This window comes from Virgibacillus sp. 7505 (assembly GCF_002272135.1).
Taxonomy (GTDB): domain Bacteria; phylum Bacillota; class Bacilli; order Bacillales; family Amphibacillaceae; genus Terribacillus.
The window spans coordinates 115,344-158,627 of the sequence record NZ_NPBF01000022.1 but is presented as its reverse complement, the minus strand read 5'-3'; the positions used below and the strand labels follow the sequence as shown (position 1 = coordinate 158,627).

Genomic DNA, 43,284 nt, shown 5'->3' with positions numbered 1-43,284 from the left:
GTACGAAAGCAGAACTAAATGTTGGGGATTTATTAGTGCCACAGTACTTATCAAATTACCAGGATAAAAAATCTAACTATATATATTTTACTGCAACATTGAATGCTGCTAAATGGGGTGCTGAATTAGCAAGATCTGAATCAAAGGAAAGAATCTATATTGTAGAACCATTAGGTGATTTTGAAAATGATCCAAACTTGACTGACAAAAGATTTCCTGGAAACCCAACACGTTCTTATAGGTCAAAATCTCCTTTGAAAATAATTGCTGAATTAAGTTCATGGGAAAGACATTCTGATGAAGAAATAAATCATATGCTTGCATCTTTAAAAAAGTTAACTGAAGAAGGAAAAAATGTAATATACGATTAATCTTTAATATCTATAAGTACTTGAAGTGGACAAATTGAGATATTTTATTGGCAATATCTCAATTTGTTCATTTTCCTTTCGCCACACTTTTCATCAAAATATGGATGCCAATCAGAAATGAAATGTATAGAGATTATGCTCTGGCAAGGATTGAGTGTGCTTCTTACGATTCGACAGATTAGGAGGCGTTTTCTACTTGAGATATGCTTTTTTTCTTTCTTTTTCGTATTAAGAAAATCACTAAAGTTACCCCGACTAAAAGCACCGGTATAAACCATATTAGGCTTTTCCGTATAAACAAGTTCCTTTCATAGTCACTAGCCAAGAAGGGCTTTTCCACTTGGTACTCTCCGTCTATTGTAAATATACTGATATCATTTACTTGGACCCGATTATCCCGCTGTTTTAAATCAAGCCATGTTCCATCAACCTCATTTAGATTCTCGACGACTTCTTTAAGCCCTTCTAATCCCAAATAAGGGTGATAAAAGGCAGATAAATAGGAATGATTATATTTTGATTTTATCTCTATTTTTTCCTGCATTTTCTCAATTCCTTTATCATCACCTTCTTCAATATAACCCAAGGTTTCCGGATACACAGTCATACCATGCACAAATTCAGGTCGTGACTCATACGGAGGTGCAAATTCTCCCTTCCAAGTTAAATCAGTCAACTGCAGCTGTCCAACGTAAGAAGAAAAATGTTCGGATACTATTTTGTATCCTTGTTGAGAAATGGCATAGTGAGGTGCTTCAAAAGCAACGGGATAGAGATCATGAGCTACCAACTCTTCTATTCCGCTTTCTATTGCATTTTCCATATATGACCTTTCATACTCTTCGCCTTCCTCAACAAAAGCCTCATATGCTGCATAAGTAGGAAAATCCGACATCTGCTTGGCTTTTTCATTGGCTGGCTGATAAATAGGCCTATCATTCTCAGCATCCCAAAATTCGAAGCCTTCACCTGTTTCTGAGCTGCGATATTGGTGCTTGTATCCATGCAACACTATACTTGCACCATTATTTTGCATGTATTTTAGCGTCTTCACTAATTTGGGTGAATCAACAAGGTGCACTGTTTTACCGTTATTCGTATACTCTGGAATTACCGCCACCATGTAAGGGATATCCTTTTCTTTAAGGAATTCTGCTTGTTCCCTTAACTGATCAGGATCTACCATGGGATGCACATCTTCAAGTCGTAGATACTTCGTGATTCCTTTTCCTTCTTCACCAAAGAAATTAATAAGTGACTGGGTTATATATTCTTCAAAAGGATTATAAAGATTTTGACCTGCAAAGTAATATATATTATTCGAATTAAGCAGTAAAGGAACCGAGCCACTGCCGTCAACTTTATTTCCGACCAAAGAAACAGCAGTACCATTAGCCGTCACATCATAAACTATCCGTTCCTCTGTCAAGTTCTGACTCTGATTATCTGGGACCTCAACCTGATTAACCAAGGCTTCCCCATTTATGTTTAACCAAGGCATCTTTTCTTTAAACTGCTCTGCATTATGATTAATTGCGAAAAATGGGCCTTTGTAATTATTGAAAGTTTTCAGCAAGCTCTCTGACAATGCTTTCCTTCCAGCTCCCAAATAAATAACGTAATCAAACTCATTTAAATTTTCTTGGCCAATATCTGCATCTTCAATGATTTTGTAATCGTCTCTGAATTGACCTACTAAGGTTTCCAAAATCCGCACATCTTTTAATTGTTCTTCCTCCGTCTGGCTGTACACAATTAAAACTAAATCTTTACGATCAGCAAAGGAAGCGCTAGGTAAATTCAAGACAAATATTATAATTAGCAGCAGCAACACAACAAATTTTTTTCGCAACATTACCTCTCCCCATTCATTATATCTCTGCATTAAATTTACCATATTTTTGTATAATATATAGGTAAAATTTATTACCTAGCCTATCTGATCCATATTAACGCTATACCAGTTCACTAAATCATGATACATAGGCGGCCCTTTTTGTGTTCCATGAATCTCTTCAGCATGGAAATTACATCGCTATATATTCTTGGAGTAATATGAGGAATATAAGAAAAATTGCGCAAATATATGGGGTGATTAGGAGGTGGAAACTCACAAAATATACACGAAAAGAAAAACCCCTGACACCAGTGGTATCAAGGGTTTCCTCCATTAAAAGTCTTCCATGTACTGTTCGCGTTCCCATGGGTGGACCTGCGTGCGGAACATATCCCACTCGATTTCTTTCGCTTCGATGAAGTGTTCGAATAGGTGATCGCCTAGTGCTTCGACGATGATGTCGTCGGATTTTAGCTGCTCAAGAGCGTCGTACAGTGTAGCTGGAAGATCTGCTACGCCGTTCTTTTCTCTTTCTGCTTTATCCATAACATAGATGTTACGGTCGATGGAAGCAGGTGCTTCCATGTTGTTCTTGATTCCATCAAGACCTGCAGCAAGCAATACACTCATTGCTAGGTACGGGTTTGCAGATGGATCAACACTGCGCACTTCGACACGTGTGCTTGCTCCGCGAGCGGATGGTACACGGATAAGCGGGCTGCGGTTTTTACCGGACCATGCTACGTAGCATGGTGCTTCATATCCAGGTACAAGACGTTTGTAAGAGTTAACTGTCGGGTTTGTAACCGCTGTGAAGTTAACCGCATGCTTCAATGTACCTGCGATGAACTGGTAAGCTGTTTCAGAAAGCTTCAACTCGCCGCTTTCATCGTAGAATGCATTTTTGCCGTCTTTGAATAGAGACATGTTGCAGTGCATACCAGAACCGTTTACACCGAATAATGGTTTTGGCATGAATGTTGCATGCAAACCATGCTTTCTAGCAATTGTTTTTACTACTAGTTTGAATGTTTGGATATCATCAGCATGTTTCAGTGCATCAGCATATTTGAAATCGATTTCGTGCTGGCCTGGTGCCACTTCGTGGTGGGAAGCTTCAATTTCAAAGCCCATCTCTTCCAATTCCAATACGATATCACGACGAGTAGTTTCGCCTAGGTCAGTTGGTGCAAGGTCGAAGTAGCCGCCTTTATCGTTCAATTCCAAAGTCGGCTCGCCTTTTTCATCAAGTTTGAACAAGAAGAATTCCGGCTCTGTACCGATGTTGAATGCGCTGAATCCAAGCTCTTCCATTTTTTTGATGTTACGCTTCAGGTTGTAACGTGGGCAGCCTTCGAATGGCTCTCCTTCTGGAGTGTAGATATCACAGATGAAACGTGCCACTTTGCCTTTTTCGCTTGTCCAAGGGAATACGACGAACGTATCCAAGTCCGGGTAAAGCTTCATGTCGGACTCTTCGATGCGTACGAAACCTTCGATGGAAGATCCGTCGAACATCATTTCGTTATCCAATGCTTTGTCCAGCTGGCTAAGCGGGATTTCCACGTTTTTAATTGTGCCAAGCAAGTCGGTGAATTGTAAGCGAATGAACTTTACGTTCTCCTCCTTGATAATCTTGATTACATCTTCTCTAGTAAATTTCGCCATTCTTTCTCCTCCTCTATTAATGGAAGAATCGTGATAACTCTCCCTGACGTAACGAAGCTTTGCCTAATCGTCCGGTATCCATCAGTTCCTGACGCAGCATCTGTCTTAATGCTTTATCAGAGATTTCCGGTTCGATCGGTGTTTCAAGCATTTCTGCTGTCGGTTTTTCTCTGTATGGCAGCATTTGCTTGATTCCGGCAAGGTTGATTCCTTTATCGATCAATTCCTTGATTTCCAGCAGTCGATCCACATCATTGAATGAGAAAAGACGCTGATTGCCTTCTGTTCTTGCTGGGAAAATCAGTCCGTTGTCTTCATAATAACGGATTTGTCTCGCTGTTAATGCAGTAAGTGATTTTACAATACCAATAGAGAACAAGGGCATAGATCGGCGATTCATGTCACTCATTTATCGTCCATCCCCTTTCCTTATGTACTCTACGTCTATTATAAACGTAGGTAATTTTAAATGTCAACACGTGTTAGCTTAGTTAACATGAAAATTTTTAGTATGCTTGATTAGTTGATATCAAGCCTTTTTCTAATAGATTTTGAGCTGCATCCATAATAGCGAGCTTCACATGGGCATAAGTCAAACCGCCCTGGACAAAAGCCGTATATGGCGGGCGGATCGGTCCATCTGCTGTTAATTCCAGGCTGGCTCCTTGGATGAAGGTTCCGGCTGCCATGATGACATCACTTTCATATCCCGGCATCGGTGCTGCATGCGGCGTCACATGAGCGTTGACAGGTGATGCATGCTGGATTGCCTGACAAAAGGCAATCATCTGATCTGCCGAGTGGAAGTTCACTGATTGAATCAAATCGACGCGTTTGCTGTTGAATTTCGGTGAAGTCGAAAAGCCGAGAAGCTCAAGAAATCTTGATGTAAAGACGGCGCCTTTTAACGCCTCCCCAACAACATGCGGTGCCAGGAAGAATCCTTGGAACAGCTCTTGCAGCATGCCAAGTGATGCTCCTGTTTCTTTTCCGAGTCCCGGTGCAGTCAAACGGTTGGCACACAACTCGATCAATTCAGTCCGGCCGGCAATATAGCCTCCCGCACGTACGATACCGCCGCCTGGATTCTTGATTAGTGATCCGGCAATCAAATCCGCACCAACATGGAGCGGCTCCTCTGTTTCGGCGAATTCTCCATAGCAGTTATCGACGAAAACGATAGCTTCTGGATACTTCCCTTTTACGAAAGAAACCATTTCACCGATTTCTGTAACAGAAAAAGAAGGCCGGTCGGCATATCCTTTGGAACGCTGGATCGCCACCACCTTCGTCTTCTCAGAAAGCTTATCTGCTACAGCTGGATAGTCGATTGCACCATCCTCCGTCAGATCAACCGCATCGTATGCGACACCGAAATCCTTTAATGAACCTGTATCTTCTTCTCGGTTTCCAATGACGCCTTCCAGCGTGTCATATGGCTTTCCGGTAATATAAAGCAATTGATCACCAGGACGCAAAACACCGAATAAAGCAGTAGTTATCGCGTGTGTACCTGAAACGATCTGAGGACGCACAAGTGCATCCTCTCCGCCGAACACTTCTGCGTAAACCTGTTCAAGGGTCTCCCGACCAAAGTCATCATATCCATAACCTGTTGTGGGATTGAAATGACTGTCACTTACGCGCTGATTGCGGAATGCATCCATCACTCGTTTCTGATTCTTTTCTACGATGGAATCTATTCCAGCGCGCTCGGCGCTTGTTTCTTCTTCTGTTCTTCTTGCTGTTTCGTTTATCATGCTTCATTCTTTCCTTTCAACTGATGGAAAAGCGGATGATTTGGCAATACATACCCGCTCACTTCATAGACATCCATTTCCTCGTTGTAATTCCTTTTTGTTAAAATCGTCTCCTGCGCAAGCTTGTCCAATAGACGGCCGCCAGCGGCAGGTACGATTGTATCATAAAACTCACTTGCTTCCTGGATCATTTCCTGTACTTTATCCATTACAAGTCTGCGGTCTTCTTCTTTGAATGCGGAGATCTGGACATATGGATGCGCACTAGCAATAAAATCCTCTGTCAGCAAATCTGCTTTGTTATAAACTGTCAAAATCGGCAAATGATCGGCACCGAGTTCATGGAGCAGCTTCAGTACAGTCGCCTGCTGCTGTTCATGATCTGGATGTGCGCTGTTGACCATATGAATGATAAAATCAGCTTCTGTCACTTCCTCCAGTGTTGAACGGAAAGCGGCGATAAGCGCTGTCGGAAGGTCCTGGATAAAGCCAACCGTATCCGTGAGCAGCGCTTGAAAACCGGATGGAAGGCGCATACGGCGCGTCATCGGATCCAGCGTAGCGAACAGCTGGTCCTGCTCCAGACTGTCGTTTCCAGTCACGCGGTTGAAGATTGTCGATTTACCAGCATTTGTATAGCCGACCAAGGCAATTTGAAAAGCCTGATTTGCTTTTCGTCGTTCCCGGTAACGGGAGCGGTGCGACACGACAGCTTTCAGCTGCTGTTTGATTTCGTCGATCCGGCGTCGAATATGGCGTCTATCGGTTTCAAGCTTCGTTTCACCTGGACCTCTTGTCCCGATACCAGCGCCAAGACGGCTCATTTCTGTACCTTGTCCATATAGTCTAGGCAGCAAATATTGCATCTGTGCCAGTTCCACCTGCAGTTTACCTTCACGGGTATGTGCACGTGTTGCGAATATATCAAGAATTAGCTGACTCCGGTCTATGACCCGGACCCCAATTCGGTTGCTGATATTTTTCAATTGTCCTGGAGACAATTCGTCGTTGGATATGACCAGAAGCGGCTCTTCCTGCTCAACTAACTCAGCAAGTTCCTCGAGCTTCCCTGATCCGAAATATGTACCAGGATGCAGGCGTTCCCGTTTCTGCGTGACAATCCCTGCCACCGCGCCTCCTGCTGTCTCTGTTAATGCTTCTAATTCATCGAGCGAGGATTGAAATCGCTCTAATGTCTGATTCTGGTGATGGACTGCCATCAATAATACACGTTCCATACTGTCACCCTTTCTATATGTCATTATACCCTATCATACAAGTAAAAAGCCTTCGCTTTATGCGAAAGCTTTTAAGATGGGCGCATTCATGAAGATGTAGTTATAATAAATAGTTGAATGTCATCAAATCATCTATTTCACTACATCACCTGTATTGACAATCTTGACGCTGACATTGTACTTCACTTCTGCTTTAGCAAAGTAATTATCCCAATCCTCTTTCATTTTCTGAAATTCTCTAGGATAAGCTATTCGGAAGCTTTCAGAAAAATTCACAACATCAGTCTTATAATCCTGTTGAAGTTTTTTTAGAGTTCCTTCCGATAACCTTTTGACTTCATCTGCTCCCAGCCGTTCCAGATCATTCACATAACTCTCCGTCAAATTGTGCGCTACTTTAGACCAATCTTCTGTTATCCATCCCTCTGCTTTAATTTGTACTAGGAAAGATAGGCTGCCATTCTGAAAATTTGGCTCCACCTTTGTTTTATAATTTTGTACTTCATAAACAATAGTATTTTTTTTCTCGTCCTCGAATTCCAGTAAACCAGCCTTTCCTTCCCCGGTCAGCCAGTTTACCCCCTCCACCTCTTCCTCTGTCAAAAAACCGGTAAGTTTTCTTTCTCTTCCTTTAATTACACCAGCTCCATCCACTTTAAGTATATTTTTTTGCTTATCGATATTTGGCAGCAAAAAGCTGGTTTGAGACGCGAGATTTGCAGCCATCTTCCCTAAACGTACTTCCGGGAGAATTTTCAGCGTGCTTGTTTTATTCTCGAAAATACTGCTGATGTAGCTGCCAGGTATCTCACCTTCTATATTTGTGTTTAACACGTCACTGGCTTGCTGCTTGCTAAGAACGACTGTAGGGCTCAAACGAGTGACATTATCACGTAGCATCTGGTCGAGTAGAATAGATAAATCATACTTGCTCGCTGCTTCTTCATTTATGATGATACATTCCAAATGATCCGTGTATACAGGATACGGAAGCTGAAGAGAAATATTACGTAAGATATCCTGGATCGATCTACCTTCAAGCATCACGTTTTGATACATCTTTCCCTGAGGCGCTGTTCCCTGTTCTCCTTTTTTCTTCGTGACGGCAATCTGCGTGGTATGTTTGATCGAATTCTGTTCATTTTCGCTGTTATCAACCCCAAGCCCGATTACAAACGACATGTCTTCAATATCTGAGCTGTCCCAGCAGCCGCAAAGGAATAACAGGGCTACTAAGCAAATGCAGACTTTACGAATCATTTTTTGCTTCACCGCCTCGCTTCAGCCCTCTTACAACTGCAATTATCAGAAGTAATGACGGCACAATAAACGAAAAAACAAAGCTTGTCCAGCCAATAATCGTCCCCATCTTTTCCAGTTGATTCAAATCCTGAGGAATCAAACAAATAAAATAAACTGCAGCCAACAGTATATAGTTAGCTTTTTTATACGATATACGCGTCAGTGTAGAAATACCCTTTGCCGCTACATACTGGCAGATTACATAGGTCGTGAACATCTGAATCAGCCAAACGACTAAAAACAGGGAATCAAAACGCTCAAAAAGAATGCCTTCGTATTCATATTCTTGAATGAGGGCGAAAGTAGGCCATTTCTGATGCTTCATTCTTTCAACTGACAGACCACCCGTGATGATGATTACTGATAACAAGTAAATAGATACGGGTATTGCTAATCCAATCAACGCAACCTTTTTTGCCTGTTTCGGTTTCTGCATCATGGCAATGAATACGAGCAAAAATTCCAATCCACTGAAAGTAAGGAATGTCGGAGTTATCCCTTTCAGTATCGGCACTGGACCAAGGCCGAATAACGGCCGCAAATTGTCTATCTCAAAAACTTTAAACCCAAGACAAAAAACTAATATGAAGACAATTAAGCAAATAGGTGTCAATAGCTCGATCAGCCTCGCTATCGGATTAATGCCGCCTACAAGTAAGTAAATTGCAATCCAGTACATGCTGATCAAAATGACACAGAGCGGTGTCTCTTCCAACAGATAAAACTGTGTCAGTTCACCCATGGAACGTATTTCAAAAGCACCGATCAAGAGTGCGTAGCCGATAAAACAAGTACTTATTATTGTCCCCAGCCACTTGCCGACAATGAGCTTATTGAATTCAAAAAAGGTAAGGCGTTCAAAACGAAGGCTTAAGGATATGATGATAAGACACGATAAATATCCGCATATACCGCCCAGCAGCACACACACCCATATATCAGGAGTCCCCACTTCCATTGCCAAATTCCTTGGAAGTGTAAAGATACCCGCAGCGATTAAAGTTGAAGAAAGCAGCGCAACCATTTGTATCGTCGTAATCCGTGTCGTTCCCATTTTCATATGCTGCAACTCCTAATATTTCTTCCTTCTGACCCGATCCTTCGGAAAATATTCAGTAGGGCGATTTCTCATGGTGAACAAAGGCATACGGAAAAAGAAGTCCTTCCAGTCGTCTTTACTATAAAGCGTACCCGGCGTAACAAATGGTACGCCAAAGCTCCGAAGCTTGACCGCATGGACACAAAGAGATAAAAAGAACAAACTGATTCCATATAAACCTAGAAAAGCAGCCGAAAACATAGCAAGGAATCGGAGTGCTCTTTGTGCAATCCCTGCTGCGTAGTGCGGGGAGACAAAGGAAGCTATGGCTGTGGCTGCAACGACAATGACCATAATCGGACTGACCAAACCTGCTTGTACCGCCGCTTCCCCAATGATCAAGGCGCCCACCAAACCGACAGTTTGTCCTACAGGCCGCGGAAGTCTAAGACCTGCTTCCCTTAACAATTCAATAGATATTTCCATCAAGAGCGCTTCAATGATCGTTGGAAAAGGAACACCCACTCTTGTTCCGGCTATTGCCAACGCCAAATCAGTAGGTATCAAGCCTTGATGAAACGAGACGAATGCAATATAAAAGGACGGCAGGAAAATACTAAGAAAGGCCGCTACATACCGCAGCATCCGAATGAGCGACATTGGAAGCCAGCGTTCGTAGTAATCCTCTGGCGACTGCATCATCGTGGAGAAGGTTGCCGGTACTATCAAAGCATAGGATGTACCATCAAGCAAGATGGCAACCCTCCCCTCCAAGATCGCCCCCATCACTCGATCCGGACGTTCTGTTGATTGTACTTGCGGAAAAATGGACAGGTAGTCATCCTCGATTAGCTGTTCAATATATCCTGATTCAGCTACATGATCAATATCCATATTTTGAATTCGATTATTTACGTTTTCTAACAACTCTTCATTGGCAATGTCTTTCACATACACAACGGTGAGCTGCCTTTTCGTCCGCTCCCCTACCTCAAAGTCTTTGAAGGTCAAGTTTGGGTCTGTCGTCATTCTGCGCAGCATAGCCGTATTGTCCCTAATATTTTCTATAAAGCTTAAACGCGGTCCCCTGACAAGTGCTTCAGTGATCGGTTCATTCAAACTTCTTGAAAGCCATTTTTTCACGCTAAGAACCAGAACTTCATCCAGCCCATCAACAAAAAGCAGTACAGACCCCGACAGAAGCTGTCGGACAAATTGATTGGAGTCATTCATCGCTTTCACATCACTGACCTCAATCGCATGATGCAGCAAATAATCCTTTATGCTTTCACTTTTAAATAGATTCAGTCCTGATTTAGACTGCTTGGCTTGCAGCAGCGGATGCATAATGGATTGCTGCAGCAACTGCTGATCAACCAATCCATCAATTAGGACGATAGCACAGCTGCGATTATCCTTTCCCAGTTTGAACTGGCGATAAATGATATCAGAGCTGTCACCGACAATTGCTTTCAGCTCTTTCAGATTGACGGATAATTTTGTAGACAGCGCAAAATTATCCGGCATGAAATGCTGCTCTGTACGTGTATATGGCTTTTTTCGTAGCTCTTTCAGCTTATTGCTTAGCAAGGTCAGCAAAATTGGAACCAAGACAACTATAATTGTTCCTAACCAAACATCTCTTTGAACAAGAAAATCCAGTATATTTCCCATTATGTGCACTCCTTGCTAAGTATGATGCCCCAGTGAAATACTGCTATACAATAACGTTTACAACATAAAAAAAGCTCTAAGTGCATTACACACTCGAGCTTCTTTGTACCTGTCATTCTTCTTGAGTCAAATCAGCGACAGTCACCTTCATCAATTCCTCAGTCGACAGATGGTGATCTTGACGTACAAGACGAACTGCTTGCATTCGAATTGCTTTTTCTATGATATTCCGCACAAACCGGGCGTTCGAAAAATCTGCTGTCCGTTTAGCTTTTTGCTGTACGATGATTTCTTTAAGCTTCCATTCTGCTTCTTTCGTCAGCTGGTACTCTTTTTCTGCTAGCATTCCTTTTGCGATATCCATAAGCTGTTCGGACTTATAATCAGGGAATTCGAGCTGAATAGGGAAGCGTGATCGCAAACCTGGATTCAAGCTCATGAAGTGACCCATTTCCCTTGGATAGCCCGCAAGGATAAGTATGAAGCGGTTGGAGGCATCCTCCATATGTTTTACAAGTGTATCAATCGCTTCTTTTCCGAAGTCTTTTTCTCCGCCGCGGGCCAGCGAATAGGCCTCGTCTATAAACAGGATCCCGCCCATGGCCCGCTGGACGAGCGCGCGCGTTTTCTGAGCAGTATGCCCGATATATTCCCCAACTAAATCCGCTCTTTCCGCCTCGATGAAATGACCTTTATCCAACACGTTCATGTCGTGGAAGACAGATGCAAGCTTACGGGCTACTGTTGTTTTCCCTGTACCGGGGTTGCCTTCAAACAGCATATGCAGCACTTGCTTTTCTTGTTTTAAGCCCGCTGCTTCCCGTTTTCCGCTGATATGGACATTTGCATAAATCTCTTTGATAGTTTTTTTGAGCTTTTCCATTCCAATGAAGGCGGAGAATTCTTGGTCGATATGACGGAATGGATCGATATCGCGCTTAACAGTTCCACTTTGCAGCTGCTCCGTCTCCTGCTGTCTGTTTTTGAGGACGATATTGATTTTCCCTTTTGCATTCGTAACTTGAGCTTCCACATGATCACCCCTCACTGCTGTAGTCTACGCTCAAGACAGGTAGGCCGTGACAAATGCCCAATGGTCTTTTTCTACTTTATTCACAAGCCGTACGCTTTACAACCACAAAACAAAACGAGCGCCATATGGCGCTCGCTTCGACTTAGCTCTGTTCTTTATAATCCAGCGATACATTCTTTACTGGGGAGAATGTGGAAATCGCATGTTTGAAGATTAATTGCTGTCTGCCTTCCGTTTCAAACAATACAGTGAAATTGTCAAAAGCCTTCACCGTACCTCGGATTTGAAAGCCATTCGTCAGGAAGACTGTGACTTGCATACGTTCTTTACGTAGCTGATTCAGATATTGGTCTTGGATATTAACAGATTGAGACATCTATTCCCCTCCTAATTTCTATACGGTTCCTATTTCTACCTTTATTCCAGCTTTCCTGCAAGTTCTTCTAAAATAATTCTAAATTTTTCATTTTTTGTTGCAGGTGTGATAGTATACCAGTCCACATCCATTTTGTTGCGGAACCATGTATACTGCCGTTTTGCATACCTGCGACTATTTTGCTTCAGCTGGGAAACCGTATCTTCCCATTCCATTTTCCCTTCCAGATAAGGAATAAACTCCTTATAGCCGATTGCCCGCATGGATTGGGAATCCCGGATTCCGCGTTCGACCAGGCCCTTCACTTCATCCAGCAAGCCTTCAGCAAGCATTTTATCAACCCGCAGATTGATTTGTTCATATAGAAGATCCCGGTCCATCTCCAACCCAATTATTGCAGCGTCATATCGAGCAGCCAGCTCGGTTTCTTCGTGATCACTCATTCTTTTGCCGGTACGGTGGAATATTTCCAGCGCACGTATGACGCGGCGGACATTATTCGGGTGGATGCGCTCCGCTTGCACTGGATCGACTGCCTGCAGCTGTTTGTGCAGGTGAAGCTGGCCGTGGGTTTGTGCTTCCTGCTCGAGCTGCTGCTGATAGCTGTCATCTCGTTTTGCTTCTGAAAAATCATAAGCATAAAGGGCTGCTTGTATGTATAAGCCGGTCCCGCCTGCGATGATAGGCAGTTTCCCTCGGCTTGCAATATCTTGAACACAGGCCTCTACATCAGCTTGAAAATCAGCAGCTGAATAATTTTCATCCGGATTTCGGATATCAATCAAGTGGTGCGGTATTCCTTGCTGTTCTTCTTTGGTTACTTTTGCCGTTCCAATATCCATGCTTCTGTATATCTGCATGGAATCGCCGCTGATCACCTCACCGCCAAATCTCTTGGCAATTTCGATACTCAGCTGTGTCTTGCCGACACCAGTAGGCCCGACAACGACGATTACTTTCTGCTTGTCCATGTCATTCTCCTTCTTTAACATGTCATTAGTTTAGCATAACACTGCAAAGAAAGATAAACGAAAAGCCGTGCGCGCCACGCACAGCTTATCGATCGGCATCAATAAGGTATTTCGACAAGCGGATCGCCTCGTATTCCAGCCTGCCAAGGATATCAATAAGCAAACCAACGGTCGCATCATCTTCCTGCCTTTTCGCAAGCGGTATACCGGTGATTTTGATCTCTTGTGCCAGCTGGCTGTAATCATGACGCATTGTCTTGACTACCTCATAGTCCTCATCATCTGCTTCGGCTTCCTTTATGGTTGCCTCCTGCAGGAATTTGCTCATGACCGCTATTGGCCGGCCGCCTATCGCAAGAACTCGTTTCCCTATGCTTTTCTTTATATCATCCAGCTGATCGTGCAAATCCTCGGTATATTGCTCCATTACATAGCCGTATGGACCTTTTGCATACCAATGGTATCGCTGCAGTTTTACGTGCAGTACATTCACATTGGCTATCTGCTGGTTAAGAAAGTCTACAAGATGCTGATTGTGCATGGCTAACGCCTCCTCTGGCTGTCAGCATGCCCAAAATCAGAACAATCTATTCCAAGTTTCCCTACCGACAATGCCATCTACTCCAAGTCCGTTGCTGCGCTGGAAATTGATGACGGCCTGCCTTGTATTTGGTCCGAATATCCCGTCTGCTGTTATACCTAACGCCCGCTGGATGCGGCGGACGTTTTCACCCCGTGAACCTGTCCGGATATAGCTTCCTGGGTATCGGGTACTTGCAGTTTGCTGCGAGCTGCTTGCTGTTGAACCGATATAGTTAAGCGGGTTCACGGCATTTGATTTTTCCACATTCCATCTTCCTCTGTGCAATTCAAAATGCAGATGCTGACCAGTGGAGTCACCTGTATTACCCATATAGCCGATGAATTGCCCTTGTCTGACAGTATCACCTGCACGAACTTGCCGAGACCCCGATCGCATGTGGGCATATACTGTTTCATACGTTTGACCATTCAGCTGATGCACAATGAAGACAACTTCACCATATGATGTTGATACATAGGACCGGCTGACAGTACCTGCTGCCGCTGCGACAATACGCACCGTCCCAGACTGAGCCCAGTCGACGCCATTATGGTCCGATCTTGCACCACGAAAACCGCTAGTCAGCCTTCCTGTGGTCGGTTGGATGAATAATGCCATACGAATACTCCTTCCTGTCAATTTTTAGGTTACAGGATAGTATAAGCGAGCTGTATGATTGACGGAGCGGTGAACACCTAGACAAGCAAAAAAGGCGCAGTTGCCTGCGCCTATTGTACTCGTTTGAAAAGCTTCTCCAGTTCATAGGAAGTAAAACGGATGATAATTGGCCGCCCATGCGGACAGGTGAACGGATCCTGTGATGTGCGGAGCTCTTCCAAGAGATGGAACATATCGTCATAATTCAGATGATGGTTCGCTTTGATCGATCGCTTGCAGGACATCATGATAGCTGCCTCTTCCCGCAGCTTTCGGATGTCTGCTTTACTTTCCTGCATCACTTGTTCGACGATTTCCCGAATGATCTCCTCTTCGAACCCTTTCGGGAACCATTGCGGATGGGAACGCACGATATATGTGTGACCCCCGAACGATTCGAAAAACAACCCGACTGCCTCAAGCTCTGTCTTGTGTTGTTCGACTATCAATGCTTCCTGCTGGGTAAAATCAAATGTAAGCGGAATGAGCAGCTCCTGCAGCTCCTTTTCCACTTCGCCGATTTTTTCCCGGTAATATTCATATTTAATACGTTCCTGCGCAGCATGCTGATCGATGAGGAAAAGACCCTCTTCATTTTCAGCAAGAATATACGTACCATGGTGCTGACCAATCGGATACATAGCCGGTACCGCATATTCCGGCTCACTTTCTTTCTCTGCTGGTACATACTCCTGTTCCTGCACTATATCAGGAGATGAATCATTGAATATCCCAGGTTCAGGATCTTGCTTCTGCTCCTCGATGATCGGAGGGACTGTTTCTTTCACTTTATCAAAGAACCATTGCTCTTGTTGTATTTCTGGTTCTTTAGCTGGTTTACTTTCAAAGAAAGTGAAGCTTTGCTGTTCACTTTTTTCTTGTATTTTCTTCTGTTTAGGTGCGACTGCTTCCGGAATGAGCCGCTGCTGTCGGAGCGCTTTTGAGACAAGCTGCTCAACAGCATCAAATAATTCCTTTTCTTTGCTGAAACGTACTTCCAGCTTAGCTGGATGCACATTGACGTCAACAAGAATGGGATCCATCTCGATAGAAATAACGGCGAGAGGGAATCTGCCGATAGGCAACAGCGTATGGTATGCCTGCATAACCGCTTTCGCCAAGACTGGATTTCGAATGTACCTGCCATTGACGATAAACGATACATACTGACGTGACGCACGATTTATTTCTGGTTTGGCAGCGAAAACTTCCAGCTTATAATCCAATGTTTCGTGTGATGCTCGGACCATTTTTTTTGCGACAGAATTACCATAAATCTGAGCAGCAATCTGCAGCATATCTCCTCGGCCAGATGACTGGAACATTGGTTTATCGTTATGGGTCAGTTCAAAACGAATCTCCGGATGAGCAAGTGCAAGCCGGTTGATTACTTCTGATACATGGCCAAGTTCGGTATGGATGGTTTTCATATACTTCAGGCGGGCCGGTGTATTGAAGAACAAATGCCGTACCGTCATTTCGGTTCCTTTACGCGCGTCGCATTTGCCTCTTTCTTTGATGGTACCACCCTCCATCACAAGCTTCACACCAGCATCCTCACCTGTGCTTGTCTTGATTTCAAGCTGGCTTACCGCTGCAATACTGGCCAATGCTTCCCCCCTAAACCCAAGTGTGCGGACATGGAACAAATCATGCTCATTCCGTATCTTACTTGTGGCGTGACGGAAAAATGCCCGTTCCACATCATCTGGCTCCATGCCATCTCCATTGTCAACAATATTGATCTCTGTGAGCCCTGCTTCCTGGACTGCCACCTTGATGACTGTACTTCCTGCATCGATACTGTTTTCTACCAGTTCCTTGACGACCGAAGCCGGTCGCTCGACCACTTCACCCGCTGCAATCTTATTTGCTAAATCATCCGGCATCAATTGAATCGCCATTTGGGAACCTCCTTACTTTTTTGTTGCCATTTGCTGCAATTTATATAATAGATTCATAGCTTCAAGCGGTGTCTGCTCCATCAGATTGATTGATGTGAGCTCCGCTATCACTTTATCGTTCTTATCGTCCTGTTTCGTTTTTTCCTTTTCAGGTTCAGGCTCTGAGAAGAATGATAGCTGGATATCCTCCTGCTCTTTCGCTGCCGGCTTGGAGACAGCTGGCTTTTCTCCCTGTCCTTCCAGTTCGTTGAGAATATGGGAAGCTCTCTGAATGAGACTGTCAGGCAGCTTAGCCAATTTCGCAACGTGAATGCCATAGCTTTCATCTGCCGCTCCTTCACGGATTTGATGGAGGAATACTACATTGCCATCATGTTCTTCTGCCCGTACGTGGACATTTCGGAGTTTATCCAGGTCCTCTTCAAGACTCGTAAGCTCATGATAATGGGTAGAGAATAATGTCTTGGCATGGATATTGTTATGAACATACTCAATGATGGCTTGCGCCAATGCCATTCCATCATATGTGCTAGTCCCTCTGCCGATTTCATCCAGCAGAATAAGACTCCTATCAGTGGCGTGCTCCAAGGCATGCCTCGACTCCAGCATCTCGACCATAAATGTACTCTGACCAGACACAAGATCATCTGCTGCACCGATACGAGTGAAAATTTGATCAAACAGCGGGAGATCAGCAGCTTCACATGGAACGAAGCAGCCGATTTGTGCCATGATGCTTGTCAATGCCACTTGGCGCATATAAGTACTTTTACCACTCATATTCGGGCCAGTGATCAGCAGGATATCAGATGAATTTCCCATCTGCACATCATTTGGTACGAACTGCCCTGTCTTCATTACTTTTTCAATGACCGGATGACGTCCTTCTGTAATTGCCACGGACCGATCACCATTGAATGTCGGACGAGCATATCGCTGCTTTTCACTCACTTCTGCGAAGCTTTGCAGCACATCCAGTTGACTGATTTGATCTGCAAGCAGCTGAAGAGCAGGGATGTACGTTTTGACATGATCCCGAATTTCCATGAACAAGTTATACTCTAGTTCCACGCTCTTTTCCTGCGCTTCCAGGATGAGTGCTTCTTTTTCCTTCAATTCCGGCGTGATGAAGCGTTCTGCGTTACTGAGCGTTTGTTTGCGCTCGTATTTCCCTTCAGGCAGCAGGTGCAAATTCGCCCGGGTCACTTCGATATAATAGCCGAATACTTTGTTATAGCCGACTTTAAGCGATTTGATGCCAGTTTCCTCACGCTCACGCTGTTCCAGCGCTGCAATCCATTGCTTTCCGTTTCTTGAAGCATCCCGGTACGTATCCAGCTGTTCATGGAAACCGTCCTTCAAGATACCGCCTTCCCGCACACCGATCGGTGCATCTTCGTGCAAGCTTTTCTCAAGATACTCGCTCAGCTCCGGCAATGGATTAAGCTCCCTGCCCATTTGCTGTACTTCTTCTTCCTCGAAGCCTGACAAGACCTGCTTCAATTCAGGCAGTTTCTCCAAAGTGCGTTTCAGCTGCAGAAGATCTCTGGCATTGACATTACCAAAAGCAACCCGGCCGGAAAGTCTCTCGATATCATAAACAGATTGTAAATGCTGTCGGATTGTATCACGCTCGAAGAAGTGATCGAGAAATGCTTGGACTAAATCCTGACGCTTGGTTATCGCTTCTTTCTGAAGCAGCGGCCGCTCCAGCCATTTCTTCAGCATCCGTGCTCCCATTGCTGTAACTGTGTCATCGAGCACCCATAAAAGGCTTCCGTGCTTGCCTTTCTTCAAAATCGTCTCTGTAAGCTCTAAATTGCGCTTTGAATACATATCCAGCGTCATGAAGTGTTTAAGCTCCATTACTTGAAGCGGCTTCAAATGATCCAAGCCCCGCTTCTGCGTGCGTTCCACATAGTTTAACAGCATACTGAAGCAATCTAGCAATCTTACATCGGTCACGTTTCCAGTAAGTTTTTCATGAGATGTGCTTGTACTGGCATTATCTTGATAGGATAATGTGACACCAAGGCGGACCTGCAGTGCTTCCTGCAGCTGTTGATCCAGCTCTTCGCTAATAACGATTTCTCGTACCGGCTGGTTGTAAAGCTCGCTTAAAAGACTATCAAAGCCGCCTTCAAGCAATGCTGCCCGATTTTCTCCCGTAGATAGGTCATGATAGACAAGACTGTATGTACGGTCACTGTTTTCGTGTACAGCCGCGAGGTAATTATTCTCCTTTTCATCCAGCATACCGTTTTCCATGACAGTACCCGGTGTGATCAGCTGGACTACTTCCCGTTTTACAACCCCTTTGGCTGTCTTCGGATCTTCCACTTGTTCACAGATGGCTACTTTATAGCCGCGCGAAACAAGTGTTCTTATATAATTATCAGCCGAGTGATACGGAACGCCGCACATCGGCACTTTCTCCTCAACACCTGCATTCTTGCTTGTTAAAGTGATTTCCAGTTCTTTTGTGGCTTTCAGCGCATCATCGAAGAACATCTCATAGAAATCCCCAAGCCGGAAGAAAAGGAATGCATCCTTATAATCGGCTTTTATTCTTAAATATTGCTGCATCATCGGTGTGTAACCTGCCATATTTCCTACTCCTCTGTTTCATTGCAATTAGTCCTATTATAACACAGGTATTTTCTCTGTTTCTTCTTGCAGTGTCATTCTGAATAAAACAAAAAACGAGAGCATCTGCTCTCGTTCAGTCTTCATCGTCATCCTTTTTATCCAAGAAGTCCGGATCTACATCTTTGAAATCATCTTCCGTCAGCTCGTAATCCCACTCTTCTTCTACATCCTCCACTAGACAGCCATCAGGATCTACTTTTACACAAAGCTTCGTTTCCCCGATAACTTCCACAAGGAATTCCTTCTCCACTTCGACGAAAATTTTCTGTCCGTGCTGTACGATCTTGCATTCCAGGCAGTTCGGCTGCTGAATTGCTTTCGCATAAACATCATAATCGTCGTCAAGGCAGTTCTCGTCTTTGATGCTTAATTTGACCAATTCCTTATACTCGACTTTCTCCGAAACAACGTGCGTTTTCGTATTATCATTGTACGAATACCAAACGTTGACATCATAGGAACCGACTACTTCCACCCCTTTATCGCCTTTCTTTTTTGCATGATAGCGGTGGTTGATGATCCAGCAGCCAAGGATGCTTGATGGTTTGTGTTCCGGTCGGATATGATCGATATTCTTGCTGAATTTACGTCCGCGGCCGATGACCGCTTTCGTAATGATCTCACGGTAATTCTGCTCTAGAAAACCCATCTTGCAAAAACCTCCTCTTTTTACATAGTCATGTTATGCAGGGTGTTCACCTATGGTGTCAGAAAAAATACAATCTCCCACCACAGCTGGACGCTCCTTCATTCTATGCAACTGCCTAAAAAGAGGTTATAGAATCTTGCCGACTGTCGGGCCCAAGTGGATTTTTAAAAAAAGAAACGGACTTATTTGTCCGTTTCTTCATCCTGAAAGACCGTCTGCTGGATATTTTGGGAAATGCTCTGCAGAATATGATTCGTGATAACCTGGGATTCTTTGAATTCCTGGACGACAGGTATGCTGTCGATCTTTGCTTGCAGATCATCAATTTCCTTTTCCATCTGCTGCTGGGCTTCCCGTTTGCCATAAGCCTGCAAATTGACAGCTTGCTTTTGCTTCATTTTAATTTGATTGATATATGTTTGCACCTTTTTGTTCTCATTAAGCTTCGATTCCAGCTGGTGGAAATGTTCAATCTCATCCAGATTGCCCATGTCTTCAGCCAACACTTCGGCTTGTTTGAGGATATCTTCGGTGGAATAACTCATTATATGTGTACCTCCGCTGTTGTTTCTGTTAATTCTCCATCGAGCGACCATGTTTTGGCTTGTTTTATCCGAACGGGGACGATCTTGCCGACCACCGACTTTGGTCCTCGGAAATTGACTAGCTTGTTTTTCTCGGTATAACCAGCCAGCACGTCGGGGTTCCGCTTGCTTTCCCCCTCGACTAGCACTTGCACGATCTTGCCTTCATAAGCACGCATCGACTTCGCTGCATGTTCGTCTATCACCCTATTTAATCGCTGCAGGCGCTCTCTTTTCACTTCCATAGGGACATTATCCTCCCATTTGGCAGAAGGTGTCCCTTCACGAGGAGAATAAATATACGTATATGCGGCCTCAAAACCGACTTCCTCTACAAGAGTTAATGTTTCCTGAAACTGCTCCTCGGTCTCATTCGGAAAACCGACAATGATATCTGTCGTAAGTGTAACATTCGGAATAGAACGTCTGATTTTCTTTACAAGAGTCAAGTACTCCTCCCTCGTATAGCGCCGGGCCATTAGCCGGAGTATGTCACTGCTCCCGGATTGAACAGGCAAATGTATGTGATCAAGAAGATTCCCGCCTTGGGCTAGTACCTCTATTAGTTTATCATCAAAGTCCCGTGGATGGGAAGTCGTGAAACGCACTCGCGGTATATCAATCTTCTTGATTTCATTCATAAGATTCCCAAGGCCAAAATCAAGATCAGGCAAATCTTTACCGTACGCGTTCACATTCTGACCCAGCAGTGTGATCTCCTGATATCCTTGAGCCGCCAGTTGTCGCACTTCCTGGATGATATCCTCTGGACGCCGGCTCCGCTCCTTACCGCGCGTGTATGGGACGATACAATATGTGCAGAACTTATCGCAGCCATACATGATATTGACCCATGCCTTAATCTTTCCTTTTCGTGCTTTTGGGAGGTTCTCGATGACATCGCCTTCTTTGGACCATACTTCCAAAACCATTTCCTTGCTGAATTGTGCTTCTTTCAAGAGCTGAGGAAGCCGGTGGATATTATGTGTCCCAAAAATCAAATCAATATGATGATGCTTATTCAAAATTCGGTTTACAACTGCTTCCTCCTGGGACATACATCCGCATACTCCGATAATCAAATCCGGCTTCTCCAGCTTCAATGGCTTCAGATGACCAATCTCACCGAACACTTTATTCTCAGCATTCTCTCGTATGGCACAAGTATTGAGAAGGATCACATCTGCCTCATTTGTTTCAGTTGTCGGAGAATATCCCATTTCCATGAACAGTCCAGCCATCACTTCGGTATCATGTTCATTCATTTGGCATCCGTACGTACGGATGAGGAACTTTTTTCCAAGACCTGCTTGCTGCATTTCTGGGGGAATCGTGAAATCATAATGGAACGTAACATCTTCTCTGCGCCGCTTCTTCGCCTGCTTCAAATTCGGCGGCTGATACGTCGTCTGGAAATACTTCGCGAAATCGTCTGTAGTCTTCTCATGCAGCGGCTTCTCAACTTGTTTGGACTGTTCTGCAGCTATCAAACTCACGGATTTACGCTGTTCTTCATTCACTTATTCCTGCTCCCCCATTCATTCTTGCGTTTGTCTCCAGTATACCAATGCATGATGCTGTGTCCAAGTATTGGAAATAAAAAAAGCCCCGCCTTTGGCGGGACTTATCGTGGTTCTACTATCAATTTGATGGCAGTCCGTTCTTCATTGTCGATCATTATATCCGTAAATGCCGGGATACAAACCAAATCAACACCACTCGGGGCAACAAAGCCTCTCGCAATGGCGACAGCTTTCACTGATTGATTGAGTGCTCCTGCTCCGATTGCCTGGATTTCCGCTGAGCCACGTTCTCTTAATACGTTCGCAAGTGCGCCTGCTACTGAGTTTGGATTGGATTTCGCTGAAACTTTTAGTATATCCAACACTGGTACCTCCTTCGTTTACTGGGCTACTTTCCTTTTTACTATATTTCTGCAAGATAGTAGATATGCCCATTTCGGGCGATGTCTGAAAAAAGTGATACGGCCTGTACTGGTTCATACTGTAAACAAAAGACCTAGTGAAGGAGCAGCAAAGATCAATCCATGTACGGGTGGTCATCATTGATCAGGATGCGTTTGATGGAAGAAGCCTTCCCCGTTTGCGGATCCAGATCGATTACTACTCCATTTAATTGTGATTTACCCTTTTTTGGTACTTCAAAACGTACCGGGAGACCTGTAAGGAATCTTTTAATGACTGCTTCCCGCTCCATCCCGAGGATCGCTTCATATGGCCCTGTCATTCCGGCGTCGGAAATATATGCCGTCCCAGACGGTAATATCCGTTCATCAGCTGTCTGCGTATGTGTGTGGGTACCAACAACAGCACTGACACGTCCATCGACATACCATCCAAAAGCTTGCTTCTCACTGGTTGCTTCTCCGTGGAAGTCGACGAAAATCAAATTCGTCCGTTTACGTGCCTCTTCAATGAGGCGATCAGCTTCACGGAATGGATCATCTGCAGGCATCATGAACGTTCTTGCCAGCAAATTGATGATAGCTACTTCATGCTGATTCACCTTCACATAAATAATCCCTTTACCAGGTGTACCTGGCGGTAAATTTGATGGACGGACAAGGTACTTTGCATCATCGATGAATTCAAATATATCCCGCTTATCCCATGTATGGTTACCCATGGTGATCGCTTGTGCTCCCCATTCAAGGAACTGCTTATAAATCTGCTCATTGATACCTTTACCGTCAGCGCTATTTTCTCCATTTATAATGGTAAGCTGCGGCTGAAAACGCTGCTTCAAGCGCGGTAAATATTCTTGAACCATCTGACGTCCCGGCTCGCCGACAACATCTCCGATAAATAATAACTTCATAATCAAATCCCTTTCTGCATCTCAACTTGTAATAGATATAGTTTAACACTAAAAAAAGCGGCACAGGGCCGCTTTCTTATTTTGCATATTCAACTGCGCGTGTTTCCCGGATAACCGTGACTTTAATATGTCCTGGATAATCCAACTCGCTTTCAATACGTTTCCGGATATCCCGTGCGACTTTGATGGATTCCAAGTCGTTGATTTCATCCGGTTTAACCATGATACGAATCTCACGTCCAGCCTGAATTGCGAAGGATTTCTCCACACCCTGGAAGGATTCTGAAATCTCCTCCAGTTTCTCCAGACGCTTGATGTAGTTCTCCAGTGTCTCGCTTCTCGCTCCCGGACGGGCTGCGGAAAGGGCATCTGCTGCAGCAACAAGCACTGCAATAATCGATGTTGCTTCCTCATCCCCGTGGTGGGAAGCGATGCTGTTGATGACCACCGGATGCTCTTTGTATTTGATTGCGAGTTCTTTCCCGATTTCAACGTGGCTGCCTTCGACTTCGTGGTCGATTGCTTTACCGATATCATGCAGTAAACCTGCACGTCTTGCCAAGGTAACGTCCTCGCCAAGCTCAGCTGCCAGCAATCCTGCTAGGTAAGCGACTTCTGTCGAGTGCTTCAATACGTTCTGGCCGTAACTTGTGCGATACTTCAATCTTCCGAGTATCTTAACAAGATCCGGATGCAAACCGTGTACACCAACTTCGAAGGTCGTCTCCTCACCTATCTCGCGAATATACTCATCCACTTCGCGTCTGGATTTCTCCACCATTTCCTCGATACGAGCTGGGTGGATACGTCCATCCTGGACAAGTTTCTCGAGTGCGATTCGTGCGATCTCACGACGGACAGGATCAAAACCGGACAGGATGACCGCTTCAGGTGTATCATCAATGATCAGATCAATTCCTGTAAGCGTTTCTAACGTACGAATGTTACGGCCTTCCCGTCCGATAATGCGTCCTTTCATCTCGTCATTCGGCAAGTTCACGACTGATACAGTCGTTTCCGCAACGTGATCGGCTGCGCAGCGCTGAAGTGCAAGGGAAAGAATGCTCTTCGCTTTCTTATCGGCCTCATCCTTGGCACGATGTTCCGCATCTTTGATCATGACAGCTGCATCGAAGGCAACTTCCTTCTCGACTTTATCCAGCACGATTTGACGTGCTTCATCAGACGTATAGCCGGAAATCCGCTCCAATTCGAGCTGCTGTTCTTTCACCAAGACTTCCACTTTGCTTTCCAATTCTTCAATTTGTTGTTGTTTTTCAGCTAATAATTGTTCCTTTTTCTCTAACGTAACTTCACGCTTATCAAGCGTATCGCTTTTACGGTCCAGATTCTCTTCTTTCTGCATCAGACGGTTTTCCTGCTTCTGCAGTTCAAGACGACGCTCACGTAATTCCTGCTCCGTCTGCTGACGCAGCTGGAAGTTCTCATCCTTCGCTTCGAGAAGTGCTTCCTTCTTAGACGTTTCCGCATTGCGATGGCCTTCTTCTACTATTTGCTTCGCCAATTCCTCCGCACTGGAGATCTTTTTCTCAGCAATAGATTTGCGAACAAGATAACCAACAACACCACCGACGATTAGAGCAAGCAAAATGGAGATGATTAGGTAAAATAGTTCCATGATTTCACCTCCCCTGCTATGAAATTGTACAAACATGTCTGTCGGCATGCACAATGTTTTTCATAAAAAAACTATGGTAACCTTTGAGAAGTATAATAAAAAAGAGAATTATACAAATCAATTTTAATCCTGTGTTCGCATGTTGTCAAGAAAACATGGAAAGTACTAGCAGATTATCCTATATAAAAAGCCTTCGGCTGTAACCGAAGGCTCTTTCTTACATATCCAATGATTCCTGTTCTTCTGACAGCGCCTCTTCCGGCAGCTTCTTATCTGCATCTAAGTTATAGTGGTCGCGTACAGTCATCTGAATTGTCGTAGCAATTTCCGGGTTCTCTTTCAGGAACTGCTTCGCATTTTCACGTCCTTGGCCAAGACGCTCCTCATTATAGGAGTACCACGCTCCGCTTTTCTGAACAATATCCAAGTCGCTTGCGATATCGATGAGTTCCCCTTCTCTGGAAATCCCTTCTCCGTACATAATATCTACTTCCGCTTGTTTGAACGGCGGAGCTACTTTATTTTTCACTACTTTAATTCTCGTTTTGTTACCGACCATGTCATTGCCTTGCTTTAGAGTCTCAGCACGGCGTACTTCCAAACGGACAGAGGAATAGAATTTAAGTGCGCGTCCACCAGGTGTTGTTTCCGGGTTACCGAACATTACGCCGACTTTCTCACGAATCTGGTTGATGAAGATAGCAGTCGTTTTGGACTTGTTGATTGCTCCGGACAATTTACGAAGCGCCTGAGACATCAAACGAGCCTGCAAACCAACGTGAGCATCTCCCATTTCCCCTTCGATCTCCGCTTTCGGTACAAGGGCTGCTACTGAGTCGACAACGACGATGTCAACCGCTCCGCTTCGTACAAGCGCCTCGGCGATTTCCAATGCTTGTTCTCCTGTATCTGGCTGAGAAAGCAAAAGCTCGTCGATATTGACTCCTAGCTTCTGTGCATAAACTGGATCAAGCGCATGCTCTGCATCGATGAAAGCTGCTTGTCCGCCATTGCGCTGTGCTTCTGCAATTGCATGCAGGGCAACAGTTGTTTTACCAGAGGATTCAGGTCCATAAATCTCGATAACACGGCCTTTAGGATATCCGCCTACACCAAGTGCGATATCAAGGGCAAGAGAGCCGCTGGAAACAGTAGAAACCTTCTGTTCTGCTCTTTCGCCTAGTTTCATAATGGAACCTTTCCCGAATTGTTTCTCTATTTGTCTCAAAGCCATATCAAGGGCTTGTTTACGTTCACTCAAATGTATTTCCTCCTTTGGATTATCTATATCTATTCTAACTTGTTTTTTGAGATATAACAAGCAAAAAGCGAATAAATGTTCCCTTTTTTTATTTCTCCCGAACACACCAATAAAGACAATTCATTCAGGTAAAAAGAACATTTATCCGCTTCAAACAAGTGTCAAATCACGATTTTAAATAATGGAACAGCATATCGAAGCCTTTCTTCACCGCTTGCGCCCGTACACCTTGACGCGAGCTCCGAATGGAGAGCTCCGTAGTACGTGTCTGTTTGCCTTTTTCATGAAGGCTGATATAGACAGTTCCAGGCTCCTTGCCTTCGGAACTATCCGGGCCGGCAACACCAGTGAAACTGATACCGATATCGGCTCCCGTAAGGCGCACTGCATTTTCGGCCATTTCTATGGCACATTGCTCACTTACAGTGCCTTCCTTCTGAATCGTTTCCTCCTTCACGCCAAGCACGTGCTGTTTCATGCTAGGTGCATACGTGACAAAGCTGCCAAGGAAGACCTCGGAAGCGCCGCTCAAGGAAACGAGGGCATCCGCGAACAGTCCGCCTGTCAGGCTTTCTGCACTGGCCAATGTAAACTGCCGTTTCTTCAGCAGCTCGAACACTTGCTGCTGAACAGATGTTTCATCGTAGCCGTAAAAGTATTGACCGACGCGCTCCATCACTTCTTTTTCAATGACATCGATCAAACGGTCAGCTTCTTCCTTCGTTCCTGCACGGGCTGTAAGCCGCACAGCAACTTCCCCTTCAGAGGCATACGTTGCAATCGTTGGATTTTCCTGTACTTGGATCAAATCAAGCAAGTCCGTTTCAAGCTGTGATTCCCCAATTCCGATGAAATGAAGCAAGCGGGACTGCAACACAGATTGAAGCTGATATTTCTCACGAACATAAGGCATAACATGATCAGACATGATCTGCTTCATTTCACGAGGAACACCTGGCATAAACGCCCATACCACTCCATCATGCTCTACAAGCATGCCTGGCGCCATACCGACTGTATTTTCCAGTACTTTTGCACCTTCAAACACACGGGCTTGCTTATGGTTGTTCGGAGACATCGTACGGCCTCGTTTAACAAAGAACTCTTTGATACGATCCATGGAAACTTTGTCTTCATGCATCTCTAGGCCGGATATGAGCTGAAAGGCTTCCCTTGTCAGATCATCCTCTGTCGGGCCGAGTCCGCCAGTTACGAGCACCAGGTCTGCATCACGCTGCGCTTTTGCGAAGGACGATTGCACACGAGCAAGATTATCGCCTACCACGTGATGATAAAATACGTTGATTCCGTTATCAGCCAGTAGCTTGGAAATCCATTGTGCATTCGTATTGTTGATTTGACCTATGAGAATCTCTGTTCCTACAGCTATCACTTCTGCATTGATTTGCTTCATTTTATTTCGACTCCTTCATGACACTCCAGTTTCTAACAAAGTAGTCGACTCCGGACACGACCGTCAGAATCAGTGCAAGATACAGGCAAATCGTAGCAAACGGAAAACCGAGATATGAAAACGGCCAATTATGCAGCAGCAATGCGCTGATAGCAACAATTTGAACCGCCGTTTTCTGCTTACCCATTTTACCTGCTGCCATTACAAGACCTTCACCTGCGGCAACAAGACGCAATCCTGTAACAGCAAATTCACGGCTGATGATGACGATTGTGATCCAAGCCGGCGCTAAGTCTAATTGTACCAGTAAAATGAGCGCAGCTGAAACAAGTAGCTTATCTGCTAGTGGATCAAGGAATTTCCCAAGATTAGTTACCAGATTATATTTGCGGGCATAGTAACCATCCACCCAGTCCGTACATGATGCAATGATGAATAAAATCGCCCCAGCCAAATGGTTCACTGGGAGTGTTGTGTCACCAATATCGATTGTTCCCCAATCAAATGGGACTGCCAGCAGGATAATGAAAATCGGGATCAGGAAAATTCGGGATAAAGTAATTTTATTAGGTATATTCATGTCTGCCTCCTATGTATGTACAGATAAACATAAGTTAAACCCTTTCCATAAACGTAAAGGGTTTAACTTTTATCATTATTTCTTGATATTTACCGTAATGGTCTGAACATCATTATCAATCGGGAAAGTCAGTTCCTGGCCATTGATCTCCAGTTTTGTTGCTCTGGCAAAACCAGTTCTGATGGAAACTGTCTCTAAATCACTTATGTCCTGCTCAACCGGTTCACTTCCGGAAGCGATGGTGCCAGTGTAAACATTGCCGGCGTTATTGCCATCGCCGACTTGCAGCCACGCATCTCCATCTTCTGCAGAAAGTTTCAATGTTACTTCATCACCGGCATTTTCCAGTGTATAAGTTGTAACAGGGTTACTGGCAGTACCTTCTTCGTCCACAGAAAGTTTTGGTTCTGCCTGCTCCTCTTCCTGCTGTGCTTGCTCTTCTTCAGCAGCATCATTTGCTTGCTCCTCAGAGTCAGCATCGGATTCCTGCTCAGCAGACTGATCACTCTCAGGTGACGTTACCTGATCTTCATTCTGCTGCTGGTTAGCGGAATTATTATCATTATTATCGTTAGATCCGCCTGCATAAATGAAGACGACAACAATAATAGCTGCCAAAACAATCAATCCGATGATGATGGAAGATAAGTACGGAATGCCTTTGCGTTCCTTGCGGGGAGGCCTGTCATTTTCCCGAACGCGGCTGCGTTCCTGGCGGGAAGGTGCCTCACTCTCTTCCTGAACCGGAGCAGCTGCTGTTGCTTCCTGCTGCTGTTGTTTCGGTTCGAGCACTTCATCTGGATTAAGTCCTACTGTCTGCGCGTATTCCTTAATGAAAGCACGTGTGTAGAATTCACCTGGCATGACGCTGTGGTTATTCTCTTCAATCGCTTTCAAATAACGCTTTTGAATTTTGGTGCGCTGTTGTACGTCTTCCAAAGTCATTCCTTTGGACTCTCTTGCCTCCCGGAGCTTTGCACCAATGTCCATTAATACCACCATCCATCTTTAAAATTGCTTAAATCTGTCTGAATTCCGGCTCATAAATGATTTTTTCATCATCGTGATTCCGAAGTTCAATAATATAATCGAAATCATCCAATGTAAACTCCGTATCCCGGACGAATATATCTGGATGTTCGATTACCTTGGCTACAGGGAGCCGCATCACTTCGCGTACAAGCTCCCAATGACGCTCACTCGCGCGGCTTGTCGAAACAATTCCGTCGATGATAAAGAGGTTGTCCTCATTGTATTCATCCTGCAGCAGCTGGTTCCTGGCAGTTTGCTTCAGTAGGGTGCTGGAGACGAATAGCCAGCGTTTATTGGCACTGACACTGGCAGCGACAATCGATTCCGTTTTCCCGACACGAGGCATCCCACGTATTCCTATTACCTTAGAGCCTTCCTGTTTAAACAATTCTGCCATGAAATCGACCAGAAGTCCGATTTCACTCCGGACAAAACGGAATGTCTTCTTATCATCCACATCCCTATGTATATACCTTCCGTGCCTGACAGCAAGCCGATCTCGAAGCTTCGGCTCCCTGGACTTTGTGATATGTACATGTTCCATCGTCCGCAGAATGGAATGGAGACGAATGATCTGTAATTCCTTTTCTGCCGAAAGCAGCATGCCACGCCGTTGGTTCTCCACCCCATTGATCGTCTTGATGTTGATGGATAACATACCGAGCAAAGAGGAGATATCCCCTAATAATCCCGGCCGGTTATGCTGGATTTCATATTCCAAGTACCATTCCAATGTTTCCATAGAAAAGCTCCTTTACAGGAAAATAGCGTCATATATTACGAAAACCTATTATTACTATAAAGGAAAACAGTAGATTAGAAAAGCCATAACAAACTTATTGGAAGCTACAAAGAAAACCTGCTTCTTAGAAAGAAGCAGGCTTCAATGAAGTTGGCCGCTTATTCAGCGTGTGTGGCCATTGTCTTGGACAAGCTTTACCATAATGTTGGCGATTGCTTGCTTCTCATCCTGGGATGCGACAGTCCAAAGGTCACGAAGAATTTTTTCTTCTGTGTTCTTTGCGTCTACTTTCGTCGCAAGATAATCCCCGATTTCATATGCAATGCCAGAGACAGTATCGTTCTCCATCCCTTTGCTTTGCGCCTGATGTAGGCGATCACCTAGGAAGTCTTTCCAAGAATCAAAATTATCAAGAACAGACATGGTGTATTCCTCCTTCATTAGCTTGCATCTTAGCTTTTGACAGAAGGGGATAACTTATACAAAGAATATGACTTAATTTCACCAGCCGCCGTTTACTTGAAGGGCGTGTCCGTTCACATAGGAAGAATTATCACTCAGCAGATAACTGACAGCATCCGCTACTTCGCTAACTTGCCCGAAACGGTCCAATGGAATATCTCCTGTCAGCTGCATCTTTTCTTCCTGAGATAGATGGCTGTTCATCCCAGTTTCGATTGCTCCCGGTGTTACAGCATTAACTCGTACACCGCTTGTACCGGCCTCTTTCGCCAAACCTTTGACAAAACCGATTTGAGCAGCTTTGACACTGGAATATGCGACTTCAAAGCTCGCCCCTCTTTCTCCCCAGATAGAAGAAACAATGACGATTTCCCCTTTTCTGCGTGCAAGCATCGGCGGCAGAATATGCTGACATATCCTCCATGGCGCTTTTACATGCACTGCAAGCAAGTCATCCATCTCTTTGTTCGTCATATCCTGGAACATGCCATAATGGGCCATACCACCAGCATAAACGAACTGATCGATCGGAAAAGACAGAAAACGGAGAAGCTTCGTCAAATCAGCTTCTTCTGTCAAATCAGCTTTGACTGTACCAAGCACACTTTCCGATATATCATGGCAAAGTGCTTCCATCGCTTGTTCATTTTTATTGTAATGAAGCAATAGCTGATGCCCTTCACTGGCAAGCTGACGGGCGCAAGCAGAGCCGATAGCTCCGCTTGCGCCCGTAATGAAAATAACCTTGCCCATGCTTATGCCTCCTGCGGCAGGATCTGGCATACAGCCAACCGATTTTCACTGAACCAGCTTTTCAGAAAATCATTTGCATCGGCCGCAGTCAGTTTTTCGATTGCTGGTACAATATCGAACAGATCCACCCCAGCAAGATGATACTGGATGAAACGATTGGAAACAAACTCCAAGCTGTTCATTGCTCTTAGCATCTGACCAATCGTCTTTTTCTTCATCCGCTCCATTTCCGCTTCGGAAACGGTATGATCTTTCATTCGCTGCAGCATTCCTTTGACTGTATCAGCAAAGCGGTCCGGCTCTTTCGTATTACCGCCGATGATGGAGAAGCCAAAGTTTTTCTCCAGACTCGTTTCGAAGCCGAAGCTGTCATCAATTAAATCTTTCTTATATAATTCCTCATAGTAGACGCCGCTCTTGGAGAAATAATAATCCAGTACCATATCCGTTAGCAATTCTTGTTTCAGATACGCTTCTGGAGATGCATAATCAGTGTTCTCTTTTATCCCGACCATGCATTTTGACACACTGACCGGCATGCGGACTTGTTTTTTCATTTCTGCCACAGTTTCAGGCTCTTCAGGGAAGAAACGCTCGATCTTAGCAGGTGGTGCGAATGTCTTGCTATCCTGATTTGCCCGGATAAGTTCAATCATTTTCTCTTCATCAATATTGCCTGTCACGAACAAGGTCATGTTCGATGGATGATAGAACGTGTTATAGCATGTGTAGAGATCTTCTTTCGTAATTTCCTGAATGGATTCCACAGTACCTGCTATATCAATTCTTACAGGGTGGGATTGGAATAGGCTTTGGATGGTACCAAAGAAAGAGCGCCAATCTGGCTGATCATCATACATACGAATTTCCTGAGCGATAATACCTTTTTCCTTTTCAACCGATTTATCTGAGAAATAAGGCTCCTGCACAAAATCAAGCAAGGTTGTCACATTCTCTTCTATATGTGAAGTCGCTGAAAATAGATATGCTGTCTGCGTGAAGGAAGTGAAAGCATTTGCAGATGCACCTTGTTTGGTGAAGTCCTGAAACACGTCCCGATCCTCTTTTTCAAAAAGCTTATGCTCCAGGAAATGTGCAATACCTTCTGGTACGGTAATTTTCTCTTTGCCATCAAGCGGAACGAAGGTCTGATCGATAGATCCATAATTCGTTGAGAAGATCGCATATGTTTTCGCCATCTCCGGCTTCGGCTGCAAAAACACCTTCAGACCGTTAGGCAGCGTTTCTGCGTAGATGGATTCCTGTAATTGTTCGTAGTGTTTCTTATGCATTCTTCTCAGCCTCCTTATTCGTCAGCAAGTATACAGTATCCAATTGGACTTTTTTCGCAACTTGAAGTACATCGTCCAGGCTTACTAGTCGGATGGTATCCAGCATCTGCTCGATCGTTATATTTTTGTTCCCCATCACTTGCTGGTATAACGTTTCAATATGACCTGCCGGGTTGTCGATTGTCTCTAATATTTGACTGACGATTAAATCTTTTATTTCTTCAACTTCTGATTCTTCAAATTCTCCTGCCTGCATGGCTGCAAGCTGGGCATCGATGATTTCCTTTGCTTTTTGATAATCTTTCGGATCAATACCGGAGAAAACAAATAATAGGCCTTTGTGGCTCTCAAATCGTGAAGCAGCATAATAAGCAAGGCTGTGTTTTTCCCTGACATTCCGGAACAGTTTCGAGCTTGGGAAGCCGCCGAATAATCCATTAAACACCTGCAGCGCTGCATAATCAGGATCGTCGTAACGGATATTCGTCCGATAACCAAGGTGAAGCTTGGCTTGCTGTACATCCTGCGCCTCGATTACTTCCTTTACATCAGCAGAAGCTGGATGTACAGAAGCTGTTCGTTCTTCATGGGAAGCGATATCTCTTTCCATGAATGGCTGCACGGCCTTTTCAGCAAGTTCTCTCTCTACATCTCCAAGAATGTAAATATCCATTTTGTCCTGCTTCAGCATTTTCTCATAAAAACCATACAGCTTGCGGCCATCCATGTCCTTCAGTTCATCTTCATACCCGTGCACATGAAGGCTGTACGGTTCGCCTTCGCACATTTCATCGATAAGACGCATATTCGCATAGCTCATCTTATCATCCTTCAAAGCCACCATCTTTTGTTTCAGCGTTTGCATTTCGCGTGAAACGATAGACTCTGTGAAGGCTTCATTCTCCGCTTTTGGTTCAAACAAGATTTCACGGAGCAGATCAACTGCTTTTTCGAATAGCGGGGTCCGGTCGCTCAGATAATTCTCATTGGCAACATCGAGACGAAGGGTGATGATATGCTTCTCGCCCTTTTTGGTACCAGAAATAGACAGGATAGCACCATACAAGTCGTCGAGTTTGAGACGTAATGCACGCGCATCCGTTAGATTGGCTGTACCCTGCTGCAGTACATATGGAAGCAGTGCTCTTGCCGTGATAGTCTCCCGCTCAAGCGGCGCTTGCAGTTTTACAGCTATACTGATTGTCTTATATTTTTTAGTCGGTATAAGATGCAGCGTCGCACCTTTTCCTGTGATGATTTCTTCTCCTGCGATTTTCATAAGGAACCTCCCTGACTTCTGTTATGTATAGCTTCTCTAGTTTTGCTTATATATATCCGACAATCCTCGCTATGATTACCATATTAATGAAAAAAAGCCCAGAAGTAAACGAATCGGTTTGCACAAAAAGACCCGATGCCTAAAAAGCATCGGGTCTTTCGTCTTAGCGGCTTCCTTTTATATAAGGAACACCGCTTGCTTTTGGCGCTACCGAACGGCCGATGAATCCTGCCAAAGCAAGAATGGTCAGTACGTAAGGTGCAATCAGCAAGTAAACTTGCGGTACATTTTCAAGCAATGGAATGGAAGAACCAACAACGCTTAAAGACTGGGCAAAGCCGAAGAACAAAGCTGCTCCCATTGCCCCAAGCGGGTTCCACTTTCCGAAGATAACTGCTGCAATCGCCATGAATCCTTGACCAGCAATTGTAGATACAGAGAAGTTCTGAGATATAGTCATCGCGAACACTGCACCACCGATTCCGGCCAGTGCACCAGATATGATTACGCCGATATATCTTGTCGTATATACTTTGATACCATTCGTGTCTGCTGCCATTGGATGCTCCCCAACTGCACGTATACGAAGACCAAATGGAGTCTTATAAAGCACATACCATGCAAGGAAGGAAAGAACAATAGCAACATACGACGTAACATACATATTGTTAAAGAACATATTACCGATCACAGGAATGTCGACCAATAATGGAACGTCCGTTGTATAAATCGGCTGTGATATGAAATCCGTTTGGCCTTTTCCGAATATCTGTTTGATCATGAAAACACCAAATCCAAGTGCCAGCATGTTGATCGCTACCCCTGTAACCGTCTGATCTGCACGGAAAGTGATCGTAGCAACCGCATGGATCAAGGAAAATAGCATACCGGCAACCATAGCAACCAATATGGAAATCCAAGGTGTGACCGTTCCTAAAGCATCAGCATACATCAAATTGAACGTTACCGAAGAGAAAGCCCCTATGACCATGAGACCTTCCAAACCGATATTGACAACACCAGAACGCTCACTATACACACCGCCCAATGCGGTGAAAATAAGAGGAGCGGCAAAGAACAGCGTTTGCGGAATAATGGAATAAAGTATATCCAGCATTTTATTTTTTCTCCCCTTTTTTCAATTGCAGCAGTGCCCAGCGGATGATGAAGCCGGAAGCAACAAAAAGAATGATCAATGCAATGACAATTTCGATGATTTCATTTGGTACACCAGCTGTGGACATATTAAGTGAGCCCACTTTCAGAAATCCGAACAAGCTGGCTGATAATACGACGCCGAACGGGTTGTTTCCGCCTAGAAGCGCTACCGCGATACCATCAAAACCAAGGTTTGAGAATGCTGTATTCGTGAATGCATTGCCGAAGCTTCCAAGACCTTGCATCGCCCCAGCGAGTCCTGCGAAAAGACCCGAAATCAGCATGGAGATGACAATGTTTCGTTCCACTTTCATACCTGCATAATTGGAGGCATGCTGGTTGTAACCTACGGCTTTCAACTCATACCCGATCTTCGTGCGTTCAAGGATGACCCACATAACCAGCACCATCAATAATGCAACGATGAAACCAAGGTGCAAGCGGGAACCTGTTAATCCGATCAGGAAATCATTTGTCAAAGAGGCAGTTTGTTTAACTGGCTCTGTTGTCTCCTGGTTATCTGTCAGCACAGATCGGATCAGATAGTTCGTGATATGAAGTGCGATATAGTTCATCATGATGCTGACGATAACTTCATGGACACCGAGCTTCGCTTTCAAGATACCCGGAACAAAAGCCCAAAGTGCTCCTGCAGCAGCTGCTGCAAGAAGTGCTAATGGCAGATGGATAAAGGCTGGTGCATCAACAGCAGTACCTACCCATACAGCCGCAACCCATCCGACAAGCACCTGACCTTCTGCACCGATATTGAACAATCCGGTACGGAAAGCAAAAGCGATTGCCAAACCGGTCAGTATATATGGTGTGATACGGTTAACAGTTTCCGACATGAAGAACGGGCTGTCAAAAACGCCATTCCATAGTGCCTGATAGCCGAGAATCGGATTATAACCGAATATAAGCATGATGATTGCACCGGCAACCAAACCAAGGATGACCGAGATGATTGGTATGATGAAATTGAACTTTGTGCTGGAAAACATTAGTTTTGCGCCCCTTCTTTCTCAAGCTTCGAACCTGCCATCAATAATCCGAGCTCCTGTTCATTTGTTTCCTTCGGATTTACTGTTGCAATGATTTTCCCATCGAACATAACAGCAATACGATCACTTACATTCAAAATCTCATCTAGTTCGAACGAAACGAGCAGGACTGCTTTTCCTTGGTCACGCTGTTCGATCAGACGCTTATGGATGAATTCAATAGCCCCTACATCAAGACCACGTGTCGGCTGAGCCGCAATCAGCAAATCCGGGTTACGGTCAATTTCACGACCAATGATTGCTTTTTGCTGGTTACCCCCGGATAGAGTGCGCGCTTTCGATAGATGACTAGGAGTACGAACGTCGTATTCCGCAATCAGGGCTTTTGCTTTATCGAAAATCCGTTTGAAGGACAGGAAGCCGCCAGTTGAAAAAGGCTTTTGGTAATATGTTTGCAGTACAATGTTTTCTCCGATAGAGTAATCAAGCACGAGACCAAGCTTGTGGCGATCCTGGGGGATATGACCTACTCCGCTTTCCGTAATGGCGCGAACTGGCATATTGGTAATATCCTGATTTTTCAATGTGACTTTGCCTGCTGATTTCTTACGAAGTCCGGTTATTGCCTCAATTAATTCTGTTTGACCATTTCCGTCTACTCCGGCAATTCCGACAATTTCGCCTGCTCTGATATCAAGATCAAGTTGTTTCACCATGTCCACATGCCGGGAATCCTGAACTGTCAGGCCTTCAATGGAAAGAATTGTTTCTTTTGGTTCGGCTGGTTTCTTCTCCGTTGAGAAGCGTATTTCACGGCCTACCATCAAGGAAGCCAGTTCATTCGGGTTCGTTTCGGATACAACAACTGTTCCGATACCCTGCCCTTTCCTGATTACCGTACAGCGATCACAAACTTCCATGATTTCTTTCAGTTTATGTGTGATCAAAATGATAGACTTGCCTTCTTTGATCAGCGTCCGCAAAATAACGATGAGCTCTTTGATTTCCTGTGGTGTCAATACAGCGGTTGGCTCATCCAGAATGACCACATTTGCACCGCGGTACAATGTTTTCAGGATTTCCACACGCTGCTGCATACCAACGGAAATATCGCTGATTTTCGCTGTGGCATCCACTTGCAGACCGTAACGATCTGAAAGTTCCTGCACTTCACGAACCGCTTTTTTCATATCAATTTTAAGCCCTTTTTTCGGTTCACTGCCAAGCACGATATTTTGTGCAACTGTGAAGGTGTCGATAAGCATGAAGTGCTGGTGCACCATTCCGATACCTAATCTATTGGCAACATTCGGATCATTGATTTCGACTTTCTTTCCGTCTACGCGGATCTCTCCCTTTTCCGGCTGATAAAGACCGAACAGGACGTTCATCAATGTGGACTTTCCTGCGCCATTTTCTCCTAGCAGCGCATGGATTTCTCCTTTTTTCACTTGAAGCGTGATGTTGTCATTGGCGACAATTCCGGGAAATTCTTTGCGAATGTTCAGCATTTCGATTACATAATTCTCCATATTTTACACTCCTTCTCGGAATTACGAACTTTCTTTGATTCTGTTCAAAAAAAAATCGTCAAATGAAGCGGGGAATTGTCTAATATAGACGCTTCAGTTGAAGATTTTTTATAAAGGGCTAGAGTGCGTACTCTAGCCCTTCTGGTTTCTTATAGAGAATCTACATATGCTTTCAGTTCGTCATCCGTAGTTGGAGCAGTTACATCACCATCGATGATCTTTTGCTTCCATTCGTCTACAGCTGTTTTGATATCGTCTGTGTATGCTTCTTTGTTTGTTTCTGCAATACCGATTCCATCATCTTTCAAACCGTAAGATACGATTTCTCCACCAGGGAAATTGCCATCTTTGGACTTCTGCGCAACATCAGCTACTGCAACATCAACAGCTTTCAGCATGCTTGTAAGAGTCACGTTGTTGTCCCCAATTTGGCCTTCATCATACTGGTCACGGTCAACACCGATTACCCAGTAGTTTCCTTCTGGATCATTGTTTTTCAAATCTTTTGCTTGTGCGAATACACCGTTACCTGTACCACCAGCAGAATGATAGATTACATCTACGCCAGAGTTGTACATGTTGGATGCAATCAATTTACCTTTGTCAGGAGCACCGAAGGAACCAGCATACTGTACATCCACTTCGATATCCTTATTGACTGATTTCGCACCAGCTACGTATCCTGCTTCGAACTTCTTAATCAATTCACTTTCTTCTCCACCAACGAAACCGATTTTACCGGATTCAGATTTCGTAGCTGCAGCTACACCTGCTAGGAATGAGCCCTGCTGCTCTTCGAATACGATGCTTGCTACATTATCTTTTTCTACGACGGAGTCAATGATGGCAAAATGCGTTTCTTTGTTCTGATCAGCAACTTTAGTGATATCCTCTGCAAGCTTGAATCCAACACCGAAGATTAGATCCGTATTAGATTGCACAAGGCGATTCAAGTTGGTTGCATAATCAGATGCACTGTTAGATTGAAGGTAGTCATAGCCTTCTTTCTCTTTTAGGTCGTTGTCTTCACCGAATTGTGTAAGACCTTCCCAAGCAGACTGGTTAAATGATTTATCATCAATACCGCCAGTATCTGTAACCATAGCTGTTTTAAAGCTGTTGCTCTCGCTTCCGCCCTGCTCGGAGCTGCCGCCGGATCCACATGCACTAAGCACGACACCTACGACAAGAAGCAAACCTAAAAGTACTGCATAACGACGCATTTTCAAGATAGTAACCCCCAAATATAGATTAATAACTAAGTTGAAGCCTGATACATAATTAGTAGATTAATAGGACATAATTACTACAATCCGCTTCACTCGAACATAATATAACATGCTTTTTACATAAAATAAATACTTATTTTACAAAAACACGAATATTGTCGATTTTTTTGGGTTGATTCAACTACTTTTTGATACTTTTCTTGAAAATTGTGTCCTACGATAGTTTGTCCTCCGCCGACTTGGAAACCAACACCTGCCGTGGCTTACTCCCCTCATAAGGTCCTACTACTCCCCGCTCTTCCATTGCATCTATCAACCTAGCCGCTCTCGTATAACCGATGCGGAATCTGCGCTGAAGCATGGAAACACTGGCACTTTGCATATCTGTTACTAAGAAGACAGCATCATGGTAAAGTTCATCCTCCACCTCTGACTGTACTTCCTGTTCTTCATCTGGAATCATATCTGTCTGATATTGTGCTTTTTGCTGTTCAATACAATGATTTACGACATTTTCCACTTCCTCATCGGAAAGGAAGGCCCCTTGAATACGGGTCGGCTTTGAAGAACCGACTGGTATGAACAGCATATCTCCTCGTCCGAGCAGCTTTTCAGCTCCGCCGCCGTCCAGGATTGTCCGGGAATCGATTTGGGAACTTACGCTAAAAGCGATACGTGACGGGATGTTGGCCTTGATGACGCCAGTTATAACGTCAACAGACGGTCGCTGGGTTGCGATAATCAAATGTATCCCCGCAGCACGTGCCATCTGTGCAAGTCTGGTAATAGCATCCTCCACCTCGCTGGAAGCGACCATCATCAAATCGGCAAGCTCATCAACCAGTACGACAATGAATGGCAGGAAAGGCTGCTCTTCATCATTCAATTCATTCTGCTTTTGGATGTACGCATTATACCCTTCGATATTTCTGGTACCAGAATCAGAGAACAGATCATATCTGCGCTCCATCTCGGCTACAACTTTCTTCAATGCCCTGGATGCTTTTTTCGGATCCGTCACGACCGGTGTCAGCAAGTGGGGAATGCCATTATAAACATTCAGCTCCACTTTTTTCGGATCAATCATCATCATTTTCACTTCATGCGGTTTGGCCCGCATCAGGATGCTGGTAATGATGCCGTTGATACATACACTTTTCCCGCTTCCAGTAGCACCAGCTACAAGCAAATGGGGCATCTTGTTAAGCTCTGCCACCACTGATTCTCCAGATATGTCACGACCAAGCGCAAAGCTCAGCTTGGATCCAGCTTTCACTTGACTGTTATCCAAAACCTCACGCAGCGATACACTTGTTACTTCTTTATTCGGTACTTCGATTCCAACAGCTGATTTGCCTGGTATCGGCGCTTCAATCCGGATATCCTTCGCTGCCAGGGCAAGCGCTAAATCATCGTGCAGGTTGACGATCTTGCTTACTTTCACACCGGTATCTGGATATACTTCATATTTCGTCACTGCTGGACCCACATGTACCTTGCTTACTTTTGCCTTGACTCCAAAGCTTTGGAACGTCTGCTCGAGCTTCCGTGCAACAGCCTGAATCTGCGAGCGTTCCTGTTTTTGGCTATTCTTCTTGGGCTGTTTCAGCAACGTGATGCTAGGTAGCTGATAATCCCTGTTTTCCAGCTCAGACGCCGGCAGTGCCTCTTTCTCATCGGTAGATTCCTCTTCTATCTCTTTTGGTTTCTCTTGTTTTGGTTCGATGATTTCTGGCTCAGGATCTGCGTAGGCAATATTCGTGAAATCCTGGATGATTGGTTCCTCATGAATAGGCTCTGCCTCTGCTGCTTCTTCCTTTTCTGCTAATACCTGCTGGCGTTTTCGCTTCCTCTGCGGTCGTTCCGTTTTTTTGCGCTCCTTTGTTTCCGAGAGCTTGTCTTTCATTTTATCTGATGTAGCATTTGCTCCTTTTCTCAGAAGCGCCAACAGCTTTTGAACTAAGGAACTGAGGGACGTATTGGTTAAAATCAGAATTCCGATTACTACCAGGAAGAAAGCGATGATCTTAGCACCTGTTGCAGAAAGCAGATAATAACTTAATGCGAAAAGGATTGCTCCTATCATTCCTCCGCCTAGAGCTGCTGGATCGATCGTATCCTGCACATAAGCTAAATAATAATTCCAGCTTGTCTTGATGATTGATGGCTGCTCCACCTGACTCAGCTTATCCTCAAACGCCTGGATGTGCGTGAATAGTAAAATACCAGCGGTGATTGCATATAATCCGATCAGTTTCTTATGAAGCAGATTCGGCCTTTTACATCTGGCCATCAAGTAGATGCCGACCCCACCCATAAATACTGCAAGCAGGAAATACCAGCTTCCAAAGAAGAAGCGGAACAAATGCTCAAGTGCGTTCGGTATTGCCCCGTCACTGATTGCTCCTGCGCCGCTGCCGAATACAGCAAGAAATACTAATAATAACCCAATTACTTCAAAGCTCATTACTTGCTTGAACTTAGTTTGTCGTTTTTTTGTTTTTCGTTTAGCCATTTTAGGGAATCTCCTTGTTTTGCATTGCTTATGTACTTCTTTAGATGTAAAGAAAACCCCTGCCAACGACAAGGGTTTTCTACTTTGTACGTCAATTTGCCATCTGAATTCAGTATAACATAGCTGACAAAAAGACGAACGTACGTATTCATTTATAAGGAGAACAATTTTCCTGGTGCACAGTTTTCATCAAGAAAATCGGCAGGATCTGTCGACATAAGCTGGTGGACACGGTACATACCGTTTCCCAAATGCTCAGCTTGAACTGTTTTTCCATTGTATTGAATAATTTGGTGAGCCTCAAATTGGGTTGCCTCTACAGGGAAAATATCTTCCGGTGCGAGCGGCGTGTACAAAATCATTGCAATTCCCCGTTCAGGGATGCTTTTCGCTGCTCCATCAATTCATTCAGCTTTTTCATCGCATGCTGTACTCCCCCGACTTCATGGATGAGCCCGTAGGAAACTGCATCTGTTCCGACAACATTCGTACCGATATCACGTGTCAGGTTCCCTTTCGCAAACATAAGCTCCTTGAATTTATCTTCGGTTATCGAAGAATGAGAAGTGACAAAGCTGATGACGCGGTCCTGCATCTTATCCAAGTATTCAAAGGTTTGAGGAACACCTATGACCAGACCTGTCAATCTGATTGGATGGATTGTCATCGTCGCTGTTGGTACGATAAAGCTATAGTCCGTACTTACGGCTATAGGCGCCCCGATGCTATGTCCGCCCCCGAGAACGATTGATACGGAAGGTTTGGAGAGGGATGCAATCATCTCTGAAAGTGCGAGACCTGCTTCGACATCTCCTCCGACCGTATTCATCAGTACAATCAATCCTTCTATTTTCGGATTCTGTTCGATTGCGATCAACTGGGGAATGACATGCTCGTATTTCGTCGTTTTATTTTGTGGCGGCAGCTGCATATGTCCTTCTATCTGACCGATGATAGACAGCACGTGGACACGGGAATCAGGTGCCTGGGCAACCGATGTCTGGCCGAGCTGCTGGATTTTTTCTAGGATGGATTTCCCGCCGGATTCTTCGTTTTCATTCTCTTGGTTATCATTACGTTCCTTTGCCATAGTCCTAGCTCCTTTCCATACTTGCTTTTAGTATGGACAGTGAGCGAGGCAACATACATAAACAAAGAAGCAGGAGGACTCCTCTGCTTCTTTGTTTATTTATTTCAATAGCTTACTGATATTCTCTTTTTCTTCTTCAGATAGTTCTACTAGCGGCAAACGGACACCGCCTACTGTGATACCTTTTTGGTTCAGCGCTTCTTTCACTGGTGTCGGGTTCGGTGCTTGGAACAACCCTTGCATTACCGGCAGGATCTGCTGATGAATGCGTGCAGCTTCTCCGACGTTGCCAGCTTCATATGCCTGCAGCATAGCCTGCATCTCGTTACCGACAATGTGCGAAGATACGGATACGATACCATTACCGCCGATAGCAGCTACTGGCAGAGTCAAATCATCATCACCGCTGTACAGACTAAAATCATCAGGCGTACCAGTAATGACCTTCGTCATACTGCTCAAGTCGCCTGTAGAATCTTTCACAGAAACGATATTCGAAATTTTCGATAGTTCCATAACAGTTTCCGGTTCGATCTTTACAACAGAGCGACCTGGAATATTATAAAGCATAATAGGCAGCTTCGTACTATCTGCAACTGCTTTAAAATGCGCATATAATCCTCGCTGGTTTGGTTTATTGTAATACGGCGCAACGATCAGCGCCGCATCGACACCAATTTCTTCTGCTTCTTTTGTAAGATCGATACTCGCTTGCGTGTTGTTACTTCCTGTTCCAGCTATGATCGGAATCCGTCCGCCGACTGTTTTCACTGTATGGCGGAATAAAGAAAGCTTTTCTTCATGGGAAAGCGTTGGCGATTCGCCGGTTGTACCAGCTACCACGACGGCCTCTGTTCCATTCTCAATCAAATAGTCGAGTAAACGAGTAGTTGCATCAAAATCAATCTGACCTTGATTATCGAATGGAGTTACCATTGCTGTAATAACTTTACCGAATTTCATCGTAAAACCCCTCTGCCTTCAACAATTATCATATCTTATAGACTAAGCTCGAATGTCGCATGCAGCGCATTCACTGCTGCTATAAGGTCTTTTTCGTTAATCAGTACCCAAATAGTTGTATGGCTATCCGCAGATTGCAGGATATCGATTTCTTTATCCGTCAATGTTTGGACAATTTTCGCCGTCACTCCAGGTATACCTGTCAT

Annotated in this window: 40 protein-coding genes and 1 pseudogene (1 of these 41 cut by a window edge); 1 reads left to right on the top strand and 40 read right to left on the bottom strand. The window is 44.5% G+C overall.

The features are described 5' to 3' along the window. On the top strand, positions 1 to 371 hold a 371-nt coding region (arr, locus tag CHH91_RS09470), incomplete at its 5' end, for an NAD(+)--rifampin ADP-ribosyltransferase (RefSeq protein ID WP_095223200.1). Between the two features lie 178 nt (positions 372 to 549). Here the strand turns inward: arr and CHH91_RS09465 are convergent. The 40 genes and pseudogenes from CHH91_RS09465 to dapG form a co-directional block, all read right to left on the bottom strand. Then, entirely contained in the window at positions 550 to 2,226 is a 1,677-nt protein-coding gene (locus tag CHH91_RS09465) for a DUF2334 domain-containing protein (RefSeq protein ID WP_176465742.1), read from the bottom strand. A 315-nt stretch (positions 2,227 to 2,541) separates the two neighbouring features. Next, positions 2,542 to 3,876: a type I glutamate--ammonia ligase gene (glnA, locus tag CHH91_RS09460; RefSeq protein ID WP_095223198.1), complete on the bottom strand. Its 1,335-nt coding sequence runs from the start codon at positions 3,874 to 3,876 to the stop codon at positions 2,542 to 2,544. A gap of 16 nt (positions 3,877 to 3,892) precedes the next feature. Continuing rightward, complete coding sequence (locus CHH91_RS09455) at positions 3,893 to 4,285, bottom strand: MerR family transcriptional regulator (RefSeq protein ID WP_095223197.1); 393 nt, start codon at positions 4,283 to 4,285, stop codon at positions 3,893 to 3,895. Between the two features lie 97 nt (positions 4,286 to 4,382). Then, positions 4,383 to 5,636: a methionine gamma-lyase family protein gene (locus CHH91_RS09450; protein ID WP_095223196.1), complete on the bottom strand. Its 1,254-nt coding sequence runs from the start codon at positions 5,634 to 5,636 to the stop codon at positions 4,383 to 4,385. Further along, a complete protein-coding gene (gene hflX, locus CHH91_RS09445; RefSeq protein ID WP_095223195.1) occupies positions 5,633 to 6,874 on the bottom strand; it encodes a GTPase HflX in 1,242 nt (413 codons plus the stop codon). Before hflX ends, CHH91_RS09450 begins: the two co-directional genes overlap by 4 nt. A gap of 132 nt (positions 6,875 to 7,006) precedes the next feature. After that, on the bottom strand, positions 7,007 to 8,134 hold the full coding sequence (locus tag CHH91_RS09440; RefSeq protein WP_095223194.1) for a Ger(x)C family spore germination protein: 1,128 nt from the start codon (positions 8,132 to 8,134) through the stop codon (positions 7,007 to 7,009). Continuing rightward, complete coding sequence (locus CHH91_RS09435; protein WP_095223193.1) at positions 8,124 to 9,236, bottom strand: GerAB/ArcD/ProY family transporter; 1,113 nt, start codon at positions 9,234 to 9,236, stop codon at positions 8,124 to 8,126. Before CHH91_RS09435 ends, CHH91_RS09440 begins: the two co-directional genes overlap by 11 nt. A 12-nt stretch (positions 9,237 to 9,248) precedes the next feature. After that, entirely contained in the window at positions 9,249 to 10,811 is a 1,563-nt protein-coding gene (locus CHH91_RS09430; protein WP_483372393.1) for a spore germination protein, read from the bottom strand. 190 nt (positions 10,812 to 11,001) lie between these two features. Continuing rightward, positions 11,002 to 11,922: an AAA family ATPase gene (locus tag CHH91_RS09425; RefSeq protein ID WP_141234149.1), complete on the bottom strand. Its 921-nt coding sequence runs from the start codon at positions 11,920 to 11,922 to the stop codon at positions 11,002 to 11,004. Positions 11,923 to 12,064: 142 nt separating this feature from the next. Beyond that, complete coding sequence (hfq, locus tag CHH91_RS09420; RefSeq protein WP_038560416.1) at positions 12,065 to 12,298, bottom strand: RNA chaperone Hfq; 234 nt, start codon at positions 12,296 to 12,298, stop codon at positions 12,065 to 12,067. Between the two features lie 41 nt (positions 12,299 to 12,339). After that, positions 12,340 to 13,290: a tRNA (adenosine(37)-N6)-dimethylallyltransferase MiaA gene (gene miaA / locus CHH91_RS09415; protein WP_286160735.1), complete on the bottom strand. Its 951-nt coding sequence runs from the start codon at positions 13,288 to 13,290 to the stop codon at positions 12,340 to 12,342. A gap of 64 nt (positions 13,291 to 13,354) precedes the next feature. Further along, entirely contained in the window at positions 13,355 to 13,810 is a 456-nt protein-coding gene (locus tag CHH91_RS09410; protein WP_095223191.1) for a Dps family protein, read from the bottom strand. A 36-nt stretch (positions 13,811 to 13,846) separates the two neighbouring features. Further along, on the bottom strand, positions 13,847 to 14,098 hold the full coding sequence (locus CHH91_RS21240) for a peptidoglycan-binding domain-containing protein (protein ID WP_286160737.1): 252 nt from the start codon (positions 14,096 to 14,098) through the stop codon (positions 13,847 to 13,849). Next, positions 14,075 to 14,470: pseudogene (locus CHH91_RS21235) on the bottom strand (M23 family metallopeptidase); the annotation flags it as partial. The pseudogene CHH91_RS21235 and the gene CHH91_RS21240, both read right to left, overlap by 24 nt. Before the next feature lie 110 nt (positions 14,471 to 14,580). Continuing rightward, positions 14,581 to 16,413, bottom strand: a complete 1,833-nt coding sequence (gene mutL, locus CHH91_RS09400) for a DNA mismatch repair endonuclease MutL (protein WP_095223190.1) — start codon at positions 16,411 to 16,413, stop codon at positions 14,581 to 14,583. A gap of 12 nt (positions 16,414 to 16,425) precedes the next feature. Then, complete coding sequence (mutS, locus tag CHH91_RS09395) at positions 16,426 to 19,020, bottom strand: DNA mismatch repair protein MutS (protein ID WP_095223189.1); 2,595 nt, start codon at positions 19,018 to 19,020, stop codon at positions 16,426 to 16,428. Between the two features lie 115 nt (positions 19,021 to 19,135). Beyond that, complete coding sequence (gene cotE, locus CHH91_RS09390) at positions 19,136 to 19,711, bottom strand: outer spore coat protein CotE (protein WP_095223188.1); 576 nt, start codon at positions 19,709 to 19,711, stop codon at positions 19,136 to 19,138. Between the two features lie 182 nt (positions 19,712 to 19,893). Beyond that, positions 19,894 to 20,256 (bottom strand): YlbF/YmcA family competence regulator, encoded by a 363-nt coding sequence (locus CHH91_RS09385; RefSeq protein ID WP_095223187.1) that lies wholly within the window; start codon positions 20,254 to 20,256, stop codon positions 19,894 to 19,896. Then, positions 20,256 to 21,815 (bottom strand): tRNA (N6-isopentenyl adenosine(37)-C2)-methylthiotransferase MiaB, encoded by a 1,560-nt coding sequence (miaB, locus tag CHH91_RS09380; RefSeq protein ID WP_095223186.1) that lies wholly within the window; start codon positions 21,813 to 21,815, stop codon positions 20,256 to 20,258. The genes CHH91_RS09385 and miaB overlap by 1 nt, the downstream gene beginning before the upstream one ends. A 104-nt stretch (positions 21,816 to 21,919) precedes the next feature. Next, positions 21,920 to 22,180 (bottom strand): stage V sporulation protein S, encoded by a 261-nt coding sequence (locus CHH91_RS09375; protein WP_093726526.1) that lies wholly within the window; start codon positions 22,178 to 22,180, stop codon positions 21,920 to 21,922. A 155-nt stretch (positions 22,181 to 22,335) separates the two neighbouring features. Then, positions 22,336 to 23,133, bottom strand: coding sequence for a TIGR00282 family metallophosphoesterase (locus tag CHH91_RS09370; protein WP_095223185.1), 798 nt, complete (start codon positions 23,131 to 23,133; stop codon positions 22,336 to 22,338). Positions 23,134 to 23,209: 76 nt separating this feature from the next. Further along, on the bottom strand, positions 23,210 to 24,772 hold the full coding sequence (rny, locus tag CHH91_RS09365) for a ribonuclease Y (RefSeq protein WP_095223184.1): 1,563 nt from the start codon (positions 24,770 to 24,772) through the stop codon (positions 23,210 to 23,212). 217 nt (positions 24,773 to 24,989) lie between these two features. Then, positions 24,990 to 26,033: a recombinase RecA gene (recA, locus tag CHH91_RS09360; RefSeq protein WP_095223183.1), complete on the bottom strand. Its 1,044-nt coding sequence runs from the start codon at positions 26,031 to 26,033 to the stop codon at positions 24,990 to 24,992. 166 nt (positions 26,034 to 26,199) lie between these two features. After that, the gene (locus CHH91_RS09355; RefSeq protein WP_095223182.1) at positions 26,200 to 27,447 is read right to left on the bottom strand and encodes a competence/damage-inducible protein A; all 1,248 of its coding nucleotides are present in this window, start codon (positions 27,445 to 27,447) and stop codon (positions 26,200 to 26,202) included. Between the two features lies 1 nt (position 27,448). Beyond that, positions 27,449 to 28,027 carry a CDP-diacylglycerol--glycerol-3-phosphate 3-phosphatidyltransferase gene (gene pgsA / locus CHH91_RS09350; protein WP_095223181.1) on the bottom strand — a complete coding sequence of 193 codons (579 nt, stop codon included), beginning with the start codon at positions 28,025 to 28,027 and terminating at the stop codon, positions 27,449 to 27,451. 75 nt (positions 28,028 to 28,102) lie between these two features. After that, positions 28,103 to 29,017, bottom strand: coding sequence for a helix-turn-helix domain-containing protein (locus CHH91_RS09345; protein WP_176465740.1), 915 nt, complete (start codon positions 29,015 to 29,017; stop codon positions 28,103 to 28,105). Between the two features lie 28 nt (positions 29,018 to 29,045). Next, complete coding sequence (locus CHH91_RS09340) at positions 29,046 to 29,801, bottom strand: DUF3388 domain-containing protein (protein ID WP_095223179.1); 756 nt, start codon at positions 29,799 to 29,801, stop codon at positions 29,046 to 29,048. A 162-nt stretch (positions 29,802 to 29,963) separates the two neighbouring features. Then, positions 29,964 to 30,224: a DUF3243 domain-containing protein gene (locus CHH91_RS09335; RefSeq protein ID WP_095223178.1), complete on the bottom strand. Its 261-nt coding sequence runs from the start codon at positions 30,222 to 30,224 to the stop codon at positions 29,964 to 29,966. Positions 30,225 to 30,302: 78 nt separating this feature from the next. Next, the gene (ymfI, locus tag CHH91_RS09330; RefSeq protein WP_095223177.1) at positions 30,303 to 31,016 is read right to left on the bottom strand and encodes an elongation factor P 5-aminopentanone reductase; all 714 of its coding nucleotides are present in this window, start codon (positions 31,014 to 31,016) and stop codon (positions 30,303 to 30,305) included. A gap of 2 nt (positions 31,017 to 31,018) precedes the next feature. Beyond that, positions 31,019 to 32,308 (bottom strand): EF-P 5-aminopentanol modification-associated protein YfmH, encoded by a 1,290-nt coding sequence (gene yfmH, locus CHH91_RS09325; protein ID WP_095223176.1) that lies wholly within the window; start codon positions 32,306 to 32,308, stop codon positions 31,019 to 31,021. Then, the gene (gene yfmF, locus CHH91_RS09320) at positions 32,301 to 33,587 is read right to left on the bottom strand and encodes an EF-P 5-aminopentanol modification-associated protein YfmF (protein ID WP_095223175.1); all 1,287 of its coding nucleotides are present in this window, start codon (positions 33,585 to 33,587) and stop codon (positions 32,301 to 32,303) included. The genes yfmH and yfmF overlap by 8 nt, the downstream gene beginning before the upstream one ends. 163 nt (positions 33,588 to 33,750) lie before the next feature. Continuing rightward, positions 33,751 to 34,704 carry an ABC transporter permease gene (locus CHH91_RS09315; protein ID WP_095223174.1) on the bottom strand — a complete coding sequence of 318 codons (954 nt, stop codon included), beginning with the start codon at positions 34,702 to 34,704 and terminating at the stop codon, positions 33,751 to 33,753. A 1-nt stretch (position 34,705) separates the two neighbouring features. After that, positions 34,706 to 35,749, bottom strand: a complete 1,044-nt coding sequence (locus tag CHH91_RS09310) for an ABC transporter permease (protein ID WP_095223173.1) — start codon at positions 35,747 to 35,749, stop codon at positions 34,706 to 34,708. Then, positions 35,749 to 37,281: an ABC transporter ATP-binding protein gene (locus tag CHH91_RS09305; RefSeq protein ID WP_095223172.1), complete on the bottom strand. Its 1,533-nt coding sequence runs from the start codon at positions 37,279 to 37,281 to the stop codon at positions 35,749 to 35,751. The genes CHH91_RS09310 and CHH91_RS09305 overlap by 1 nt, the downstream gene beginning before the upstream one ends. Positions 37,282 to 37,430: 149 nt before the next feature. Next, positions 37,431 to 38,510, bottom strand: coding sequence for a BMP family lipoprotein (locus tag CHH91_RS09300; protein WP_095223171.1), 1,080 nt, complete (start codon positions 38,508 to 38,510; stop codon positions 37,431 to 37,433). Positions 38,511 to 38,724: 214 nt separating this feature from the next. Next, positions 38,725 to 41,025, bottom strand: coding sequence for an FtsK/SpoIIIE family DNA translocase (locus tag CHH91_RS09295; protein ID WP_095223170.1), 2,301 nt, complete (start codon positions 41,023 to 41,025; stop codon positions 38,725 to 38,727). Positions 41,026 to 41,177: 152 nt separating this feature from the next. Further along, on the bottom strand, positions 41,178 to 41,387 hold the full coding sequence (locus CHH91_RS09290; RefSeq protein ID WP_095223169.1) for a YlzJ-like family protein: 210 nt from the start codon (positions 41,385 to 41,387) through the stop codon (positions 41,178 to 41,180). After that, positions 41,384 to 42,115, bottom strand: a complete 732-nt coding sequence (locus CHH91_RS09285; protein WP_095223168.1) for a ClpP family protease — start codon at positions 42,113 to 42,115, stop codon at positions 41,384 to 41,386. The genes CHH91_RS09290 and CHH91_RS09285 overlap by 4 nt, the downstream gene beginning before the upstream one ends. A 99-nt stretch (positions 42,116 to 42,214) precedes the next feature. Continuing rightward, complete coding sequence (gene dapA, locus CHH91_RS09280; RefSeq protein WP_095223167.1) at positions 42,215 to 43,078, bottom strand: 4-hydroxy-tetrahydrodipicolinate synthase; 864 nt, start codon at positions 43,076 to 43,078, stop codon at positions 42,215 to 42,217. Between the two features lie 35 nt (positions 43,079 to 43,113). Further along, positions 43,114 to 43,284, bottom strand: the end of a protein-coding gene (gene dapG / locus CHH91_RS09275; protein WP_095223166.1) for an aspartate kinase. Its footprint extends 1,041 nt past the window's final position; the window shows 171 of its 1,212 coding nt (coding positions 1,042-1,212); its start codon lies beyond the right edge, outside the window — the gene reads right to left on this strand; it ends in the stop codon at positions 43,114 to 43,116.

Coding starts and splice junctions, on each gene's coding strand:
- CHH91_RS09345 (WP_176465740.1), bottom strand. CDS start 29,017: ATGGACATTGGTGCAAAGCTCCGGGAGGCAAGAGAGTCCAAAGGAATG.
- CHH91_RS09465 (WP_176465742.1), bottom strand. CDS start 2,226: ATGTTGCGAAAAAAATTTGTTGTGTTGCTGCTGCTAATTATAATATTT.
- CHH91_RS09435 (WP_095223193.1), bottom strand. CDS start 9,236: ATGAAAATGGGAACGACACGGATTACGACGATACAAATGGTTGCGCTG.
- pgsA (WP_095223181.1), bottom strand. CDS start 28,027: ATGAATATACCTAATAAAATTACTTTATCCCGAATTTTCCTGATCCCG.
- CHH91_RS09370 (WP_095223185.1), bottom strand. CDS start 23,133: ATGAAGTTATTATTTATCGGAGATGTTGTCGGCGAGCCGGGACGTCAG.
- CHH91_RS09440 (WP_095223194.1), bottom strand. CDS start 8,134: ATGATTCGTAAAGTCTGCATTTGCTTAGTAGCCCTGTTATTCCTTTGC.
- mutS (WP_095223189.1), bottom strand. CDS start 19,020: ATGGCAGGTTACACACCGATGATGCAGCAATATTTAAGAATAAAAGCC.
- CHH91_RS09340 (WP_095223179.1), bottom strand. CDS start 29,801: ATGGAAACATTGGAATGGTACTTGGAATATGAAATCCAGCATAACCGG.
- CHH91_RS09455 (WP_095223197.1), bottom strand. CDS start 4,285: ATGAGTGACATGAATCGCCGATCTATGCCCTTGTTCTCTATTGGTATT.
- yfmH (WP_095223176.1), bottom strand. CDS start 32,308: ATGCATAAGAAACACTACGAACAATTACAGGAATCCATCTACGCAGAA.
- rny (WP_095223184.1), bottom strand. CDS start 24,772: ATGGAACTATTTTACCTAATCATCTCCATTTTGCTTGCTCTAATCGTC.
- miaA (WP_286160735.1), bottom strand. CDS start 13,290: ATGTTAAAGAAGGAGAATGACATGGACAAGCAGAAAGTAATCGTCGTT.
- dapA (WP_095223167.1), bottom strand. CDS start 43,078: ATGAAATTCGGTAAAGTTATTACAGCAATGGTAACTCCATTCGATAAT.
- CHH91_RS09285 (WP_095223168.1), bottom strand. CDS start 42,115: ATGGCAAAGGAACGTAATGATAACCAAGAGAATGAAAACGAAGAATCC.
- yfmF (WP_095223175.1), bottom strand. CDS start 33,587: ATGAAAATCGCAGGAGAAGAAATCATCACAGGAAAAGGTGCGACGCTG.
- CHH91_RS09355 (WP_095223182.1), bottom strand. CDS start 27,447: ATGAAGCAAATCAATGCAGAAGTGATAGCTGTAGGAACAGAGATTCTC.
- glnA (WP_095223198.1), bottom strand. CDS start 3,876: ATGGCGAAATTTACTAGAGAAGATGTAATCAAGATTATCAAGGAGGAG.
- CHH91_RS09450 (WP_095223196.1), bottom strand. CDS start 5,636: ATGATAAACGAAACAGCAAGAAGAACAGAAGAAGAAACAAGCGCCGAG.
- mutL (WP_095223190.1), bottom strand. CDS start 16,413: ATGGCGATTCAATTGATGCCGGATGATTTAGCAAATAAGATTGCAGCG.
- CHH91_RS09385 (WP_095223187.1), bottom strand. CDS start 20,256: ATGAGTTATTCCACCGAAGATATCCTCAAACAAGCCGAAGTGTTGGCT.
- cotE (WP_095223188.1), bottom strand. CDS start 19,711: ATGGGTTTTCTAGAGCAGAATTACCGTGAGATCATTACGAAAGCGGTC.
- CHH91_RS09310 (WP_095223173.1), bottom strand. CDS start 35,749: ATGTTTTCCAGCACAAAGTTCAATTTCATCATACCAATCATCTCGGTC.
- hflX (WP_095223195.1), bottom strand. CDS start 6,874: ATGGAACGTGTATTATTGATGGCAGTCCATCACCAGAATCAGACATTA.
- CHH91_RS09335 (WP_095223178.1), bottom strand. CDS start 30,224: ATGTCTGTTCTTGATAATTTTGATTCTTGGAAAGACTTCCTAGGTGAT.
- ymfI (WP_095223177.1), bottom strand. CDS start 31,016: ATGGGCAAGGTTATTTTCATTACGGGCGCAAGCGGAGCTATCGGCTCT.
- CHH91_RS09315 (WP_095223174.1), bottom strand. CDS start 34,704: ATGCTGGATATACTTTATTCCATTATTCCGCAAACGCTGTTCTTTGCC.
- CHH91_RS09290 (WP_095223169.1), bottom strand. CDS start 41,387: ATGATTTTGTACACGCCGCTCGCACCGGAAGATATTTTCCCTGTAGAG.
- CHH91_RS09305 (WP_095223172.1), bottom strand. CDS start 37,281: ATGGAGAATTATGTAATCGAAATGCTGAACATTCGCAAAGAATTTCCC.
- CHH91_RS09295 (WP_095223170.1), bottom strand. CDS start 41,025: ATGGCTAAACGAAAAACAAAAAAACGACAAACTAAGTTCAAGCAAGTA.
- CHH91_RS09410 (WP_095223191.1), bottom strand. CDS start 13,810: ATGCACAATCAGCATCTTGTAGACTTTCTTAACCAGCAGATAGCCAAT.
- hfq (WP_038560416.1), bottom strand. CDS start 12,298: ATGTCTCAATCTGTTAATATCCAAGACCAATATCTGAATCAGCTACGT.